Consider the following 57,003-nt stretch of genomic DNA (forward strand, 5'->3'; position numbering starts at 1 on the left):
TGCCGTGGTGTGGGGTTTGTTGGGGGTTGTCTCGTGTGTTGTGGGGTGGCCCCCTTTTTTTGTTTTCGTGTTCGTGGTGTGGGGTAGTGCTCAAGTGTCGAGTCCCAGGAAACGACGAACCACCTCGGCGCCGGCGACCGCCACTGGATCCGGCCCCCGTACGATGTCCGAGGCTGCCAGAATCACGTGGTGTTCGGGGTGAGCGAGCCCGTCCTGTGCGATGGTGGTCTTGACCCCGTTGGGGGAGTACCCGAGCTTCTCTGAGACTCTGCGGCTCGCATCGTTTCCCTCGAAATATTCGGAATGAAAAGCGGTGGCATCGAAATGATCGGCAAACGCCGTAACGACAGCCCTTCGCATCTGAGTGCCGTAGCCGTTGCCCTGCTCGTGCAGGGCAAGCCACGATCCTGTCGAGACTGACTGGGTGCGGACGAAGTCTTTTGCACTTACTCCCTGTACACCGACAACTCGACCGTCGATCCTGGCGGTGAACTCAATCGTCCAGTCATCGACTCGGAAGTTCGCTCGTGTGTTCCATTGATATTGTGCGATTGACCGTGCTATTTCTTCACGAGAACCCGAATCCCAATTGATGAGAAAGGCTGCTATGCCGTGCCTGCGTACACCGCCGTCGGCGATGACGGCTAACTCCGGATAGTCGGACTCGCGCACCGGTGACAATTCCATAGCGCCGCACGTGATTCTCAGGGCAAAAGGCGGCCAGACATCTTCTAATTCCATATGTCGAGTCTAAACTCGTAATGGTTTCGGCAACGCGAATTTCCGAAACTCGCACTATATCAAATGTGCGCGACGACACTGTAGTGTCCATTATTCGGGCGTATCAGCTCATGTTATGCGGCTCACGGTAGGTTGATCCCATGAGCTTACATCCATCACTGCAGCCAATCTTCGACACTGTGCTCCATCGCAATCCTGGAGAGTCGGAGTTTCATCAGGCGGTACAGGAAGTTCTCCATTCCCTGGGCCCTGTCGTTGACAAACACCCCGAATACCTCGAACTCTCAGCGTTCGAGCGCCTCTGCGAACCAGAGCGCCAGATCATCTTCCGGGTGCCTTGGATCGACGATCAGGGAGTCGTGCAGATCAACCGAGCATTCCGTGTTCAGTTCAACTCTGCTCTTGGCCCCTACAAGGGCGGTCTGCGTTTCCACCCATCGGTGAACCTGGGAATCGTGAAGTTCCTCGGCTTCGAACAGATCTTCAAGAACGCCATCACCGGTCTGCCCATCGGCGGCGGCAAAGGTGGCTCGGACTTCGACCCGAAGGGGCGCAGCGACCTCGAGGTCATGCGCTTCTGCCAGTCATTCATGACTGAGCTCTCCCGCCACATCGGCGAATACCGTGACGTCCCGGCTGGTGACATCGGGGTCGGCGGTAGGGAAATCGGCTATCTGTTCGGGCAGTACAAGCGGATGAAGAACGAGTACGAAGCTGGGGTTCTCACCGGCAAGGGTCTGTCCTATGGCGGCTCCATGGTCCGCACCGAGGCAACCGGCTTCGGCGTCGTGTACTTCCTTAAGGACATGCTCGCAGCAGCTAAGAAGAACATTGACGGACGCACTGTTTCGATCTCAGGATCGGGCAACGTCGCTGTGTTCGCAGCAGAGAAGGTCGAGGCCTTCGGCGGTACCGTCATCACCATGTCCGATTCCGGCGGGTTCATCCATGATCCTGATGGTATCGATACGGAGATCGTCAAGCGCATCAAGTTCGAAGAACGCGGTCGGATCTCCGAATACGTCGACGAACGCGGCGGCCGTGCCAAGTACTACGAAGGCGGCAACGTCTGGGACATCGAGGTCGACGTCGCGCTTCCCTGCGCTACGCAGAACGAACTCGATGAGGAGTCGGCGAAGACTCTCGTGCGCAATGGAGTCATCGCCCTCGCAGAAGGCGCGAACATGCCCTGTACGCCAGGTGCGGTGAGGACCTTCTCCGAGGCCGGTGTGCTCTTCGCCCCCGGCAAAGCGGCCAACGCCGGCGGCGTGGCCACCAGCGCATTGGAAATGCAGCAGAACGCCAGCCGCGACACCTGGGACTTCGACTTCACTGAAGCTCGTCTGGCCGAGATCATGGGAGATGTGCACGACAGCTGCGCCGTTGCGGCCGCGGAGTTCGGTTCACCCGGTGACTACGTCGCCGGGGCCAACATCGCTGGCTTCATCCGGGTCTCTGAAGCGATGCTCGCACAGGGCGTCGTCTGACCTCAGCGACAAGGCGCAGACAGCGTCCGGCAGCAAGCAGCGCACCGCGGCCCTCCGACTCTCAGACAGCTTCGCCCGAAGCCATCAAGAGTTCGGAGGGCCGCTGTCGTTGTCCTAGGTAGCTTGGGTCAGCGGGGCCCGATCGATCCGTAGGCCTTGCGCCACCTCAGCAGCGGTTTGTCCTTGCTGCTGTTCGCGCCGGCTCCCAAAGATACGACCTCCCCGACGACGAGGCTGTGTGTTGCCACTTCGAGGACCTCCGTGGTCCGCAGCTCGAACCACGCGATCGCATTCGTGAGCACAGGCTGACCCGAATGGGGTGCGGGAAATGTATCGATGCCTTTGAGCGAACCGTAGAGAGGCTGTCCTGACGCGCCCAGGCGTTCGGAGATGTCTCGCTGTGATGAGTTGAGCAAGGAGATGGCGTAATGTTCACTTGTCTCCAGCGTCTCCATCATGCGGGACCCGCCATAGATGCTGACTGCCATCGTCGGCGGATCATAGGACACGTCGAGGAACGAGTCGACGGTGATCGCGTGCAGGGCATTGCCGCGTTTGGCGGAGATCACAGCCACTGCGGCGGCAATATCGTCGCTGAGTTCGCGATAGCGTTCTGTGAGAGAATCCTCGTGAGTTCTGTCCATGGCACTCATTCTAGGGAACTACAATGGAGCCATGACCTATCCAGCATCAGGTGGTTCAGCAACAATCGAGCGTGAGCAGTCCGAACAACTTGTTGAACCCGGAGACCACGAACGTTTCAGCCACTACGCACCCAAAGACAAGATCATGGAATCCATGGTCACGGGCACACCGCTGATTGCCCTGTGCGGAAAAGTGTGGGTGCCTACGCGAGACCCCGAGCGGTTCCCCGTGTGTCCGCGTTGCAAAGAGATCTACTCCACCATGTCTGAAGGACCCAAGGAGTAAATGGCCGCGGAACGTCTCCCAGGGACATCCGCCGCCGAACAACTGCCACCGGCCTTTCCCGAGCGTGCTGCTTGGGGAACGGCCGGAAAGTTGCGCGCCTGGCAGGCTGAAGCCCTGGAACAGTACTTTCGGGATCAGCCGAAGGATTTTCTCGCGGTTGCGACACCGGGCGCAGGCAAGACGACATTCGCTCTGCGAGTCGCCGCCGAGCTGTTGGCTCAGCGCGTCGTCAACAGGGTCACCGTCGTCGCACCCACAGAACACCTCAAGGTGCAGTGGGCTGATTCCGCCTCCCGCGTCGGCATCAAACTCGACCCGCACTTCAAGAACGCCCAGGGCAAGCATGCCCCCGGCTATCACGGTGTGGCCATCACCTACGCGCAGGTGGCCGCAAAACCGGTGCTGCACCACAACCGCACTGCGGCAGGCCGCACCCTCGTCATCCTCGATGAGGTCCACCACGGAGGCGACGCACTGTCATGGGGCGATGCAGTACGGGAGGCGTTCGGCCCCGCTGTGCGCAGGCTTTCCCTGACCGGCACCCCTTTCCGATCGGATACGTCACCGATCCCATTCGTCACCTATGCTCCGGACGAGAACGGCATCCGCACCTCGGTGGCCGATTATTCCTACGGCTATGGGCGCGCGCTCAAGGACTCCGTCGTTCGTCCCGTCCTGTTCCTCGCCTATGCCGGTGCCATGTCCTGGCGGACCCGGGCCGGTGATGAGATGTCCCACGTGCTCGGCGAAGAGACGACGAAGGACATCAACTCCCAGGCGTGGCGGACTGCTCTCGACCCCGGTGGCGACTGGATCCCAGCCGTGCTCAAAGCAGCAGACCGACGACTGACAGAGGTCAGGCGGACCGTGCACGACGCCGGAGGCCTCGTCATCGCCACCGACCAGGACAACGCTCGAGCCTACGCCAAGGTGCTGCGCGAACTTACGGGCGAAGCACCCACGGTCGTCCTCTCCGACGAAGCAGGAGCTTCGGCACGGATCGAGGAGTTCCAGAACTCCACCGACCGATGGATGGTCGCCGTCCGTATGGTCTCCGAAGGCGTAGACGTGCCGCGACTGTGCGTGGGGGTCTATGCGACCTCCTCGGCGACTCCGCTCTTCTTCGCTCAGGCCATCGGACGTTTCGTGCGTGCACGCAAACGCGGTGAGACGGCCTCTGTGTTTTTGCCCTCCGTGCCGATCCTCCTTGCCCTGGCCAACACGATGGAAGTTGAACGGGACCACGCCCTCGACCGGCCGAAGAATGAGGACGAGAACGATGTCGTCGTCTTCGACGATCAGGCCATGGAACAGGCGAATCGTGAAGAGGGGGCCTCGGACCAGTTGGGCTCGTTTGAGGCACTGGGCGCCGAGGCGCTCTTCGACCGGGTGCTCTTCGACGGCGGCGAGTTCGGCACAGGCGGAGCGATCGGCTCCGAGGATGAACTCGACTTCATCGGCATACCCGGACTGCTGGAACCCGACCAGGTCCACGAACTGCTGCGGACCCAACAGGCGCGTCAGGCGAAACGGAAGACGGATGCGGCACCGCCGGCACCAGAACCCGAGATCAGCGAACTCGACCACCGGGCGATGAAAGAGGAGCGCAACCAGCTCCAGAGCCTCGTCGGTGCCTGGTCGCGCCGCACGGGAACACCACACGCGACAGTCCATGTCGAGTTGCGCAAAGCGTGCGGTGGTCCCGCAGTCGCACAGGCGACCCAGGTACAGATCCAGGCTCGGATCAAGAAACTGCAGGGCTGGTTCGTCGGCAAGAAATGACGCCTGACCGACTCTCTGGGGAGATCTCAGGTCAGACAGGCCGACCTCAGCTCAGACGAGTGGATCTGGAGTGCGACATGCCGACCTCAGCTCAGCTGGGTCCGGCCCCGGTCATTTGGGATAGAAGACTGTGGGGATCGCCGGTTCGCCGTCCTGCATGCGACGGGCCGAACGTGGCAGCTCGGCCAAGGACTCATCATGTCGAGCGCAGGCCTTCGTGACTCCCGCGGCACCGATATAGGACTCGTCGATCTCACCGTCGACGACGAGGTCAACAGTCAACGATCGGCCATCGCCGAGATCGTCCGGCAGAGTCGGGATGCCGACGGCCTCTTCGACCGCGATCGCACCATCGATGAGGCGCAGAGCGTCCTTGTGTCCTCCGCGCGAGGGTTTGCCGATGGAATTCTTCGCCACCGAGGTCCATGCCCCCGACTCGTCGGCACGAGCCACGAGCTTGTACACGAGCCCGGCGGCCGGAGCACCCGAGCCGGTGACCACTCGAGTACCGACGCCGTAGGAATCGACGGGGGAGGCAGCGAGAGCAGCGATCGCATATTCGTCGAGGTCGCTGGTGACCGTGATCGTCGTATCATGAGCGCCGAGGCGGTCGAGGCCTGCACGGACTTCGCTGGCCTGCTCGACGAGGTCGCCCGAGTCGATGCGCACCCCGCCCAGGTTCTGCCCGGCCAGGCGCACAGCCGTGGCCAACGCCTCCTCGACGTCGTAGGTGTCCAGGAGCAGCGTCGTGTCGGTACCCAAGGATCTGAGCTGAGCGGCGAAGGCCTCCTGCTCCGAATCGTGGAGCAGAGTGAAGGAATGAGCAGACGTGCCGATCGTGCGCAGGCCGTACCTGAGTCCGGCGGCGAGATTCGACGTCGAAGCGAAACCACCGATGACGGCCGCGCGCGCAGCGGCGACCGCGGCATGTTCGTTGGTGCGGCGACCACCCATCTCCGCGCAGGGCCGATCTCCTGCAGCCTGGGCCATACGCGAGGCCGCCGAGGCGACCGCACAGTCATAGTTCATCGCCGAGAGGATGAGCGTCTCGAGGATGACCCCCTCCGCGAAGGTGGATTCGATCGTCATCAGCGGCGAACCCGGGAAGTAGATCTCGCCCTCAGCGTACCCGCGGATGCTGCCGGAGAAGGAGTAGTCGGCCAACCAGTCGATGGTCTTCGAATCGACGATCTGCTCACGGCTGAGGAACGAGAGCTCCTCGTCGCCGAAGCGGAAGTCCCGGAGCATCTCGAGGATGCGGCCAGTGCCGGCAACGACTCCGTAGCGCCGACCGGCAGGCAGGCTGCGACCGAAGACTTCGAACAGGCTTCTGCGGTGAGCGGCGCCTGATTCCAGGGCTGCCTGGACCATCGTCAATTCGTACTGATCGGTGTAGAAAGCCGTCGAACCGGACCGTGTGAGATCACTCATAGGCGCGATACTACGTCACGACAGCGTCAGTGTTCTGCCGTATGGTGGAAACGTGAGCAATCCAACGACTCCAGTTCTGGAGCCGGATGTCGACATTCGACCGGCGACAGAACAAGCAAAGCCATGGAAGACCGTCGTCTTCAACGACCCCGTCAACCTCATGAGCTACGTCAGTTACGTCTTCCAAGCCTACTTCGGATATTCGACGGAGAAGGCGCATTCGCTGATGCTTGAAGTCCATGAGAACGGTCGCTCTGTCGTTGCCACAGGCGGACGTGAAGCCATGGAGAGGGACACCCAAGCCATGCACGAGTACGGTTTGTGGGCCGCGTGCCAACCTGAAACAGGATCCGACTGACACATGGCAGCAATTGACGCTCGTGGGGACGATGTCGTCCTCAAACTCGAGGACAACGAACGATCCCTCATGCTCACCGTATTCACCGACCTGGCAGCACTCCTGGCAGAAGACGACAATGAAGACGGCCGTCCCGATTCCGAGAACTGGGAGGCACGCCTGGGGCTAGTCGACCGGCCACGGCCACAGGACCCTGCGCTGCTGCGCCTCTTCCCCGACGTCGACCCCCTCGATGAGGAACGATCGCAGGAGTTCCGGCGCCTCACTGAGTTCGACCTCCAACAGGCGAAGGCTCATAACGTGCGCATCGTCCTCAACGGTCTGGCCAAGGGCCCCTCGATCGCTTTGAGCCATGATGAGGTTCTGGCCTGGATGAAGGGCCTCAACGACCTGCGCCTGGTCCTGGCCGTTCGCATGGGCATCGACACGGAGGAGGCTCAAGAGGAGAAATATGCTCACCGCGACGACCTTGATGAGTCCGAAGATCTGACACTGACCCTGTACGACTTCGTGACCTGGATTCAGGACCGACTCACCACTACCTTGCTCAGCGATCTGCCGGGGGACGACGACGAATGAAACTCACTGCCATCGGCACGGCCGGCTCTTTCCCCGGGCCCAACGCGGCAGCCAGCTGCTATCTCATCGAAACCGAGGAGCAATCACCGACGCGCATCGTGCTCGACCTCGGTTCCGGGGCATTGAGCCCCTTGCAGCGCGCCGTCGATACGGATGGGCTGACCGCGGTCGTGCTCAGCCACCTGCACCCCGATCACTGCATGGACATGACTGGGCTGTACGTCAAACACTGCTACGACCCGAAGTTCTTCAACGGCAACGTCTCCGACACCGGATCGATCCGCACGAGGACGAACGTCCTCGCTCCGGCCGGCGCACAAGAACGACTGACCCGGGCCTACTACACGGACCCCGGGAAGTCCCCAGTCGCCGCCAGCGCGCATGACACTGACCTCAGCCATGCCTTCGACTTCGCTGACCTCGACCACGGGACCAGCCATCAGGTGGGAAGCCTGCAGATCGAGTCCTTCCTCGTCGACCACCCGGTTGAGGCCTACGCCCTGCGAATCACAGACGCCAAGGGCTCGGTGATCACCTATTCCGGTGACAGCGACGAATGCGACAACCTCGTCGACGCGGCCCGTGGAGCAGACCTGTTCCTCTGCGAAGCTGCCTTCCAGGAAGACCGCGACAGCGCTCGCGGCATCCACCTCACCGGCAAACGTGCTGGACGAGTCGCTCAGGCCGCAGATGCCAAATCCCTCGTCCTGACTCACATTCCCTCCTGGACGGACTGCTCCATCGTCCGTGGCGAAGCCGCCCGCGAATACCGTGGGCCCATCGAACTGGCCAAACCGGGCAACAGTTGGACCGTGTGACACATCGCGGCGATCTACGCCGACGGGTCCGCTGAAAGACCAGCCTGAATTCCCACAGACCAGACCAGATCAGCAAAGATCAGCACCGACTATCGAAAGAGGCACACAGTGCGCGCAGACGGACGAACCGCCGATGAACTCCGCGAAGTGACCATCACCCGAAATTGGATCAACACCGCCGAAGGATCCGCCCTCGTGGAATTCGGCAATACCCGCGTTCTGGTTGCGGCTTCGCTGACCGCGGGCGTGCCGCGTTGGCTCAAGGGGCAGGGTCGAGGCTGGGTCACAGCCGAATACGCGATGCTGCCGCGCGCCACGGATTCGCGCAACACCCGTGAATCCGTCAAAGGCAAACTCGGCGGACGCACACATGAGATCTCCCGCCTCATCGGCCGGAGCCTGCGAGCTGTCATCGACCTCGAGAAGCTCGGTGAGAACACCCTCGTCCTCGACTGCGACGTCCTCCAGGCCGACGGCGGCACTCGAACTGCATCGATCACGGGCGCCTACGTGGCACTGGCCGACGCGATCGACAAGGGGCGTTCAACGGGCATCATCCCGGCCGCGAACAACCCGATCAAGGATTCGATCGCCGCGATCAGCGTCGGCATCATCGACGGTGAGCCCGTCCTCGATCTGCCCTACGTCGAAGACTCGCGTGCCGATACCGATATGAACGTCGTCATGACCGGCAGCGGACAGTTCGTCGAGGTCCAGGGCACCGCCGAAGGTACCCCCTTCGACCGTGAGGAACTGGGCCGCCTGCTCGATCTCGCAGCCAAGGGCTGCACCGACCTCACCCGCATCCAGACCGAGGTACTGGGCAAATGACCACCTTCGTGCTGGCCACCCACAACGACGGGAAGAGACGCGAACTCCTCGCGATCCTCCTTCCCGCATTGGGGGAGGACACCCACGTCATCACCGCCGCCGAGGCGGGTCTCGGCGACATCCCGGAAACCGGAGTCACCTTCGCAGAGAACGCCCTGATCAAGGCCCGTGCCGCAGCGCAGGCCACCGGCCAGACCTCCATCGCCGACGATTCAGGGATTGCCGTAGACGTTCTGGGCGGGGCGCCGGGAATCTTCTCCGCCAGATGGGCGGGCCGACACGGGGACGATCGGGCCAACCTCGAGCTTCTGCTCGCCCAGCTGTCGGACATCTCCAGCGAACATCGCGGGGCGCAGTTCCGCTGCGCCGCCGCAGCAGTCACCCCCGACGGCCGCGAATTCTCAGCCGAGGGAGTCATGCCAGGACGTCTGGCCACGAGCCCGTCGGGAGAGCACGGGTTCGGCTATGACCCGATCTTCGTACCCGACGGGGGCGACATCAGTGCGGCGCAGATGACACCCGAGGAGAAGAACTCCCGGTCACACCGGAGGGTCGCTTTCGACAAGCTCGCAGCAGTCCTCGCCGCACAGACAGGGCTCTGAGGCCGGCTCATCGAGCTCCGGACAGCTACCGGAGTCTGCTCGTCCGCTTTTCCACGATATGAATTCCGGCGCTTTCGCTGGTGAGAACTTCAGCTAAACTGGCGATGTCGGTGCACATCTGTGCAACAACCGGTCAGAGAAGACGAATGAACCAGTGTGGGTTCGTGAATTTGGGAGAGCGATGAAGACTCCGCGTGTCAGTTCGTGGATGGCAGCCGTGGTTGCCTCGAGCCTGTTCCTGGCAGGCTGTTCGGCGGGAGCTTCGGACTCCGGCGAGCAGGCGAAGAAGGACTCGATGACCATCGCCTTCACCGCTGAACCCGTCAACCTCGACTTCACCTCCACCTCAGGGATCGCCATCCCCGAGGCACTGATGGAGAACGTCTACGAATCTCTCGTCCGCGTCGACGGTGAGGGAGAGATCCAACCGGGCCTGGCCGAGGACTGGGACGTGTCCGAGGACCGCAAGACCTACACCTTCCATCTGCAGAAGGGGGTGAAGTTCTCCAACGGCGCCGGCCTCACAAGCGAGGACGTGAAGTTCTCCTACGAACGAGTGCATAACGATTGGAAGAACGCACTGAAGTCCAAGATGGACGTCGTTGATTCGATCGAGACTCCGGATGACCTCACCGTCAAGATCTCACTCAAGAAGCCCTCGAACACGTGGCTTTTCAATATGAGCAGCCTCGTCGGAGCCGTCTTCGACACCGAAGGCACCGACGATCTGGCTAACGAAGCCATCGGCACGGGACCCTTCGCCATCGAGAAGTTCAGCCGCGGTCAGTCGATCGACTTCGCAGCACGCGACGACTACTGGGGTGAGAAGCCGGCAGTCAGCAAGGTCCAGTTCAAATACTTCAAAGACGCCGTTTCGGCCTCGAATGCCTTGAAATCCGGAGAGATTGACGTTGTCTCCAATCTCCAGGCCCCCGAACTGGCCGGCGAATTCCAGAGCAGCGACTACCAGATCATCTCCGGCACCACGAACGGTGAAGTCGTGCTCTCAATGAACAACGCGAAGGGCATCTTCAAAGACAAGAAGGCGCGCGAGGCGGTCATGCATGCCATCGACCGCAAGGCAGTCCTCGACACCGCCTGGGCCGGCTACGGAGAGCTCATCGGTTCAATGGTTCCGCCGACAGACCCGTACTATGAGGACCTGACAAAGGTCTGGGACTACGACCCGGCGAAGGCGAAAGACCTCGTCAGGGAAGCCGGCATCGAGGGGGAGACATTCGCCTTCACCGTGCCGAACCTGCCGTATGCGAAGGCGATCTCCGAGATCGTGTCCGCACAGCTTGCCGAGGTCGGACTCAAAGCCGACATCGAGACGCAGGAATTCCCCGCAGTCTGGCTGGACAAGACCTTCACCGAGCACAAGTTCGACATGTCGGTGATCAACCATGCGGAGCCCCGTGACATCCTCACCGTCTTCTCCAACGACTACTACATCGGCTACGACGACTCGAAGACCAAGAAGATCGCGGAGAAAGCTGACACCGGGACAGAAGAGGAATATGTCTCAGGGATGAAGGAGATTGCGAAGACGATCACCGAAGACGCAGCCTCGGACTTCCTGTTCCTGTTCCCGAACCTCGTCATCGCCAAAGCCGAGGTCGCCGGAATCCCCGCAAACAGGGTCTCCGACTCATTCCGGATCGCGGATCTGAGTTGGAACTGAAGTACCCTCACCCATGATCACCTATGTGGCCAACCGTGCGATCCAGTTCGTTCTGGCGCTGATCGTCGCCTCTGTGGTGGTCTTTGCACTCATGAGCATCCTGCCCGGCAACGCCGCGCAGGTCGCTCTGGGAACGAATGCCACACCTGATGCGGTGGCAGCTCTCGAAGCTCAGTACGGTCTCGACCAGCCGCCGGTCATCCGCTATTTCAATTGGGTCGTGGGCATGCTCAGCGGCGACTTCGGAACCTCATATGTGACCGGGGCCGCGATCACCCCGGTCATCGTCGGCAGCGTCCAGGTCACCGCGATTCTCGTCATCGCCGCGATCATTCTCGCGATCGTCATCGCCGTTCCCCTGGGTACCTTCGCGGCCCTCGAACAGCGCAACTGGATCGGTGTCACGATCTCCGCGCTGAGCCAGATCGGCATCGCCGTGCCGAACTTCCTGGCCGCCATCATCCTCGTCATCATCTTCTCCCTGACGCTCGGCTGGTTCCCCTCCCAGGGGTGGATGGCCCCGGTCGAAGGATTCGGCGGGTTCCTCATCCGTCTGGTGCTTCCCGTCGTGTCTCTGGCACTCGTCCAGGCTGCGATCCTCACCCGGTACGTGAGATCGGCGGTCCTCGACGTCATGCGTGAGGACTACATCCGCACCGCCCGGGCCAAAGGCCTGACCCGAACCAAGGCCCTGTTCGTCCACGGACTGCGCAATGCCGCCATTCCTGTCATCACCGTGGCCGGGGTTCAGCTCGCGACGCTCCTCGTCGGCGCCGTCATCATCGAACAGATCTTCGTCATCCCCGGCATCGGCTCCGAACTCGTCCGAGCCGTGGCCAACCGCGACCTCGTCACAGTCCAGGGAATCGTCATGGTCCTCGTCTTCCTCGTGCTCATCATCAACCTCATCGTCGACGTGCTGTATCCGATCGTCGACCCTCGGATCAGGAACGCGTCATGAGCGGGATCCCGAGCACCACCTCGGCGGTGGATGCCCCCGTGGATCGGGGCAGTCGTACGAAGCTTCGGCTCAACGCCTCGATGATCATCGGTGCCATTCTCATCCTCCTCATCGTCGCGCTCGCACTCGTGTCCTTCGTGTGGACACCCTACGGTCCCAGCGCAGTCGATCCGGCCGCACGGCTGCAGTCTTCGAGCCCCGAGCACCCCTTCGGCACCGACAAATTCGGCCGCGACACCCTGACATGGATCATGTACGGTGCCCGAATCACCCTCATGGTCGGAATCGTGGCCGTCGGCATCGCCGTGCTCATCGGCACACCCATCGGCATCATCGCCGCAGTCTTCGCACAGTACCCGTGGGGTGCGTGGCTGAGTGCGGTGATCATGCGCGCCAACGACATCCTGCTCGCCTTCCCTGCTCTGCTTCTGGCGATCGTCTTCGCCGCCGTCTACCAACCGGGCACGGGACCGGCCATGGTGGCCGTGGGAATCGCTGCCATTCCCGGGTTCGCCCGCGTCGCCCGCTCGGGCACGATGCAGGTACTCGGCTCCGAATATGTGCGCGCGGCCAAGGCCTCGAACCGGAGCGCCCCGGCGATCGCGATCGTCCACGTCCTGCCCAACATCGCCGGAATGGTCATCGTGCAGGCCTCTGTGGCATTCGCGATCTCCGTCCTCGCCGAGGCGGGCCTGTCCTTCCTGGGACTGGGCACGCAGGCTCCTGTGCCGTCCTGGGGACGGATGCTGCAGGAGTCCCAGCAGTTCCTGTCCACTCAGCCGCTGCTGGCGCTGTGGCCCGGACTGTTCATTGCCCTCGCCGTGCTCGGGTTCAACCTCCTCGGCGACGGACTCCGCGACCGATTCGACCCGAAGATGGAGGCTCGCGGCAATGGCTGAGAACCTGCTCGAGGTCCGCAACCTCACCATCACTCCAGCAGGCGCCGAGGCACCTGTTCTCCACGACGTGTCTCTGAGCCTGGCCCCCGGTGAGAGGGTCGGACTCATCGGCGAATCAGGGTCGGGAAAGTCACTGACGGCACAGTCTGTGATGGGACTGCTGCCCGAAGAGCTGCGGGCGCAGGGCACCGTGTCGCTCCAGGGCTTTGCCGGAAACATCCTTGATGCGAAGGAGAGGACCCTCGCCAAGATGCGTTCGGACCTCGTGTCCATGGTGTTCCAGGAGCCGATGAGCGCACTCAACCCGCTGATGCGCATCGGCGACCAGATCGCCGAGGTGCTTCGCATCCATGGGGAAGTGGCCCGCGGTGACATTCCCGGACGAGTCCTCGACCTGCTGACTAGCGTGCACATGCCCGATCCGAACAGTGCCCGCTACGCCTACCCGCACCAGATGTCGGGTGGTCAGCGACAGCGTGTGATGTTGGCCATCGCCCTGGCGAACTCGCCGCGGCTGCTCATCTGCGACGAGCCGACCACCGCACTCGACGTCACGGTGCAGAAGCACATGCTCGACCTCATCTCCGAACGCGTCGCCGCAGTGCAGGCAGGACTGCTCTTCATCACCCACGACCTGGCCGTCGTCGCCGGAGTCTGTGACAGGGTCATCGTCATGTACGCCGGTCGCATCGTCGAGACCGGGAGCGTGGAGCAGATCTTCACCGACCCACAGCACGATTACACTCGCGGACTGCTGGCATCCTCTGACCTCGATGCCACTGACGCGCACGGGAAGCTCTTCACTCTCAAGACCGCACTGTCATACGCCGGACCGATTGACGAAGCAGGGTCAGGTGAGGACGTTGCGTCGGACGACGAGGACGAGCAGTCCGATGGGCCAGCCGTTGCGCGAGAGCCTGCACCCGCCTCGGCGGGGGAAGCATCCACAGGCGACGGATCCGCACCGCTCATCGACGTCAGCGGAGTTTCGAAGCACTTCCGCTCGCGAGGCCTGCTGCTGCGACGACGATCCCCAGTTCGCGCACTCGATGACATCAGCTTCAGCGTCGCTTCCGGACAGCGCCTGGGAATCGTGGGGGAGTCGGGGTCGGGCAAATCGACCTTGCTCAACATTCTCTCCGGATTGGATCGTCCGACCTCAGGGCATGTGCGGGTCGGCGACATCCGTGTGGAGTCGGCGAGCTCATCGGCGCTGAGGTCGCTGCGCGAGGATCTGCAGATCGTCTTCCAAGATCCCTTCGCCTCCCTCGACCCCCGCATGCGGGTCGAAGACATCGTCTCCGAACCTCTCATCGCACGCGGTATCGCACGAGAAGAGCGACTCGCCAGGGTCGAGGAGATGCTGCTGGCCGTGGATCTGGACACAAAGGCGATGCGCCGCTACCCGCACCAATTCTCCGGCGGACAACGACAGAGGATCTCGATCGCCCGGGCGCTGGTGACCCGGCCGCAGATCCTGGTCGCCGATGAACCAGTCTCCGCCCTCGACGTCTCCGTGCGCTCCCAGGTCCTCAACCTGCTCACCGACCTCGTCGATGACTACGCGCTGACCCTGCTCTTCGTCTCCCACGACCTCGGCGTCGTCAAACACCTCTGCTCCGACGTCATCGTCATGAAGGACGGGCACATCGTCGAAGCAGGGTCGACAGAGGACATCTACGCCCACCCACGTGAGGAATACACCCGCAGCCTAATCGCGGCCACCCCCAGCCTGGCCGGTGCGCTTGCCTCAGCCACCTGAGTCCGCACCTGCGCCACTGACCTCAAAATGCCACAGAAGAAAGGACGGCAGATGAGCCACACCACGCTTGCCGACCACACAGCAGAAGCCATGACCAGCGGCTACACCTCGGGAGACTTCGATCCACTCGAGGTTCTCTCCGCAGTCGTGGACCGGATGGACGAATGCGAACCCGTCATCAACGCCCTCCACCACCGCGACGATGAGCGCTCCCGCGCTGCAGCAGAAGCCAGCGCCACCCGTTGGCGCGAGGGCCGATCTCTGAGCCCCCTCGACGGGGTCCCGGTCACGATCAAGGAGAACATCGCCCGCAGCGCAGTGACGATGCCCAGCGGGCATGCCTGGGTCGAGGTGCCGGTGTCGACTCACGACGCGCCCATCACGCAGCGACTCGAAGAAGCCGGCGCGGTCATCATCGGATCGACGACGATGCCCGACTGGGGCATGCTCTCCTCCGGCGTCTCCTCACTGCACGGCATCACCCGCTCACCCCTCGACCCGAGCCTGACCACCGGCGGTTCGAGCGCAGGCGCAGGTGCCTCCGCCGCAGCCGGCTACGGTCCCATCCACATCGGTTCCGACATCGGCGGCTCGATCCGCCTGCCCTGCACCTGGCTGGGACTGGCAGGCCTGAAACCCAGCTTCGGCCGGGTTCCGCTCGACGCCCCGTACATGGGCCGATGCGCCGGGCCGCTGGCCAGAACGATGGCCGACGTCAAGGCCGCGATGGACGTCATCTCCGCCCCCGACGACCGTGACTACTCCAGCCTGCCAGTCTCCGCCGACGAGGCTTCCGACCGTCCCGACTTCGACCCGAAGGGGATGAAGATCGGACTCCAGCTCGATGCCGGATGCGGAGAACCCGTCAACCCGGAGATCGTGTCCACCATCGCCGAGGCTGCTGACCGCTTCGCACAAGCCGGAGCCGTCGTCGACACCGTCACCCCGTTCATCGATGATGAGCTGCTGAGAGACATGGACCTGTTCTGGCGTGTGCGCTCATGGAGTGACCTCCGCGCCCTGCCAGTAGAGGAACAGGCCCTCATCCTGCCCTACATCCAGCAATGGGCCCAGGGCGGGGCCGACGTCACGGGACTGCGCCTCATGGAGTGCTACCACAGCGTGCAGGAGATCAGACGTCGCAGCGTGGCAGCCACAGCAGCCTACGACCTTGTCATCTCGCCCGTCTCACCCGATGCAGCGTTTCCAGCCGAACAGCCCATGCCCTACCCGAAGGTCGACGAACCGATGGGACACATCGGCTTCACCATGCCCTACAACATGTCGGAACAGCCAGCAGGTGCCGTCCTCGCCGGCTACACGAAGGACGGGCGCACCATCGGCGCTCAGATCTCGGGACGTCGTTTCGCCGATGAGTTCGTGATGGCGGCCGGGTCCTGGTTCGAACGGGCAGCAGGAGTGCCGACGCCTGTCCGGGCTTCGATGAGCTGACCACGACACAAAGGAGGGCCTGAGTTCTGCAGAACTCAGGCCCTCCCTGCTGCGCGTTCTCACTGTGGTGAGGCCACCTCGGCGAGAGCGGCGACGAACGTCATCGGCGAACCGAATCAGAAGTCGAAGAACTCAACCGAGAGCTTATCTCCGTTGATCTTCACGCTGCCGGAGACCGACAGGGTGTTGCCATTGGAGAAGTACGAGGAACCGGCCTTCTGGCCCTGCACAGTGAAGTCGAACTTGCCCGGCTTCTTGGTGAAGAACGAACCGGTGTTCGTGTCACCTGAACCGAAGCTCGCCTCAACCTCTGGCATGTCCTTCATGTCCCACTCGGCGGTGTTCTTCTTCGCCAGATCGGCCAGCTTCTTATCGGAGCCGCCGACAGGGATCTCAGTCGGATCGAACTTGATGAACTTGCACTTGGGCTTGATGTCCTTGTTGTCGAAGCACTTCTTGAGCTCCTTCTCGACCTGCTTCTGAACTTCCTTCTGGAAGGCACCAGTGGGTGCGAGATCAAGATTGAGCGTCGTCGGAGCCACCTCTTCATTGTTCGGCTTATCACCCGGAGCGAAGGCCTGCGGGAAATTCACCGCTGCAGTGTCTTTGGCTTCACCGACCCATTTGCTCTTGGGGATCGAGAAATCATAGCTGCCCGGGTAGACGGCGAATGAGGTGGTGCCCGCCTTCGCCTTGTAGTCGTTGCCATTGACGCTGAGGCCATCAGAGGCAGGGATGTCGAGCGCGATGACGTTGAGCGCAGGCCCGGTCAGCGACCACTTGTCGAAGAAGAGATCCTGCTTGCCGTCCCTCTTCGCCTTCAGCTCGACGTTGTATTTGGAACCGTCGAGATCGTAGGAGACGACGACTGTGCCCTTGTCACCATCGACCTTAGAAGACTCGACCTTTGCATTCTCGACCTTCGCCGAGGACGCGTCGGTGAAATCCTTGGACAGGAGGTCCAGATTCGTTCCCTCCGGACGAGGCGAGGGCGCGATCTTCTCAGCAGCAGCGAAGTCACCCTTGCTCAGAGCCGATACATAGTCCTCGGCAACCTTGTCGGGGCCATAGTTGTTCTTATTGACCGTGTTGACGACGAGGAACCCGACGAGGACGAGAACGATGACGAGCGCCACGGAACCCAGAGCGATGAAGAGAGGCATCCTGCTCTTCTTCTCAGAGTTGGCGTCGGCACGCGTAGCGGTGGCTGCAGAGCCGGCGAATCCAGGAGCTGGCGCCGGCTGTGGAATCGCCTGGGACTGGCCGGGGCCCGAACCCGTCCGCTGTCCATTCGGACCCGAACCAGTCTGGTAATGGCCGGATGGACCCGGCTGAGCCGACTGACCTGGCTGGCCGGACTGATAGGACGAATTCTGTGCCGAGCCCGACTGGTACGGACCGCCTGGGTAGGGTGCGCCGCCCTGGTGCTGACCGCCCTGGTACTGGCCGGGCTGCTGCTGTCCGCCGGGCTGTTGTCCGCCGTTGTAGTTCGGAGCCTGATTCGAGCTGGCCTTCTGCACCTCGGGGCGCGGCGGCTGGGGCTGCTCGGGCCCGGGGGGCTGTTTGCTGTTGGGCTGAGAGTTTGCAGCGAATGGAGGAGCCTGGTCGTCGCGGTAGGACGGTGCCTGTTCGGGACCGCGGGCGGGCGCCTGCGAGCCGGAGCTGCCTGTGTCCACCGAATCACCAGTGCTGTTGTCCGCCGACGTCTCCGAACCCGATCCCGTTCTGTTGTTCTCGGGTGGGTTCTTGGGAGGTGGCGGGAAATTCGGTTCGTCGTTCCCGTTGCTCATCGTTGGCTGCATCCTTCTTGTCTACAAGCGTGTCCTGGCGCAATTGTACTTCCCACTGCAGAGAATCGCGCGGTCAATACCAGGAAGAGGGCGCCGTGTCAGCGAAAATGGTGGAGATGCACACTTCTCCTCACCCTCGGACCCATCGCCATCCAGTTCTGTTGGGACTGCTGGAGGCACTGCGAATCGACCTCATCGTCGTTCCCGCGGCTTTCGTCATCGCCACCGTCTTCTGGATCATCGGCCTCGGCTCACAGTTGCCGTATTCGATCATCTCGGAGTGGGCGTTCGCCCTGTGGGGCGTCGTCCACGGACTGAACGTGTCGACGATGGGCTTCGACTTCTCTCTGGCGCCGAGCCTGGTCACGTTGGGCGTGTGGTTCTTCTTCGCCACCGGTGCCAAGCGGCTGGTCGCGCGCTTCACAGAAGCAGATCCCGATGACGCCGATGGCCTGGACACATCCTGGTGGAAGCAGGTCCTTCTCGCGGTGGCGACCTACGCCGTCGCCTATGCCGTGCCTCTGAGCGTATTGGCTCTTGTGGTGGGGGAGGGGACGCTGGCACCATGGGGCTTCTTCCGCCTTGCCCTCATGCTGCTGTCCGCCTCGGCGGCCGGCTTCCTGTGGGTCCGCGGTGTCGACGACATCCCACGGTTGCAGGATCTCGACAGCGAGGTGTGGGACTCAGGGGCCCGTCTGGTCAAGAGACTGCTCTGGGGAGCAGCATTCCTCTCGGTCCTCGTCATCGCCGTCGGCATCGTGCTGAGGTGGGACGAATTGACCCAATCGCTGCAGGGTTACAGCTCCCCGCTGTCTGCCGGTGTGGGTCTGCTGGTCATTCAGATTCTCTTTGCTCCGGGAATCCTCTTCGCCTCATTGTCCTGGATCGCAGGCACAGGCGTGAGCGTGGGAGACGGGGCCCTGAGCTCGGTGTTCCATACTGCGGCAGGACCCGTTCCGCACGTTCCGGTGCTCCAGCTGCTCGTCGGCGACTATCCAGAGTGGACGAACGCGGCGCCGGTGCTGCTCGTACTGCTCGGAATCCTCAGCGTCATCCTCGGGCGAGATCATGCCCGCCTGGTGATGCTGGCTTCATGGCCCGGTCTGGCCACTGCGGCAGTCAAGCTCTTCGTCGTGCTCCAGGTCCTTGCGATCTTCGCTCAAGGTGCCATGGGGCCCGTGGGCCTCTCGAGGTTCGGACCCTCGCCGCTGACATCTGCGGTGGTCATCACCGCATGGGTGGTGCTGGGGATGGCCGGGGGTCTGTTCCTGACCAGGCTCTCGGATATGCAGGCCGGAGCCAGGGCCGCCGATGAGGAAGACGGCATCGACGACGAGCCCTTCGGTCACATCGCCGATGAACGAAGCGCCGACTATTCAGACGAAGACTGAGCTCAGACGAAGTACTGAGTCGGGCGCGAGGACTGGCGGCGAAGACCGGCATCGGTCCAAACGGGGAGAGCTGAGCCGGATGACCGAGGCTCCGGTCAGCGGAGGCCTCAGTTCGTTCCGGGCAGTTCCTGGCCGGTCAGCTGCTTGAACCAATCGCCGAGGCCGGTCTGATATTCCGTCGTGCAGGAGAGCTGGGCCTGCTGCGTGATGGCATCGCGCACGCACTCCTCATACTTCGACTGGACTGGCCAGAGGACAACGGACGACAGCGTCGAGAAGATGAGGTAGAGGCTGAGCAGGCCGCCCAGAATGCCCAGGGACATGTTGCGCTTCTGCTTCGTCCTGACCACGGCGATGATGTAGCGGATTGACCACACGATGGCCGCAATGGCGAATGCAATCGCCGCGACCTTGAACGGAAGCGGATACGTGAACGTCAGGACGGAGGCGAGGATCAACAGGATCAGGACCAGGCCGTGTCGAGCGGGCGCGGCCTGCTTCTCCTCTTCGGGAGTGGGCGCGCTTTTCTCTTCAGTATTGTTTGGTGACGTCACAGCAATAGTTTGTCACAGTCCACTGACAAAAGCCTTGGCGGAGGTCAGCATCCGCATTCTTGAGGCCCGCGACCGACAGCAGATGATTCAAACGTTAGAATGGGTCCGTGCGCATCGTTCTTCTGGCATCCGGCTCGGGTACCCTCACGCAGGCAGTCATCGACGCATTCGCCGAATCGGAGCATGGAGTCGAGATCGTCGGGGTCGGTTCCGACTCACAGACGGCGGGTGTGGTCGACCGGGCGAAAGCCCACTCGATCCCCACTTTCGTCGTGCGACCCAAGGACTGCGCAAGTCGTGAGGACTGGAACATCCAATTGCGCGACGCCGTCGCGGACCTGTCGCCCGATTGGGTGATCTCCGCAGGATTCATGCGGATCCTCGGCCCGGATTTCATTGCGGCCTTTCACAACCGGATCATCAACACACATCCGGCTCTGCTGCCAGCATTCCCCGGCGCCCACGGAGTCCGTGATGCGCTTGCCCACGGTGTGCGCATCACAGGAGGCACCATCCACCTCGTCGACTCCGGGGTCGATACGGGCCCGATCATCACCCAGTTCGCGGTTCCCGTCGGCGACGAGGACACAGAAGACACGGTGCACGAACGCATCAAAATCCAGGAGAGAGCCGAGCTCGTCCGTCTCCTGACCCACCTCGCCCACAACGACCTCGTCATCGATGGGCGGCATGTCAGCGGATATGCCACCTCGGCGTCCCCAGCCTGACCCACGCACCAACCGCACGAAACGGCAATCGAGCCTTCAAGGAGGACTTGTGACAGGAACCCGCGCGATCAAGAGAGCGCTCGTCAGCGTCTACGACAAATCGGGATTGGAGGACCTGGCCCGCGGACTGCAAGCCGCCGGTGTGCAGATCGTGTCCACCGGTTCGACAGCAGCGAAGATCGCCGAGGCGGGCGCTGCGGTCACGAAGGTCGAAGAGCTGACAGGATTCCCCGAATGCCTGGAAGGCCGGGTGAAGACACTGCACCCGCGAGTCCACGCCGGCATCCTCGCCGATTCGCGCAAGCCGGATCACATGAGCCAGCTCGAAGAGCTCGAGATCGAGCCCTTCGACCTCGTCATCGTCAACCTCTACCCCTTCGCTGAAACGGTGGCCAGTGGAGCCGGCTTCGACGACTGTGTGGAGCAGATCGACATCGGTGGTCCCTCCATGGTGCGGGCAGCGGCGAAGAACCACCCGAGTGTCTCCGTCATCACTGATCCCAGCGACTACCCTGCTGTCATCGAAGCGGCACAGGGACAGGGCTTCGATCTCGACGCCAGGCGAGGCTTCGCCGCCCGCGCCTTCGCCCACACTGCTGCCTATGACACGGCCGTTGCTTCCTGGTTCGCATCCGAACTCACTTCCGGTGCACAGCAGGCTGAAGCCGAAGATGCAGCCTCGGCCACGGGCAAGCCCGCCTTCGCTGGTGTGACTGGGGAGAAGCTGAGAGACCTGCGCTACGGCGAGAACCCTCATCAGGCAGCGGCAGTGTATTCCGATGGCACCCGTGGAATCGCCGGTGCGAAGCTGCTGGGCGGCAAGGCGATGTCCTACAACAATTACACGGACACCGATGCTGCGATCCGCGCGGCGTTCGACTTCGACCGTCCGGCAGTGGCGATCATCAAACACGCCAACCCCTGCGGAATCGCCGTGGCTGATACTGCGGCCGCCGCACACAAGGCAGCCCACGAATGCGACTCTCTGTCCGCCTACGGTGGTGTCATTGCGACCAACCGGGAGGTCGACGCCGAGCTGGCTGCCTCGATCAAGCCGATCTTCACCGAGTGTCTGGCCGCACCTTCCTTCTCTGCCGAAGCACTGGAGCTGCTGTCGAGCAAGAAGAACCTGCGCCTGCTCGAACTCGGCGACGTCGACTTCGCACCTGCGGAGATCAAGCCGATCACCGGCGGGTTCCTCGTCCAAGACCGGGATGCGTTCCAGGCCGACGGTGATGCTTCGGAGAACTGGACCCTGGCCGCAGGCGCAGCCGCGACCGCCGAGGTTCTGGCCGATCTGGAATTCGCCTGGAAGGCCTGCCGTGCAGTGAAGTCCAACGCCATTCTCGTGGCCAAGGACGGCGCGTCCGTGGGCGTGGGCATGGGCCAGGTCAACCGAGTCGACTCGGCGAAGCTGGCTGTCGAACGTGCAGGGGAGGAGAGGGCCACCGGCGCCGTGGCCGCCTCGGATGCCTTCTTCCCCTTCGCCGACGGTATGCAGATCCTCATCGACGCCGGTATCAGTGCGATTGTGCAGCCGGGTGGCTCGATCCGCGATGATGAGGTCGTCGAAGCGGCCGAGAAGGCGGGGATCACCATGTACCTGACCGGGAGTCGCCATTTCTTCCACTGAGAAGACGAGGGCCCACCCACCACGCCATGCCAGGCGTGGGCGAGGCCCGATCGCCAAGCGCTGGATCTATTGGAAACGGCGCTACTCGAACCCCGTACTCCGCGACTGGGCTCTCCTGGGCTGTCTGCTGGGCATCTTGATTGCGGCCGCATGCACCATCATCGACTTCCGCCTCGGCGCGATCGTCATGGCCGTCGTGCCGGCTGGGCTGGCGACGATGCGTGCGATGCCCCCGCCCTGGGACGAGGTCTGGACCAATCGATCGAAGAGCGTCGACATCGGAACGGGCCTGTTCTTCGCCCTGGTTCTCGTGGCGTTGGCCTTCATCGTTCCGGAGTCACGCTGAAGCTACCGAGAGTCGAAATACCGTTACTTTGTGCATTCCCTGAGAAAGCCGAAAGTTCGGTTACACCAGAGCCGAATAAGTGGCAGGGTGAGTGGTGTAAGAAGGTTCGAAAGAACCTTTTCCATTGAAGGGAGACAGTATGGGACTCGACGATCTGACAAACAAAGCCAAGGACGCCATGAATAGCGACAAGGGTGAAGAATTCAGCGATCAGGGTCTTGACAAGGCTACTGACTTCGCCAATGACAAGACCGGCGGCAAGTTCGAAGACCAGATTAACCAGGGTCGCGACGGAGTCGACGGAAAACTTGGCAACGACTGACTTTTAAATCCATCGCCGCGTCTGGCATGGAGAAGCGCCGAGGTGAATGTATGTTCACCTCGGCGCTTTACTTGTGTCTGCAGGCCTGATTTTCATCTTCAGGCCTGCGATCCGAAGGTCGGCAGACGGTCGGAAGAGCGAGAGCGGGATTCTCCCCGTCGCGGCTATCTCAGCCGAGCTTTTCGATGGGGGCGTAGCGCAGCAGGAGACGCTTCGTTCCCAGGGAGCCGAAGTCGACGACCGCCACTGTCTTGTCTCCGACGCCGTTGACCTCAGTCACGGTGCCGAGGCCGAAGGACTCGTGCGAGACCTTCTCGCCCACCGACACGGTGATGACCTCTCGGTTGGGCCGGATCCGATTCGGGAAACCGGCCACAGGAGACGAGGAGCTCGCGGACCCTGAGCGTGAGCGAGACGAATCGCCCGAGCCCCGAGAGGAACCGAATCCGCCGCCGCGCGAGCCGCTGTAGCCGTGGCCGCCCCCGCCGTAGCCGCCGGAAGAGAAGCCGCCGCCGACGCTGGATGAGAAGGTGCCGGTGCTCTCCCATTCGATGAGATTCTCGGGAATCTCAGCGAGGAACCGGCTCGGTGGGTTGTACTGCGGCTGACCCCACATGCTGCGCGTCTCCGCGCGAGTGACGATCAGACGCTGCCGGGCTCGGGTCAGACCCACATAGGCAAGACGACGTTCTTCTGAGAGCTCATTGGGATTCTCGAAGGAACGCGCATGCGGGAAGCCACCATCCTCGAGGCCGGTGAGGAAGACGACCGGGAACTCCAGACCCTTCGCTGTGTGCAGGGTCATGAGAGTGACCTGTCCCAGTTCGGCATCGGGGATCTGATCCGTGTCGGAGGCCAGCGCCACCTGCTCGAGGAAGGCCTCGATCGACGAATTGCCGGCGGCAGCAGCCGCTGGACTCTGCACATCCGCATCGCCCTCGGTGCTCCCACCGTCAGCTTGGGCTTCGCCCTCGGCGTTCTTGCTCACCGCCGATTCGAACTCGGCATCACCGGAAGCAGCCTCAGACGCGACTTCGGAACCAGCCGCGGTTCCTGTCTCTGCCTCAGCGTCGGCTTCATCAGCGTCATCACCCGTTGCAGCGAGGGCCTGCGTGGCGACGAAGTCTTCAGCCACGGCTACGAGCTCGGCGAGGTTGTCGACACGCGACTCGTCCTGCGGGTCCGTGCTCTTCTGCAGTGACTCGAGGTAACCGCTCTGCTCGAGGATCGCCTCGATGACGCGCGACAGCGGGGCTGCCTCGGCGGTGGCTGCCAGATCACGCATGAGGTCGTAGAACTTCGACACAGAGGTCTTCGCCCGGGCAGACAGATGGACGATCTCATCAAGACGCCCCAGCGCCGAGTAGAAGCTGATGCCCTCACGATCGGCGAAGTCCGCGACGATGCCCTCAGTGCGGTCACCGATGGAGCGTTTCGGGACGTTGAGGATGCGACGCAGGTTCACATCGTCATCTGGATTGGCGACCACGCGCAGATACGCGAGGGCATCCTTGATCTCCTTGCGCTCGTAGAATCGTGTGCCTCCGACGACCTTGTACGGGATGCCGGAGCGCACCAGAGCATCCTCAATGGCGCGGGACTGAGCATTGGTGCGGTAGAAGACTGCGAAGTCACCATAGGTGTACTTGTCATTGTCGATGAGCTCATCGACCCGGTCGACGATGAAGCGGGCCTCCGACTGCTCGTTCTCCGCTACCCAGCCGACGATGGATTCGCCCGTGCCTTCCGATGTCCACAGCTTCTTGTCCTTGCGGTCCTGATTGTTCGAAATCACAGCGTTCGCAGCATCGAGGATGTTCTGCGTGGAGCGATAGTTCTGCTCCAGCAGAATCGTCTCCGCATCGGGGAAGTCCTTCTCGAACTCCACGATGTTGCGCACAGTCGCCCCACGGAAGGCGTAGATCGACTGGTCAGCGTCACCGACGACGGTCAGCTCTGCGCCGGTGGCGCCACCAGCCCCGTCGCCGGCCAGAGACTTGATGAGAGCGTATTGGGCCGGGTTCGTGTCCTGGTACTCGTCGACGAGGATGTGCCGGAACCTTCTGCGGTAGAAATCTGCCACTTCAGGGAAGGCACCGAAGAGATGAACGGTCTCGGCAATGAGGTCATCGAAGTCGAAGGCATTGGCCAGACGCAGGCGAGAGGTGTAGCGCCTGAACACATCGGCGAGGACTTCATCAGCGGGGTTGTTCGGCCGGGGAGTGAAGTCATCCGGCGTCTGCAGGTCATTCTTGAGATTGGAGATCCTATGCAGCATCGACCGAGGCGTGTACTTCTTCGTGTCGATTCCGAGTTCTTTGAGGATCTGAGACACGAGCCGCTGAGCATCCTGGGCATCGTAGATCGTGAAGTTGGTCTTCATGCCCAGCACCTTGGCCTCACGGCGGAGGATGCGCACACATGAGGAGTGGAAGGTCGAGACCCACATCGCTCGCGAAGCGGGTCCGACGATGGAGCGCACGCGCTCAGCCATCTCCTTGGCCGCCTTGTTGGTGAACGTGATCGCCAGGACCTCACCGGGGTGTGCCCGACCGGTCGCCAGAGCATAGGCGATGCGTCTGGTCAGCACGGTGGTCTTACCCGAACCGGCGCCCGCTACGATGAGGAGCGGGGAACCCGTATGGGCAACGGCCTCGCGCTGTCGCGGGTTGAGTCCGGTGAGGAGTTCGGCCGCACGTGAGTCGGCTCCCGGAGTGGCTTCTTCGATGTTTTCAGCTGCAGCAGTCATGTCCGGATCAACGATACCGTCAGCGACTGACGCAGAGAAAAGGCCAGTGGGATAGGCAGAGAAAAAGCTCCCGCCGGCGACCTTGACCAACTGCACGGGTCGCCAGCGGAGCCGGACCCGTCTGGGGCGAGAACCTCAGTGGACGAAGACGGCCACCAGCACGTTGATGATCGCGCCGGCGAAGACCAGGTGAGCCAGCGTCGCCGAGGGATTCTTCACCGCTGTCGACACGGCTGTGTCGGCGTCGCCTCCAGCCGGGGAGGCCCCCGCAGCCGGAGCGGAGGCGAAGGCCTTCTGCTTCTTAATGCCGATGAATGCGAAGACGGTGACGAGAATCGCAATGAGGAGCTTGATGCCGAGCTTCATGTGGTTGACTTCGTCATCGCCCATCTCTGCCAACCCCATCAGCAGAAGCCCGGTGATCAGCTGAAGGTAGGCGCCGTGCAGCATGCCGGGAGCAACTTTGGGAGAGCGGATGAGGGCGAAATATCCGCCCACAATGATCGCCATTCCGATCAGATGCAGGGCTACTAGAATCTCGCGAAGAATTTCCATACGGTTCATCGTAGTGGCATGATGGTGTCTCGTGAGCGCGGGCCCTCAACTGGTGCACGCTGTTCCGCCCTGGTGTAATGGCAGCACGCCGGCCTTTGGAGCCGTGTGGTATAGGTTCGAATCCTATGGGCGGAGCTGGCCCAATCCGACTTGCGAAGGATCCAACACATGTCGCAGACAAGACCCATCGCCGTCATCGTTCTGGCCGCTGGCCAGGGCACCCGTATGAAGTCGACCCTGCCGAAGGTGCTGCATCCGATCGGCGGTCGTTCCCTGCTCCACCACTCGATCGCGGCAGCGGCAGGGGCCACTCCCGAACACCTCGTCGTCGTCGTCAGGCACGAACGCGACCAGCTCGTCTCCCATCTGGACTCACTGCCGATCAGTTCGACGCAGACTGTGCTCATCGCCGATCAGGATGAGATTCCCGGCACCGGCCGCGCAACCGAATGTGCGCTGACCCAGTTGCCCGACGATCTCTCCGGCACCGTGGTCGTGACCTATGGAGACGTGCCCCTGTTGACTGCTGACACGATCAACAGCCTCGTCGAGGTCCACGAGTCCTCGCACAATGCCGTGACGGTCCTGTCCGCCGAGGTGGACGATCCCAACGGCTACGGACGCATCGTCCGCGACGCCTCCGGAGGCCTGCTGCGCATCGTCGAGCAGAAGGATGCCAGCGATGACCAGCGCAGCATCCGGGAGATCAACTCCGGCATCTACGCCTTCGACGCCTCAGCGCTGAGGGACGGTCTCGCCTCACTGACCACGGATAATGCGCAGGGTGAGAAGTACCTCACCGACGTCATCGGATTCTCTCGTGAGGCTGGTCAGTCCGTCGCTGCCACCGCCACCCAGGATCTGTGGCAGGTCGAGGGCGCCAACGACCGTGTGCAGCTGGCCAACCTCGGCAAGGAGCTCAACCGCCGAGTCTGCGAGAAGTGGATGCGTGCCGGTGTGAGCATCATCGACCCCGACACCACGTGGATCGACATGGACGTATCCCTGGGTGAGGACGTCACGATCCTTCCCGGAGTCCAGCTCCTGGGTGCCACCGACATCGGCGCCGGTGCCGTCGTCGGCCCCGACTCAACTCTCAAGGACACCGAGGTGGGTGCCGGGGCACAGGTGGTGCGCACTCATTCGGAACTGGCCGTCGTGGGAGCCTGCGCCAAAGTCGGACCTTTCGCGTACCTGCGTCCTGGGACCAACCTCGGCGAGGATGGAAAGATCGGCACCTTCGTGGAGACGAAGAACGCTGACATCGGACGGGGCGCGAAGGTGCCGCACCTGTCCTACGTCGGCGATGCTGAGATCGGTGAGGGCTCCAACATCGGTGCCGCATCGGTCTTCGTCAACTACGACGGTGTCAACAAGCACCGCACCGTCGTCGGAAAGCACGCACGAATGGGCTCGGACAACATGTATGTTGCCCCTGTCACGGTAGGCGACGGCGCCTACTCCGGTGCGAGCACAACAGTGCGCAAAGATGTCCCTGCGGGAGCGCTTGCCATAACCGTGGCGCCACAGCGTAACCTGGAGGGCTGGGTCGTCAGCAACCGCCCCGGCACACCTGCAGCGCAGGCAGCCGAGGCCGCATCTGAAGGGGAACCGGCAAGTGAATGAAATTACGACGGCGGGCGAAAAGAAGCTCGTCCTGGTCAGCGGGCGCGCGAACAATGAGCTCGCTGAGCAAGTCGCTGAGAACCTGGGGACGGAACTTCTCCCCACTGACATTTACAACTTTGCCAATGGAGAGATCTACGTCCGGTTCTCCGAATCGGTCCGCGGCTGTGACGTCTTCGTCCTCCAGTCGCACTGTGCACCGATCAACGAATGGCTGATGGAACAGCTCATCATGGTCGACGCACTCAAACGTGCCTCGGCCAAGCGGATCACGGTCATCGCACCGTTCTTCCCCTACGCGAGGCAGGACAAGAAGCATCGCGGACGTGAGCCCATCTCGGCTCGCCTCGTGGCTGATCTGTACAAGACGGCCGGTGCTGACCGCATCATCACAGTGGACCTGCACACCGCGCAGATCCAGGGCTACTTCGACGGACCGGTCGACCATCTCATCGCGATGCCGATCCTCGCCGGCTACGTCAAGGACAAGTACCCGACCGAACTGGCAGTGGTCTCACCAGACGCCGGCCGCATCAAGGTCGCCGAGAACTGGTCGAACGCCCTGGGCGGAGTGCCGCTGGCGTTCATCCACAAGACTCGTGACATCACACGTCCGAATGAGACCAAGGCCAACCGTGTCGTCGGTGAGGTCGAGGGCCGCACCTGTGTCCTCGTCGATGACATGATCGACACAGGCGGGACCATAGTCCAAGCCGCCGACGCCTGCATGGCCGCCGGAGCCACCGGAGTCATCGTCGTCTCGACACACGCAGTGTTCTCCGGACCTGCCGTCGAACGCCTGTCGAACTCCGTGGCGCAGGAGGTCATCGTGACGAACACGCTGCCGCTGACTGAGGACAAGATGTTCGACAAGCTCACCGTGCTCTCGATCGCTCCGCTGATCGCCCGCGCCGTGCACGAGGTCTTCGAAGACGGATCGGTCACCAGCCTCTTCGAGGTCTGAGCCACCTTCTGCGATAGTTTTATCTGAATCGAACTCCGAGCCGATCTTTCGGCTCGGGGTTCGATCTGTCTCATCGAAAGCATCGCCTGCCCGGGACTCGACCGACGCTCTACACTGGAGACAACCGAGTGAAGGGAACAGTGACGATGTCGTCCCATGATTACAACCGGTACCGGGTCAGCGTCTCCGGCGGTGAACTGTCCGTCGGTGTCTGGGAGCCTGTGGCCTACGGGCCGGGCCGTGTTCCCACCATCTGCGTCATCCACGGCATCACCTCGAATCATCTGTTCTTCGCCGGTCTGGTCGCAGCACTTCCCGGTGTGCGCATCATCGGGCCCGACCTGCGCGGACGTGCTGACTCCCGTCTGCTGGGCGGACCGTTCGGGATGAGGGCCCATGCCGAAGACGTCCTCGTCGCCATCGACACCTTCGCCGAGCCTGGGCCGGTCACTCTGGTCGGACATTCCATGGGCGGTTTCGTCGCCATGACCTTGGCCGGTATGGGCGCAGGTGTCGATTCCGACGCCGAGGTGGCCGATCGTTTCCGTGGCCCCGTACTCATCGACGGTGGACTTCCCCTGCCGATGCCGCAGGTCGGGGAAGACGAGGTCACCGGGGCGCTCGATGATCTCAACGACCACGATCTCGACACCGATGACCTCATCGCCGCGGTACTCGGCCCCGCGTCCGAACGGCTGTCGATGTCATTCGGGTCGGTCGAAGAGTACCTCGCATTCTTCGCCGCTCATCCTGCCTTCGTCGACGGCCTCGACACCGTGGCCACGGAGAGCTTCGTCTACGATCTCGCGGCCAAAGACGATCACAGCTTCCAGCCCTCGACGTCGATCGAGGCGATGCAGGCCGACTCGGCGGACATGTACACCGGCGGTGCCTTCCGGAACGCACTCGCCCAGATCATGAGCAGCCAGCGGCGCCAGGCCGACGTGACGTTCCTCTTCGCCGAGCGTGACCTCATCGCATCCGAGCCTGGTCTCTACCCACCGGAACTTGTCGTCTCCTACCAGCGGCGGTGGGAGGATCTGACCGTCGTCGAGGTGCCCGGTACGAACCATTACGACATCCTGCTCACGGAGACAGGCATCGACGCCTGCGCCGAGGCTGTGACCGCCCGACTTGGCGCCACCGACGACGGTGGCATAGAATCGTAGGGTTGCCTCGGCGAGGGAAACACATGTTTCCGTTATCGACGCGGTCCTGACCCACAGTGCTGACTGGCCCTTCGGGGCCGAATTGAGACAGCGACAGTGCGGTTGAAGGCTGTTTCGCCGTGGTGCTTGCAAGATAAGTTCACCACGAAGGAGAGAAAATGGCTGACTTCAAACTCATCGCCGAACCCCGCAATGAATTCGGCAAGGGCGCTGCCCGCCGGACCCGTCGCGCAGGACGCATCCCTGCAGTCGTCTACGGACACGGCGGAGATCCTGTGCACATCTCGATCGACGGCCACGCCACCATGATGGCCCTCAAGCACGCCAACGCCCTCTTCGAGATCGAAAGCACCGACGGTGCCAAGAACGTTCTCGCAATTGCTCGCGACGTGCAGACCGACCCGGTCACCCGTCAGATCGAGCACCTTGACCTCATCATCGTCAAGCGCGGCGAAAAGGTCGAGGTCGACGTTCCTGTCCACATCATCGGCGAATCCGCTCCCGGCACCATGGTGCAGCAGGAAGAGTCGACGATTCTCATCAAGGCAGACGCCACCAAGCTGCCTGAGTACATCGAGGTCACCATCGACGGGCGCGCCGCCGGCGAGCACGTTCTGGCCGGACAGGTGGAACTGGCTTCGGGCGTCGAACTCGCTGCTGATCCCGAACTTCTCGTCGTCAACGTCTCGGAAGAGGCCGAGATGGACACCGAGTCGGATGCAGGCGAGACCGAAGAAGAGTCGACCGAAGAGTCGACCGAGGATGCAGCAGAGGAGAAGTCCGAGGACGCGTGACCTCGACTTCTTCCGTCTGCGCGCAGCTTCTGGGCGCAGCCTGAGGTGTGAATTCGGTGGGTCGTTGAAGAGACGGCCCACCGAATTCGTTCTGAGAGCACATAGGGTGCAAGAGTCCCTGGGTGATCGGGTGATCTCGATGAGCAGCGAGAGAGAATGAGCGAAGGACGACGATGACGAACGAAGCTTGGCTGGTCTTCGGCTTGGGCAACCCCGGCCCTAATTACGAATCGACGAGACACAACATCGGGCAGATGGTCGTTGCCGAACTCGCACATCGCATCGGCGTCAATCTGACACGCACCAAACTGCGCGCCAATGTCGGCACATCTCGACTTCCCACAGGTTCAGTTCCCGGAATTCCTGGGCCGCGGGTGGTGCTCGCGACATCGACGGGGTATATGAACGAATCAGGTGGGCCGGTCAGGCAGCTCGCCGACTTCTACTCGATCGACACCGACCGGATCATCGCCGTCCACGACGATGTGGACATCGCCTTCGACACGATCAAGGCCAAGGTCGGCGGCGGAGAGGGCGGACACAACGGACTGCGATCGATGACCTCGGCGCTGGGGACGAAGAACTATCCCCGTATCCGCGCCGGCGTCGGCCGGCCCATGGGACGTCAGGACACCGCAGACTACGTTCTGGGGCCCTTCTCCAAGGACGAACGCGCCACGCTGCCGATCTTCATCTCGGATATCGCAGACGCCGTCGAGACGTACATCGTCGACGGCCTCGAGAAGGTTCAGCTCAAATACCACTCGAAATGAGAATGGCGGTCACCGCTGAGAGACAGGTCACTGCTTGGAGGCAGGTCGTTTCTGCGCCGCGGAGCCCGGACGCTTGCGGTGGATGAGCCAGGCGGCGAGGATGCCGCCGGCGAAGCCGAACAGATGCCCCTGCCAGGAGATCCCGTTATCCTGCGGCAGCAGTCCGAAGATCATCGATGCGCCGTAGGTGATGAAGACGAAGAACCCGATGGCGAAGTACACGATCTTGCGGAGCACATCCTCGGTGAACCAGGTGCGCACCGCCAGGTAGGCGAAGAAGCCGAACACGATGCCCGAGGCGCCGACGACGTGCTGGCCCACAGGAAATGTCGTCAGCCAGGCGCCGAGCCCGGATACGACGGCAGTTATGACGGTGACGAGCCAGAAGCGGCGTGCCCCCTCGACGGCGATGCACAGCCCGAGGATGAGGAATGGGAACGTGTTGGCCATGAGGTGTCCGAATCCCGAGTGCAGGAGGGGAGACGTCACCACTCCGTAGAGGGACAGCGGAGTCCAGGACGCGAGGCTGAACATGTCGAGATCGACTGGCAGGATGGTGTCGACGATCTCAATGGCCCACATGATCGCCAGCAGGATGAGGACAGGGACGAAGCGCGAGAGCCGGTGATCGCGGCTGACAGTGGTCCGCAGATTGGCGACTTCGGGCTGGCCTGCGGGTGGGCGGCCGCCTGACCTGGACGAATCGGGGGCTGTTGAACCATTGCCGAAGATAAACTGGGATTCTTCGGGGGTGAAGCGAGGGGATTGGTTGGAACTCATGTCTCAATTGTCGGTGATGAAGCTTGGAGAACCCCGAAGAACCGGGGCCTGTGGGCAATCGTGTCCGATCCGTTAGTCCCGTTACAGTCTTGAGATCTCCGGTGCCTCAGTCCACGATCGTGCTTCCGATGCGCTCCTTGTCCTCGTTTACAGCCTCGACGACGATCCGGGAGCCGGCGGGGGTGATGTCGGCCGCAGTTTCAAACCCCGTGCGATCGACGACTGCGGTCTCCTCGAGCTGCTCCTCGCTGTCGCCGCTGAGGATGCGCCAGGCGGCGACGTCGCTGGCTCCGTTCCAGCTCATGTGCACTCGTGTGATGCCCTCACCAGGCTCAGATCTCGTCGCGGTGGGCGGTGCTGACGGAGTCGCCTGCCAGTCGAAGCGATAGGCCCGGTAGTTCGATCCGCCTGTGAAAGTGGCATCGTAGAGCAGCTTGCCATCGTTGGTGAACTCCGAAAAATACGGTTCGGAGCCCCAGCCGATGACCACATTGCCGTTGTCGAGTTCCTGCAGATTGCCCTGGCTTCCCGATGAGCGGTCATCGGGGGCCGGGTACTCGGTGTCGACGCTGACCTTCTGCGCTCCCTCATCGACGTCGAGGCGCAGACCTCTGGAATCGCCGAGGCGGGGCGCAGCATGGTTATCGAAGAGGGTGATCTTGCCGTCGTCGCGGCGGACGGCGTCATGCTGCCAAGCGAAGGCAGCACCCTCGCCCATCTCGAAGTCGCTGGCAGACCCGCCCAGCACCCAGTTCACGTCGGCGCTCTTCCGATCGAGCTGATAGATCGCATGTGTGTTGCGGGCGGAGACGAGCAGCGAATCACCATCGTCATCGACGGACGCCGAGTTCAGATGGATGTAGTCGAAGGGCTCCTCCTCGGTGCCTTCGCCGTCCTTGAGCTTCGACTGCGTCTGGTCGACGGGAATGTCGTCGAGTGATCGCCATTCGACAACGGGTTCACCGGAGGCGATGTCGACCTCCTGGACCACTCCTTCCCAGGCCCAGCCGTCCTTCGGGCCGCCGACGGATCTGAGATCCGTCTGGGTCTTGATATAGGACAGGAGGAGCATCGTCTCGTCGTCTGTGATCGTCGTCTCGTGCAGATCGGCGGTCTTGTGGGCGAGGTCCCCTCCCATGCCGACACGTGCGATCTCGTTGTAGCTGTCGTCGAGCATGACGACCTCGCCGGCTGTCTCGGGCGTTTCTGCCAATCCCTCCCACCAGGTGAGGACGGGCTCGTTCCTGTACTCCTGAACCCGCAGGTCCCACATCTGGCCCGATCCCTGTCGGATCCAGACCGGCTCTCCGTCTGGGGCGAGGATGAGTCCGCCGACCCAGGACTCCCCGTCATCGGCGGTCTGTCCCTTCGGGGCGAGGAATGTCTCGAGTTCATTGTCGTCCTCGGGCTGCTGTGAGCTGACGTCGATGTCGATCTTCGGCGGGTTCAAGTCGGGCCTGGTGTGGAAGTCCCAACGTTCGGGTTGGGGGACTTCCTCTTCCGCGGTGCATCCTGCCAGGAACAGCGTTGCGGCCGCCACAGTTGCGAACAGAGTGCGGTAGGACATGACCTCATCTTCACACGTTTCCACGAAGAGTGGTCAGAGTACGGTCGCCGCCGTTTCTCGTGTCATGCCGGTGGCTTAGAATTGCATGGTGCTCAACGGACTCGATCTCACACGCCAGAACTCCACCATCACTGACCTCGTCGGAGCGTTCAACGACCCGGAGACAGCAGGTGGGACGATCGATGCGATCAGAGGTCTGTGGCCATCGATCCTGCGCCGAACGCTGGTGTCGGGCGACAACGATCCGTCCACCTCGGCACCGCAGCTCATCGTCACGGCCACCACTCGTGAGGCTGAAGACCTGGCCCGGGCCCTGGCGGACTGGGTGCCCGAGGATTCGATCGCGATCTTCCCCAGTTGGGAGACCCTCCCACACGAAAAGCTCTCACCTCGGTCTGACACCGTCGGGCAGCGTCTGCAGATCCTGCGCCGCCTGGCCCACCCGAGCCCGAACCGGCACCTGGCTTTCATCATCGCCCCGGTCCGCGCATTCCTGCAGCCGCTGGTCAAGGGGCTCGGCGACATCGAGCCGGTGGAGTTGGCCGTCGGCGACGAATACGAGATCGACCAGCTGTCCCACCGCCTGACAGAACTTGCGTACTCACGCGTGGACATGGTCTCCCGGCGAGGCGAATTCGCCGTCCGCGGTGGCATCGTCGATATCTTCCCTCCGACGGAGGATCATGCCCTGCGCATCGAATTCTTCGGCGACGAGATCGATGAGATCCGCGAGTTCTCCGTCAGCGACCAGAGATCCATTCCCGCCGAGGCGGAGGCCGAACCGCTGAAGCTCTCGGCTCCACCCTGCCGGGAGCTCCTGCTCACCGACTCAATCCGGGAGCGAGCGGCCACGCTGTCGCAGACGTTGCCGGCAGCAACGGACATGCTCGACAAGATCGCCGGTGGAATCGCCGTCGAAGGCATGGAATCACTCTCGGCAGTGCTGGCAGACGGCATGGAGCCGATCATCGCGTTGCTGCCCGAATCCACGAAGATCATCATCACCGAACCCGAACGTGTCCACGCCAGGGCCGCCGACCTCGTCGTAACGACGAACGAATTCCTCGAAGCCGCATGGTCAGGAGCCGCAGCCGGCGGCGAATCCCCGATCGACCTATCCGCAGCGACTTTCCGGACCATGGAAGAGATGGAAGAAGGCGCTCGCCTCATCGGCTTGGCCTGGTGGGAGCTCGGCGGTTTCTCCACCGACGAAGAGCTCGTCTCACCTGCGGAGAATCTGTTCTCCGTTCCGGCGCGCGCTCCTCGGGGATATGCCGGTGACGTCGAGGCGATCCTCGCCGATGTCAAGGGACTCATCCATGACAGGTGGCGCATCCTCGTGCTCACCGAGGGGCAGGGACCGGGCCAGCGGATGGTCGAGGTGTTCTCGGAGGCTGGGGTGCCTGCGACCTTCGTCGATGACCCGACGGACATCGCCGATGCTCTGGTCACCGTCACCACGGCCGCGCCATTCGGCGGATTCGTCTTCGACGACCTCAAACTGGCCGTGCTCACCGAAGCCGATGTGCTCGGTCGCGCGGCAGCCACCTCGACGAGGGACATGCGGCGCCTGCCCACCCGACGCAAACGCAACCAGGTGGACCCGCTCAACCTGGCACCCGGGGACTTCGTCGTCCACGACCAGCACGGCGTCGGCAAGTTCATCGAGATGACCCAGCGCACCACTGGCAAGGGAGCGAACAAGCACACCCGCGAATACCTCATCGTCGAATACGCCCCGGCCAAACGCGGCCAGCCCGGCGACCGACTTTACGTTCCCAGCGATGCCCTCGACCAGGTCAGCCGCTACGTCGGTGGGGAGAGCCCGACCCTGAACAAGATGGGCGGCTCCGACTGGTCGACGACGAAAGCCAAGGCCAGGAAGGCGGTCAAGGAGATCGCCGGTGAACTCGTCCGCCTCTACTCTGCTCGACAAGCCACCGTCGGCCACACCTATGGACCGGACACACCATGGCAGCGCGAACTCGAAGACGCCTTCCACTACGTGGAGACCGCCGACCAGCTCACGACCATCGACGAGGTCAAGGGCGATATGGAGAAGGCAGTCCCAATGGACCGTCTGATCTGCGGCGACGTCGGCTACGGTAAGACCGAGATCGCAGTCCGAGCGGCATTCAAGGCGATCCAGGACGGCAAGCAGGTCGCTGTGCTGGTGCCCACGACTCTGCTCGTCCAGCAGCACTTCGAAACCTTCGCCGAACGCTACTCGGGCTTCCCTGTCACCGTCGGTGCGCTCTCTCGCTTCCAGACGAAGAAGGAATCGGACAAGGTCGTCGAAGATCTGGCCGCAGGCAAGCTCGACCTGGTCATCGGCACGCACCGACTGCTCAGTGGCGAGGTGAGGTTCAAGAGCCTGGGCCTGGTCATCATCGACGAGGAGCAGCGCTTCGGCGTCGAACACAAGGAGACGCTCAAGGCGATGCGCACGAACGTCGACGTGCTCGCGATGTCGGCAACGCCGATCCCGAGGACCCTGGAGATGGCCGTGACCGGCATCCGAGAGATGTCGACCTTGGCCACCCCGCCCGAGGAGCGCCATCCGGTGCTGACCTACGTGGGTAAGAAGGAGGACAAGCAGATCAAGGCCGCGATCCGTCGCGAACTCATGCGCGAGGGCCAGGTCTTCTACATCCACAACAGAGTCAAGGACATCGAATCCGTGGCCGGCCACATCGCCGAACTCGTTCCTGAGGCCAGGATCGCGATTGCCCACGGAAAGATGAACGAACAGCGCCTGGAACAGGTCATCGTCGACTTCTGGGAGAAGAAGTTCGACGTGCTCGTGTGCACGACGATCGTCGAGACCGGCATCGACATCTCCAACGCCAACACGCTCATCATCGATCACGCTGATCGCTTCGGACTCTCCCAGCTGCACCAGCTGCGCGGTCGGGTCGGTCGAGGCAGGGAACGGGCCTACGCCTATTTCCTCTACCCGGCAGACACGACACTCACCGAGACAGCCCACGACCGTCTGACGACGTTGGCCGCTCATACAGAGCTCGGCGCCGGCATGCAGGTAGCCATGAAGGACCTCGAGATCCGCGGTGCCGGCAACCTCCTCGGCGGACAGCAGTCCGGACAGATCGAAGGGGTCGGATTCGATCTCTATGTGCGGCTTGTGGGGGAGGCCGTCGCGAACTTCCGCGGCGAGGACACCGAGCCCGAAGCAGATATGCGCATCGAACTGCCCGTCGACGCACACCTGCCGGCAGAATACGTCGACCACGAACGACTGCGGCTCGAGGCCTATCGGAAACTGGCTGCCGCGGCGAACGAGAGCGAACTGCAGGAAGTCCTCGACGAACTCGTCGACCGGTACGGGCCCTACCCGGAGGCTGTGGGTGTGCTCGCCGATGTCGCCAGACTGCGGATCAGGGCCAAAGCCTCGGGCATCAACGACATCGTCGTCCAAGGCAACTTCGTGCGCTTCGGTCCGCTCGAGCTCGAGGATTCGCAGGTCGTGCGCCTCAAACGCCTGTACCCGAAGTCTTTGCTCAAGCCCGCAATCCGGTCGGTGCTCGTGCCCAAGCCGATGACCGGAAACGGCTTCGATGCGAAGGAGATGACGGATTCCGACATCCTGCGTTGGGCCCACCAGTTCCTCGACGCGATCGTCCCAGTCGTCGCTTCGGAAGTCGTCGAAGCCGGCGTCTGAGGCCGGGGTCTGAATGCGAAGAGGCCGTAATGCTTCAACCGATCTGATCGACTCAGAATGAATCTGCACGTATTCTGAGAGTTCACATTCTTCCGCTATTCCTGGCGTAGAGTGCGAATACGAGTACAGACGTACCGTGAGACTTAAGGAGAGACACCATGGGTTTTGACGACAAGTTCGACAACAAGACTGAAGAATTCTCCGGTAAGGCCAAGGAGACAGTCGGCGACATGACCGGCGATGACGAGCTCAAGGCCGAGGGCTCGGCGGACCAGCTCAAGGGCAAGACCAAGCAGGTCGGCGAGAAGGTCAAGGACCTCGGCAAGGACGTCAAGGACAAGTTCAGCAAGTGATGCAGAATTCGACCCCCATCGCGACTGCGGTGGGGGTCATTCTTATTGTTCGACCTTCGTAGTGTGTCGAGCAGCGAGTCGAACCGTCATAGCGGTGCTGGAATCGGAAGGTGTCACGACAGTGGAGCAGGCAGAGACAGCGGGCGTCATCGGTGCTCGAACCGAGGGAGCAATCGAGGCGATGGCGACACTGCGGCGGCGGTGCCCGTGGTCGAGCCGGCAGGACCACGGAAGCCTCGAGAGGTATGCGCGCGAGGAGACCGAGGAGCTCATCGAAGCACTCGAAGACTACCGAGCTGATGCGAATCCGGACCACCGGGCCGCCGTCGTCGAAGAACTCGGCGATGTCTTCTACCAGGTGCTCTTCCACTCCGCGCTGTTGGACGAGAGTGCTTCCGCCGCCTACGGGCACACGCTGGGGATGATCATAGAAGGGCTGGAGGCAAAACTCATCCGGCGTCATCCCCTTGCCTTCGGCGAGGGTGCCAGTGATGAGCACATGGCCTCCCTCGAAGACGTCGAGGCCGAATATCGCCGGATCAAGACAGAAGAGAAACAGCAGAAAGACACGAATCAGTGAGCTTGGATCGCATCGACATCGAAGGCACATTCAACTTCCGTGACATCGGAGGATCCCCCACCTCGGCGGGGGAATCGAGCGTCGGAAAGGGGAAGGTCTTCCGTTCCGACGGTATCGCCCAACTGACAGACAGGTCGCGGGCCGACATCAGAGCACTCGGCATCAGCACCGTCGTCGATCTGCGTGACGTCGGGGAACGATCCAAGCTGCCCGACGCGCTCGAGGGACTCGACGTGGAGCACATCGAGCTGCCCATCTTCGACGATCATTTCTTTCCTGAGAAGCAGCTCAGCCGCGAGGAGATGCAGAAGGCCGCCGAGGCGACCGGAATGGACCTCTCCGATCGCTCGCTGAGTAAGATCTACGAGCTGATGATCAGCCATTTCGGAACGCGACTTGCCAAGGCCATCGACGTCGTTGCGCAGAGCTGCGAAGGCGGAGTCGTCTTCCACTGCTCTGCCGGCAAGGACAGGACCGGTATGGTCGCCGCCTTCATCCTCGCGCTCCTCGGCGTCGGGCGTCATGAGATCCTCGAGGACTACGCGATCACCTCCCAACATCTGTCGGGAGGATTCCTCGAGAACATCATCCGGAACTTCGCCGACGCCGGCATCTCCGGCAACCTCGCCGAGACGGCAACAGCGGCACCCCCGGAACTCATGGCGAAGATCCTCGACTCCATCGACGCAGAATATGGCGAGAACGGTGTCGAAGCCTATCTGCTCGAGCATGGAATGGATCCGGCGAGCCCGGATAAGCTGCGCGAACAGCTGTTGACGTCTGCTGACAGGGAAGAGGCCGTCCGGGACTGAGAATGAGCTCGGTCCTCCGGTGCATTAAGCTGTCCTGCAGGCACATGTTCCCCATGTGAAACCAATTGCGAAGGAGTAATCAGTGGCTGAGATTGTTGCCGCAAACGCCCGTGAAATCCTGGATTCCCGGGGAAATCCCACCGTTGAGGTGGAAGTGCTGTTGGCCGACGAATCCGTCGGTCGTGCTGGTGTTCCTTCCGGTGCCTCCACCGGTGAGTTCGAAGCCGTCGAGTTGCGCGACGGAGACCCAGAACGTTACCTGGGCAAAGGCGTCACCAGTGCTGTTGACGCAGTCGTCGACGAGATCCACGAAGTCATCGTCGGTCTCGAAAGCGATGATCAGCGTCTGGTCGACCAGGCACTGATCGAGCTCGACGGAACCGAGAACAAGTCCCGCCTGGGCGCCAATGCCCTCCTAGGCACCTCGCTGGCAGTGGCTCGTGCGGCCGCGGTGTCTGCGGACCTGCCGCTCTACCGCTACCTGGGTGGACCGAATGCCCACGTCATGCCCGTTCCGATGATGAACATCCTCAATGGTGGATCGCATGCCGATTCCAACGTCGACATCCAGGAATTCATGATCGCTCCGATCGGCGCGGCAAGCTTCCACGAGGGTCTGCAGTGGAGCGTCGAGGTCTATCACGCACTCAAGGGCGTGCTCAAGGAGCGCGGACTGTCGACCGGGCTCGGCGACGAGGGCGGGTTCGCACCTAACCTCGATTCCAATGCCGCGGCACTCGACCTCATCCTCGAAGCCATCGAACTGGCCGGGCACCGTCCGGGCCGCGATATCGCGGTGGCACTCGATGTGGCCTCTTCCGAGTTCTACTCCGATGGTGCCTACGAGTTCGAAGGCGAGAAGAAGTCCGCGCAGGACATGGCCGCATACTACGAAGGTCTGCTCGCCAAGTACCCGCTGGTGTCCATCGAAGATCCACTCGACGAGAACGACTGGGAAGGTTGGGCCACCCTGACCGAGTCCATCGGCTCCAAGGTTCAGCTCGTCGGCGACGATCTGTTCGTGACGAACCCCGAGCGTCTCCAGCGCGGCATCGACACCAGCACCGCTAACTCGCTGCTCGTCAAGGTCAACCAGATCGGCACCCTGACAGAGACCCTCGATGCGGTATCGCTGGCACAGACCAACGGCTACACGACGATGATCTCGCACCGTTCAGGCGAAACCGAGGACACGACGATCGCCGACCTGGCCGTGGCAACGAACGCCGGCCAGATCAAAGCCGGTGCTCCGGCACGGTCCGAGCGCGTGGCCAAGTACAACCAGCTGCTGCGCATCGAAGAGCAGCTCGGCGATGCCGCCCGCTACGCCGGACGCGGAGCCTTCCCGCGCTTCGGCGGCTGAATGGTTTCGTCCCCGAGGCGGGCGTCAGGTGATCATCAATGGTCACCCGGCGCCCGCCTCGGCGGCATTCATCGACAAGACCTCCTTTGATGGGATCGGTGCCAGACTCCCAGCGCTCACCGAACTTCTCCGCGATAACAAAAGCTCCCCGCGATAACCAGGCCTCCTGGTGATCACAAAACCTCCTGCCCCTCGCAGAACACACTGGGGGCGCACCAACTCCGCCTGCCCCGCGCAATTCATACATCTGCAGTGGTTGTTCATGCGGCTGCGGGTGAGGGTCCTGCCGCGTCTGCCGAGCGCATCCTCGGTCAGTCACCTCGTGCCCATGAGGATTCGCCTGATCTCTTCGAACTTCGCCTCCGTGAATAGCTCTTTCCAGCTGATTCTGATGACTCGCCAGCCCTGATCTCGCAGCCATTGTTCTCTGCGCCTTTCGCGTTCGAGTTCGTCGCGGGGCACCCCCGAGCCGAGATACAGCTTTCCGAGTCCATCGATCTCAACGATCATCCGGGCTGCCCTGTGGCAGAAGTCGACGCGAATATTTGACCGCAATGAGGCCGTATCGAACTCGACTTGGGGGACGAACCCGACGAATCCGTGCTGGAAGAATCTCACCGCGGCGATCGACTCGGCAGGGGACTCGCGGCGGGCATCGGCCAGGTCGAGAGCGAGATGAACCTTCTTGGTGTTCCTTGTCTCCAGACATTGTGCCAGCGTCGCGAGGATCTTCTCTCGCGTCGTCAGTCCACGGTGCAAAGCGTTGTCGAGCATGGAAACCGAGATATCGGGGTTGTACGTTCGAGCAACATCAATGAGCGTGCGTTCAAGCGTCGTCACCTCGGTCCCGCGAACTGCCTGCCGGTGATGTCTCGGGATTGTCACACCCCTGACATGAATGCTCTTGAACCTGCGATTGACTCCGGGGCGCACCACCTCGACTTGGTGGGTGACAGGGTAAGCAATTGGCAGGCCGTGGATGAGAGCCGCGGAGATGTGCGAGAACACCTCGGCCGGGGGTGATGCCGACGACATTCGGGTCGCAGCGGTTGCCCCAGCAGTGGTGGCAGATTCCGCCTGACGCTCCTGCTGTCCCTGCTTCTGGAATCTGACTTCGCATCGCGCCATGACTGCGGCGTCGAGGTCTTCGATCTGATCTCGGATGTCTCCGTGCTCCGTGAACTCTGAATGCGTTCCTTCGTCGATGCTCGCCCACAGCGGCCGGTGGTCTTCCCTGGAGCAGACGTGTCTGACCGAATAGACGCCGCGAGACAACCGACGTACGCAGCAACTTCGGGCCCGCCGAATGTCTGCATGGGTGAACCCGAGTCGGATGATCTGCTGTGTGGTCATAATTTTGTACATGACATTAAACTGCATTAAAATATAGTAAAATGCAACGAATGGCTTTCGAGTTGTGTATAACTCTGTGGATAAGCGCCGTTTGAGGTGGAAGCTGGAACGGGAGTGGCGAGCTGCGGAGCGTTGACGTCCGGAGCTCTGGACCCCGGCGTCTGCACCCCGCACTGTGAGTGCCAAATCACCCAACAGCAACGGGGGGTTTTAGAGCCAATAGTGCCGGGAGCTGAACTAGTTGTAGGAGGTAGACGCAAGAGTAGGACGTGAGCCTTGGGCGACGGACGGGGTGGAGATGCGAGCGGCGGGCTGCGCGCCGAGCGGCCAGGCGGCTGCAGTGGGCGGCTGGGACGACGGGACGGCTAAGACGGCAGGGACGGCTGGGAAGCTGGGGGTGGCTGGGAAGGCTGGAGCGGGCGCTTTGGGACTGCCCGGGGCTGGAACGTGAAAGACACGTGAAGGGTGCACGACGGCAGCGAAGGCGCCTGGCGGATGCGGGCTTTCGGAGAATAGAACACGCCACGACACCCAAATCCTCGCAGTCCGGATGATGACACGGCAGACTTAGACATGTTGCGACAGCCTTCCCCATCCCCGGTCGCAGAGGAAAGAGACATGGTTCCGAGCAAGCCCAGAAACAGCGCCCCCAAATCGGCTCCGGGCAGAGCCGCTCCCCGTCGACGCCCTGCAGCGGTCGTCGAGGCTCAGCCCACCGAAGGCACTCGCAAGCGGAAGCTGTCCTGGCAGACGGGAGTATTCCTCCTCGTGATCGCCATCGTGCTCGTCACCTTCCTGCCCTCGATCAATTCGGCACTCAAGCAGGCACAGCAGATCGCCGCACTCAACAGTGAGATCGAATCGACGAAGTCCGAAGTTCAGGGACTGGAGGAGAAGAACGAGAACCTCAAGGACCCCGCATACATCAAGCGCAAAGCACGCAAGGACCAGTACTACGTCGAAGAGGGCAAGAACGCGGTCATCGTCACCAACCAGGAGGCGATCAGCGGTGACGATTCGGATACGGACCGCCCGCAACGCAAACAAGCCTGGTACCTTGAGTTGCTGGAGTCGATTCAAGAGGTCGGCAATACCGTGGAGAAGGGCTGATGATCACAGAGTGCACCGAGGCGGACTTCGCCATCCTGAAGGACCAGCTCGGGCGGATTCCGCGCGGCGTCGTCGGGATTGCCGCCCGCAGCGCATCGGGTGAGCCTCTGGTCGTCGCCACCGCTCCGAGGCTCGAGGACGGCACACCGTTCCCCACCGCCTTCTACCTCACCCATCCCGCCTTCGTCACGGAATGCTCGCGTCTCGAGGCTTCGGGGATCATGGCCGAGTGGTCCGCTGAGCTCGCCGAGGACGAGGAGCTCGCGGCCTCCTATGCCAAGGCCCATGCCGCTTACCTCGCGACGCGATCCGAGATCGGCAAAACGGCCGGCCTCGCCGAGGTGGAGGAGATCAAGGACTACTCCGCCGGCGGCATGCCCAACCGAGTGAAATGCCTGCACGCCCTGGTCGGCCACTCACTGGCCGCCGGCCCTGGGGTCAACCCGATCGGTGATCGCGCAATCTCGTTCATGACCGACGTCCCCACCCCGGCGGGCACAGAGAACGCCTCGGCCGAGGCAAGCGAATAGGAGAGACTCATGAGAGTTGCCGCCTTCGACTGCGGGACCAATTCCCTGCGTCTGCTCATCGCCGACGTCGACGCGCACGGACAGATGACCGAGCTCTGTCGTGAGACCCGGATCGTGCGCCTCGGCCAGGGAGTGGACGCGACGGGTGAGTTCGCCCCCGAAGCCTTGGAACGCACGTTCACCGCAGCCCGGGAATTCGCCGAGGTGGCTGCCGAGTACTCACCGGAGAAGCTGAGATTCGTCGCCACCTCCGCCAGTCGTGACGTGAAGAACCGAGACGAGTTCTCCGCAGGCATCTTCGGCATCTTAGGCGTCGTGCCCGACGTCATCACCGGTGACGAAGAGGCTCATCTGTCATTCCTCGGTGCGACCGTCGGACAGGGTGTCGACAGCGGGCCGTTCCTCGTCATGGACCTCGGCGGGGGATCAACCGAACTGGTCCTCGGCACCGAAAGCGTCACCTCGGCGGTCAGCATGGATATCGGATCCGTGCGTCTGACCGAACGCCACATGTCCGTTGACGTCCCCGACCGGACGCAGATCCAGGCGGCCATCGACGACATCGATGCCAACCTCGACAAGGCCGCCGAAATCGTCGATCTTGCCGCCCCGCGGACGATGATCGGAGTCGCGGGCACTGTCACCACGCTGGCCGCGGGAATCCTCGACCTCGACAGCTACCAGCGCGAACGCATCCACGGCACCCATCTGCGCGTGGCCGACATCGACGGCGAAGCCAACGAACTGCTGCGGATGGGGCGTGAGGCTCGTGCGGCACTCCCGTACATGCACCCCGGACGCGTCGACGTCATCGCAGCGGGGGGACTGCTGTTCGCCCGAATCGCGGCTCGCATCGACTCCGCAGTCAGGAGCGCGGGGGCTGAACTCGACATCATGGTCTCGGAGACGGACATCCTCGACGGCACCGCGCTCGACCTAGCGCGACCGCAGTCGTGAAGCCCGCCGCGCCGCGGACACCGACAGCTTCCCAGCGCCCACGCGCTGGAAGGCGCACCGCAAAACTTGCCATCGTCGGTTCTCTGGTGCTGGGACTGGTTATGGGCACGACTCAGCCAGCACTCGCTGCGCCCGAGCCCGGTCCCGGACAGTGGTACATCAAGAAATATGGCATCGATGACATGTGGAAGAAGTCCACGGGCAAAGGCGTGAAGGTCGCCGTCATCGATTCCGGCGTCAACACAAAACATGAGGACCTCAAAGGCGTGGTCAGCAAGTCAAAGGACTTCAGCGGACTCGACAAGGACGGCAAGACCCCGATCGGCGGCAAGACGACGATCCACCACGGCACCGCCGTCTCCGGAGTCATCGCCGGCCAGGGGCAGGGCGCCGGACCTACCGGTGTCGCACCCGACGTCGACATCCTGTCTGCCTCGATGTGGTTGGGCCCCGACCGTCCGAAGGAATCAGGCTCCACTCGTGAGCAGGCCGACAAGGCAATCCGCTGGGCCGTCGACTCCGGAGCCAAGGTCATCAACATGTCGCTGGGCTGGGACGATCCTGCCTGGCCCTCCAGCTGGGACGAATCCTTCGCCTACGCCTATGAGAAGGACGTCGTCGTCGTCGCCTGTGTCGGCAATGCCTCCCAAGGCGCGACACAGGCGTGGTCGCCGTCGACGGTGCCCGGCGTCATCGGCGTCGGCGGACTGGGCAAGAACAACCGAGTTCTCTCCGAGTCAACTGCTCCTGGAACAGCTGTGGACCTCATGGGGCCGGCGGCAGACATTCCGATCCCGTACTACTCGGGCGGCTACGCAGAGGGACAGGGATGTTCCTTCGCCTCACCGATCGTCTCCGGAGTGGCAGCGCTGATCCGGGCTGAAGACCCTGATCTCAGTGCCGACGAAGTCACCGCCAAGCTGACCTCGACGGCCAAGCCTGTGCCTGGGCACAAGGGGCAGAGCAAAAAGGGCAAGCCGGATCCCATCGTCGGCTGGGGTCGCCTCGATCCGAAGGCCGCGATGAAGGCCGACGTCCCGAAGTCTGTTCCCAGTTCAGCCGATGCTTTGGCCGACTGGGTGACGATGCACCGGCGTGCGCAGTCCGACTCGGCTGAGACGGAGAATGCGGCACCAACAGAGGACAACAACCCGAAAGCAGTCGCGCCCAAGGACGTTGTCTCATCTCAGGCCACGCCCAAGCTGGGCTTCTCGGTTCTGGGTGCCGGAGGCCTCATCGCAGTCGTCCTCTTCCTGCTCTCAGCAGTGGTTTTCATCCGCCGCAGACGCTGATCGAACCCGGTGCCGAACCTCTGAGCTGGAGCGTCGAGATGCAATTAGTGAAAGTTTTCACAAGGGCCTAAGATGGAAATATGGCACTCATCAGAAACTCAAAATTGCGTCCTCGAATCCTCGTCGTTGGTGGCGGCTACCTTGGTCTCGTTACCGCTCAGAATCTGTTGAAGAACCTCGGTCGTGGCGAAGCCACAGTGACCGTGGTCGATCCCAATCCCTACATGACCTACCTGCCGTTCCTCCCTGAGGTGGCAGCTGGGTCCATCGAACCACGTCACGCCGTCGTGCCGTTGCGCCGTAATCTCTCCGGTGCTGAGGTCATCACCGCGAAGGTCACCTCGATCAACCACGGCGACAAGTTCGTCACCGTCGAGCCCGAGAATGACGAAGCGTTCGAGCTCGACTACGACCACATCATCATGGCCGCCGGTTCGGTGGCGCGCGCTCTGCCGATCCCCGGCCTCAAGGAGAACGCCATCGCGCTCAAGCGCATTGAGGAAGCCGTCGCACTGCGCGATCACCTCCTCAGCCGCTTGTCCGATGCCTCGCTGATGGAAGATGATGACGAGCGTCGCAAGGCGCTGACCTTCGTCTTCGTCGGCGGCGGATTCGCCGGCATCGAACTCCTCACCGAGCTCGAAGACGTCGTCCGCTCCGCAGTGGCTCAGTACGAGACGCTGACCGAAGCCGACGTCCGCTTCGTCCTCGTGGAGGCACTTGACCGCGTCATGCCCGAGGTCGGCGAAGCTCAGGCTCGCTGGGTCGTGGAGCACATGCGCGAACGCGGCATCGACGTGTACCTCGAGACTTTCCTCCAGGACTGCACCGACAAGCACATCAAGCTCTCCAGCGGCGAAGAGTTCGACGCAGACACCATCGTGTGGTCGGCTGGTGTCAAGGCCAACCCGATCCTCGTCGACTCGGACCTGCCTCTCGATGAACGCGGTCGCGTGACCGTGCGCGCCGATCTGCGCGTCGAGGGCGACAACGGCGTGGTCGAAGGCGCATGGGCCGCCGGTGACAACGCTGCCGTGCCTGATCTCTCCGGTGGCGGTGTGGGTGGCTACTGCGTGCCCAACGCTCAGCACGCCGTGCGACAGGCGCCAGTGCTGGCTGCCAACGTTCTCGCCGCACTTCGCGGAGAGACCGAGTTCAAGCAGTACTTCCACAAGACCATCGGCACTGTTGCAGGCCTTGGCCTGTACAAGGGTGTTTCGCAGATGGGCGACTTCGAAGCCCGCGGCGTCCTCGCTTGGCTGATGCACCGCGCCTACCACGGCTACGCGATCCCGACAGTGGACCGCAAGGTCAAGGTCTTCGGCAACTGGATCCTCAACGCCATCGTCGGCCGCGACGCCATGCCGCTGGCTGATCTCGATGTCCCTCGTAAGAACTTCGTCGAGGCCGCCAACTCAAAGCCGGCTCCTAAGAAGGAAACCGCTAAGGTCTGATGCCTGAGTGCAGGATTCGCGTCCGGTCATCACCGTGATGTGAACCCTGATGAGGTCTGAAGAACGCCGGGAGTGCAATTGCACTCCCGGCGTTCTTCTCATTCACGAGGGGTGGAATCAGAGCGCCCGAGGCTCGAAGCCCGAGAGGGTGTGCGGCTGGCTCCGAGTACCTCAGTTCGCGACGGTGAAGCGAGAGTCGATGTGCTTTGCACCGACGATCTCGTCAACCATGGCCACCGCAAAGTCCTCTGCTGAGATCGAATCACCAGCGGGCGTCTCGAGTTCGGTCTTGTAGGTTCCGCTACGTTCACCGGGGCCGATCTCAGGGGCGGGGGAGATCAGAGTCCAGGGGGAGTAGCTGCCTGAACGCATCAGCTCGAGCGCCCTCGTGCCGGTCTCTGATTCAGCCTTATAAGCTTCAGGGAATCCCACGGTGTCTTTGAGCATGGTGTCGCCGACGAAGAGTGATCCGGCACCGCCGACGACGAAGACGCGCTTGTCTCCGCTTGACTTAGCCAGTGTCTCGAGAGCTTTCAACCACTCTTCGTGCGGTCCGCCGGTGCGGCTGGGGCCAGTTGTCGAGACGATGACGTCATGATCGGCGACGACCTGTCGGTCGAACTCTGCGTCTGCCATGTCGCCCTGGAGGTTCGCTGCGGCTCCGGAGACCTCAGTGCCGGTTCGAGTGATGGCCGTGACCTCGAGGCCGCGCTCGGCGGCTTCCTTGGAGACGCGGGATCCGATCATTCCGGAAGCTCCGAATAGTGCGATCTTCATGGTGTGTCCTTTCGTTGAAGCGGCTGTTGCCATAAAGATACCCTTTGGATATTGAGTACCTCAAAGATACTATTGGGGTATGAGTATGAGCAGTTCCTGGGAAGGCGATGCCTTCGATCCCGAATGTCCGACCCGAGTCGTCCTCGACCGCGTCGGTGACAAATGGACGGTCCTCATCATCGGCGTCCTCGATGAGGGCCCGAAGCGCTTCAGTGAAATTCGGGTGGCAATTGGTGGGATCACACCGAAGGTACTCACGTCGACCCTGCGGTCGCTGGTGACAGATGGGCTGGTGACCAGAGAAGTCTTCGGCGAGGTTCCTCCCCGAGTGGAATACGCGCTGACCGAACTGGGTCGGTCCCTTCAAGGCCCCGTCGCCGCCCTGCGTCGGTGGGCGGAGCTCAATGTGGCAGCCATTTCGGCTAGCCGAGACCGGCAGGCGGACGCGGGCACGCTGCGCAGTTCCTGAAGCAATTCGATCGTGCTCCGATCAGTCACGCGCTCCGTCGTTTCACCGGTAGGATCGGAACACTTCTGCTCAATGGTGAGGAGCAGCTGACAGTTCACAAAGGAGTGTGCATGCGCAAGGTCAACTGGGTCATCGGGTTAGCTGCGCTCGGGCTGGTCCTGAGTGGTTGTGGTCAAGGCGGTACCCCGGCCGATCCCGACGGCGGTGAGGGCGGGCCAGTGTACGAAGTGAAAGACGACGCCGACATTGCGGCCTCGCCGACGTGGAAGAGCGCACACGATCAGGGATCCATCACAATCGGGGTCTATCACGATCAGCCGGGCATCGGGAACCTCACAGCAGGAGCCGAGGCTCCAGAAGGCTTCGATGTCGAGATCGCAACTCTCGTGGCAGGTCAGCTCGGTTTCGCGCTTGAGGACATCGAATGGGTCGAAACTGTGACCGCCAATCGGGACACGTTTCTTCAGCAGGGCAACGTCGATCTCATCGTGGCCGGCTACACCATCAATGATGAGCGCAAGAAGATCGTCGACTTCGCCGGCCCCTATTACACGACAGGGCAAGATCTCATGGTCCGCTCCGATTCAGACATCGCTGGCCCCGACGACCTCAGCGACAAGACTGTGTGCGCCACCGTCGGGGGAGTACCTGGACAGAGGATGGCCGAAGAGCATCCTGAAGCAGAGCTCGTCACCTATGACACGGTGTCAAAATGTGTGACCGACCTGCAATCGGGTTCCGTCGATGCGGTGACGACCGATGACGCAATCCTGCGTGGATATGCCGCGCAGAGCGGGGACGAGCTGACTGTCGTCGGTCAGCCCTTCTCCGAGGACCACTATGGAATCGGCCTGCCCAAGGGAGACGTTGAACTCCGCAATGCCGTCAATGATGCCATTGAAGAAGCAGTCGAGAACGGGGACTGGACGCAGGCGTTCGAGCACACATTGGGGGATTCGGACGGCGTCGAGGCGCCGACCGTCGATCGATACTAGTCACGCCGGCAGAACTCAGTCACCGGTGATCTCCGCGAGCACTTCGGCGAGTTCGCGAAGCTCACCCGCGACGCGGTACGTGCGAGGAGAGCCGGAGTACGTCCAATTGCTCGTGATCATCGACGCGCTCGCACCGCTGGTCGTGACGGAGTACTCCTCACGGCTGAGCTGCGCCGTTCGGTCGGCGATCAGCCGCTGGCGCAGTGCGGAGGAGAGGCCTTCCCAGTGGTCGGCTGCCTCGTATCCGAGCTCGTGCCAACCGGCGCCGGTTGCACGGTAGGCGAGCGGGCGGTTCGACCCCATGATCAGAGTGCTCCCTGTCTGGGATGTCTCAGGTGCTGAACCTTGGCCGGCCTCGCCGGAGGTGACCGAATTCGCGAAGAGCACGGCAGGTCCCGGGGTAGCAGCGACGAGGGAATCTCTTTCATCGCCGACGGACAGAGGGGGATTCTGCGGAGTGAGCAGCACATTCGTCATGTCACCATCTTGCCCGGGCGAACGGCCGGATGCGAACCTTCAGGCTCGCGCAGGACGTTCAGACGGCGGCGAGGAACCCACGGACCCGTTCGAGCAACAGCTCAGTCGCGCCAGCGTCGAAGGAGTCCAAGGAGGAATCGGCGAAGAGATGCTGATCGCCGGGGTAGACGAAGAGCTCTGCCGAGGGTGCGGAGTCGGCTAGGTCGCGGGCAGCGGGCAGGTCCTCTTCGAAGAACTCATCGTCTTCCTTGCCATGGATCTGCACCGGCACGCTCTCAGGCCATGCGGGCCCGAATTCGGAGACCGGCAGGCAGGCGTCGATGAGAAGCGCGCCGCGGGCATCGTCTTGGGTTTGGGCGAGCCTCTGGGCGATGGCTACTCCGAAGGAGAAACCCGCGTAGACGAGCCCGGAACTCGACGATGGTGTGGCTGCGACACCACGCTGTCGGATCGTGTCGAATCCGGCCTCGCCGGCATAGGCGAAACCCTCCTCGATGGATCCGAACGTACGGCCCTCGAACATGTCGGGCACGTACACCGTATGTCCCGAACCTCTCAGCTCCTCGGCGAATGCTGCGACCCCGTCGGTGAGTCCCTGTACGTGATGGTAGAGCACGATCTCGGCCATGGCGATGAATCTCCTTTGACTGCCCTCTGCGATGATCCGATTGTACGCAGGAGAGAAGCGCGTGGCGGGCTGAGAATGACGGGTAGAGCACGGCGGGGCGAAAAAGGTCCCCCCAGTGGGACTCGAACCCACACTTGATCGATTTTAAGTCGACTGCCTCTGCCGATTGGGCTATAGGGGGATATGCCAGCGCCGCTATCGCGGCGTCCAGCACTCACTTTATAGGGTATCGGGGACTGCCGCGATCCGAGACATGGCAGCGCGGCATCCGCCGCGATCTGAGACACAACGACGCATAGCATGTGAGACGGCTAGTCTCAAACTCATGACAGAGAACCCGCCCAGCAGACAGGCCTGGGTGATCCTCGTCATCGGAGTGCTGTCACAGATGGCAGCTACTGTCGCGATCACCGGTCCGGCCTTCCTGATTCCGTATATGCACACGGACCTCGGCTACACGCTGACTCAAGCCGGCACCGTGGCCGCGGCACCGAGCTTCGGCCTCATCCTCACCCTCATCGCCTGGGGTGCCTTCGCCGACAGATTCGGCGAACGACTGGCCATGACGCTGGGCATCGCCCTGACTGCTCTGGCCTCGGGCCTGGCCGTGGCTGTGGTCGGCTCACCGGTGTGGATGGTCGTCATCATCGCAGCCTCCGGAGCGGCCGCCGCGTCCGTGAACTCGGCCAGCGGGCGAGTGGTCATGGGCTGGTTTCCCCGCCACCGGCGTGGATTGGCCATGGGCATCAGACAGATGTCGCAGCCGCTGGGCACCAGCGTGGCCGCCCTGAGTGTCCCACCCATCGCCTCATCCAGCGGGTTCACCGGGTACCTGTGGTTCATCGTCATCGTCACCGGTGTCATGGCCGTGATCTGCTTCGGGCTCGTCCGGGATCCTCCCCGCGCAGCGGTGGCACCCACCCCCGTACCCACGTCCACCGATGATGCCCGGCCAGGGCCCGCCTCGGCGCTGGGAGAGGTGGAAACGCCCACCTCGACGAGCAATCCCTACCGGATGGATTCGTTCCTGTGGCGGATCCACGCCGTCTCCGCGCTGCTGGTGATTCCGCAGTTCGCGTTCTCCACCTATGGCCTCATCTGGCTCATCGCGAACCAGCACATCAGCGTCGGCATCGCCGGCGGCATCGTCGCGGCCTCTCAGATCGTGGGAGCAATCGGACGCATGATAGTCGGTGGCCTCTCCGATCGGCTCGGTTCCAGGGTCGGCCTGATGCGGATCGTAGCCATTGCGGCCTTCGTTCTCGTGGCAGCGATCGCGTTGATCTCACTCACGCCGATGCCCGCTGTGGCGACAGTGGTGTTCATTTTGGCGTCTACGGTCTCGGTGGCCGACAACGGGCTGGCCTTCGCCTCGGTCGCCGAGGCTGCCGGACCGCAATGGTCGGGCAAGGCCATGGGCACGCAGAACACTGGACAGTTCGTCGTGTCCGCGATCTTGGGTCCGGGATTCGGAGCGCTGATCACTGTGTTCGGCTATCCGCTGTCATTTGCCATCGTCGCGGCGGCGCCTCTCCTCAGCCTTGGGATCATTCCAAAACAGGACATCGATCGGATAACCTGATGTTCATCTTTGCTCAGTACTGTGCCTGAAGACTGGTGACGACCGCGAGATGACGAGGCCAAGCCGCTGACGAAGACTGTTGCTGTCGATGTGAAGGAGCGCCCGTGAATAACCTGCTCAATGAGAATCTGCGCGAATACATCGACAAGCTTCGAATCGAGGGCTATCAGGTCGAGGACTCACACACCGCGGACCCGCATCTCATCGATCCGATGGGGCGTGCGGTCGAGACATGGCGTGAGGGCTACCCGTACCCGGAACTCATGGACCGGGAGGAATACGAGCTCGAGAAGTACCAGCTGCAGGTGGAGCTGCTGAAATTCCAGTACTGGGGGCAAGACACCGACCGTAAGCACGTCATCGTCTTCGAAGGCCGTGACGCTGCCGGCAAGGGTGGGACGATCAAGCGCTTCACCGAGCATCTCAATCCGCGTGCGGCACGCGTCGTGGCCTTGAACAAGCCCTCGGACAAGGAAGCAGGGCAGTGGTATTTCCAGCGCTACATCAGCCACCTGCCCACCAACGGTGAGATCGTCATGTTCGACCGGTCCTGGTACAACCGGGCCAACGTCGAGCGGGTCATGAACTTCTGCACGGACTACGAGTACGAGACGTTCATGGAACAGGCACCGGTGTTCGAGAAGATGCTCATCGACTCCGACATCCATGTCACCAAGTTCTGGTTCTCCGTGACCCAGCGGGAACAGCGGACCCGTTTCGCGATTCGCCAGATCGACCCGGTGAGACAGTGGAAACTGTCTCCCATGGACCTTGAGTCCTTAGATCGCTGGGACGACTACACCGCGGCGAAGGAAGAGATGTTCCGTCGCACAGACAGCGATCATGCTCCGTGGATCACCATCAAGAGCAATGACAAGAAGCGGGCACGACTCAACGCGCTGCGCTACTTCCTCAACCAGTTCGACTACGAGGACAAGGACACCTCGATCGTCTACGAACCCGACCCGATCATCGTCCGCCGCGGACGCGACGCCGTCGACGACTGAGCATCCATCGACGACTGAGCATCCATCGACGACTGAGCAACCATCGACGATTGAGCAATCGTCGACGGTGTGAAGCCGCCGACGGTGTGCCCACATATCAGTCCGGGGGCTCGGAAGCGGGGAACTCGTCGGCCTTGGTATCGCCGCTCGTCACGTCTGTTCTCCTGGCCTTGGATTCATCTGTGGCGGTATGCGATCCGTCGGGGTTCTGCTTGAGACTGACGCCCTGTTCGGAGGCGACCTCCTCCAGGCGCTCCTCCGACTCATCTTCGGTGTATCCGACGTGGGCGCTGTCGGCTATGTCGGATGTTCCGGCGGCTGGTTCGAAGGCCTCGTCGAGTGTTTCGGCCGCCTTGCGGAGTTTGTTCTCTTTGCTCATTGCTCTGCTCCTCTCATCGATCAAAGCAACAGCTGTCGCACCAGTGAGGTGCGACGATGTGGAAACGACTGAATCGACTTCCGTCTTCGACGCTAGTGCCCATCATCGGTGACGGCAAGGAATCGACTTCTTCCTGACCGGATTGGCAGGGGACGCTGACGGCATTGCCAAAGTAAGTCGACCGGTACGAAGCTGGCGGATGAACGTGCTGCGGCCGGGTGGAAGGGGAAAGACCACCCGGCCGGAATTGTGGAGCGGACAGAGTCCGCAGTTTTCACTTGGGCGCGATGCCCATGGTGCTCAGGCTTCTCGCCGGGCCTTCTTCAGCGCACGGCGCTTCTTGTGGCCGGCAAAGCTGAGCCAGAAGAGGACGATGGCCAGGAGGACGAAGAGTCCGCCTCCGGCAATTCCCGCGTCGACCCAGAACTGGGGCGGGAAGAGTCGGATGAGGGAATCGTCGCTGTAGAACTCCCAGGTCCCGTCGGAGAAGAAGACTTTGTGGAATCCGCGGAAGAAGGTATCCCACCCGAGGAATGCCAGCACTGCCGCGGCGGCCATGGCGATGATGCTGATGATGGCGCCCAAACGCAGCCCGACGTGGATTCCCATGCCATGTCTGCGTGACATGTAGAGGCCGAAGAGGACCGCGCCGATGAGACCGATCATCGCAATCAGGTACAGCAGTGAGATGAGGTCCTTGACGTCGGCCATGTGATTGAGCTCTTCGGAGATGAAGATGGGCTCGCCATTGGGCATGATCACATCGGCGAGGTAACGCCGTGAGTCGAGGTTCGCCAGGTAGTCGATGACGTAGGTGGCGTAGTGTTCGCGGTCGGCGCTGCCGAAGCCGAACTGGTCGGCCGGGAATCCTGGGCGGAAGTACTCGAACTTGATGAACAGTCCGGAGGCGACGAAGCGCACGGCCAAGGCCAGGAGGATGAACGGTATGGCCAGTGTGATCCAGATGGTGCCGATGACATCGAGGACGCTGCGGCGGCGTTCGGGCACCTCAGGGTCATGAGTCTCGGTGGACGTCGCGGCGTGAGTCACGGCGGCCCAGTCAGCTTCGCTCATCACAGCAGTGCGAGCGTTGGCAGGCACTTCGCGGGTCCGGGCGGTCTCTGGGGGATGCGACGAGTGAGCGGGCGCAACGTGCACCGGCCCAGTTGAGGGCTTGGGCTCGTCCTTGGCGATCGGCTCTCGGATCGGATCGAACGCCTCGGTGTCGGTCGAAGGATCGTTCGCGGCCTCCAGCGGAGGTTCCGTCTGCTTTTCGGCAGCACTACTGGATCCTGAACTCATCCGCCTGCTCAGGAGGTCTTCGGTCTCGTTCTTCTTGTCTCCAGCCACGTTCCCATTGTCAGTGACCCGGATGGGCAAGCAGGCTCCGACACGCCACAGACCCCCAGATCACTGAGGCGAACGGGATCGCCGAGGTGGCCCGTCGTCCCGAATTCTTCCCCGCGGCCGCCCGGTCGGGTAGTCCAGTGGGCCGGTCGCTCAACTCAGCAGGGCCTGGCGGTCCACCCGTTGGGGCTGGTCAGGCAACTCAATGGGGCTGGTCAGGCAACTCAATGGGGCTGGGCAGTCAGCCCAGCAGGGCAGCGATGATGACGAGTGTCGGCACTGCCAGAACGGTGGTGATGAAGACCGCATCACGCATGAGCGCCTCGGACTGTCGGTACTGCATGGAGTAGATGTAGACGTTCTGCGCCGTGGGCAGTGCCGAAGTGACGACGATGGCGAACAGAGCGATGCCGGAGTATCCCAGCAGGGGACCGCCGATGACCCAGGCCAGAGCAGGCTGGATGACCTGTTTGGCGATCGTGATGTACGTCAGCTGCTTCCTGGTTCCGCGAGCAGGCAGTCCCCAACCGTCCTTGAGTGAGATGCCGAAGGCCAGCAGTGCTCCGGGGACCGCAGTGGCGCCGATCATGTCGATGGGCTCGAAGATGAAGCGCGGAAGTTCGAAACCCGTCGCCGAGGCGGCCACACCGGCGGCTGCACCCAGGACAATGGGGTTGCGGAGGATCTGGAGCACGCCGGAGTACCAGCGCTGATCGTGCTTCTTCTTCCCCGCGGCGTCGAGAACGGCCATGCCGATGGGGGCGAGGATGAGCAGCTGGAACAGCAGCACAGGCGCGACATATCCGACATCATGGAGGACGTAGGCCGCAATCGGGATGCCGAGATTGCCGATGTTGACGTAGCTGACAGCCCAGGCGGAGAACATCGCCTCGCCGGTGCTGCGTTTGCGGATGTATCGGGTGAGCACGAACAGCAGCACGCCCACGATCACGGCGGACCCGCCCGTGGCCAGGAGCGCTGTGTTGAAGATCAGCCCGAGATCGGTGTCGGCAACGGTGACGTAGAGCAGGGTGGGAGTACCGGCATAGAAGACCAGCTTCGCGATGACCTGCTGACCGTTGGGCCCGAGGACTTCGGATCGTCCCAGCACGAATCCGACCAGGATGACACCTGCGATGACGGCGAAGCCTTCGAAAACAGCCAGCATGGGCTACCGGTGGTCCTCGCTTTCCGGGTCAGTCGGCTTCGGCCGAGGCAGACGGTGATGGTGGGGTCAGGCGGCGGTGGCGGGGTCAGTCGGTGGTAGCAGAGTCGACGGCTGCATAGGCAGCTGTCGCAGTCACGGCGGCGACGCTGAACACAGCGGGCCAGGCACCGATCTTCTTCGCCAAGGGATGAGAGGCTCCGAACCCGCCGAGGTAGCCCAAGGTCAGCGCCGTGCCGACGGGCCAGCCCGCCTTGGTGAACCAGGTGCGGGCCGCGTAGGCGCCGGCGGCTGCGAGCACGACTCCGCCGAGGGGGCGGATCCCGGTCTCGCGGGCGGTCAGGAATCCGCCGACGAGACCTGCGGCGACAAGTGGGGCGGTCGAAACTTCACGTGCGTCCTTCATGACGTCCAGTTTAGGCAACGCCGGGCGGGAACCGGACGGCGGTCTCACAACGAGGAACGTCAACCAAGGGAGATCTTGATGACCGAGGCGATTCCGAGAACGGCGATGAGGCAGACCGAGCTCGTGAGGAAGAGGATCGCCCAGGGGGTCGGACGCCCCCGTTCGGCGCGAATGGACCCCGCTCCGAGGCGGTAACGCCTGACCTGCAGGGCGATCGCAGCGATCGCCAA

55 protein-coding genes and 2 tRNA genes (1 of these 57 only partly in view) are annotated in these 57,003 nt (G+C 62.5%); 38 read left to right on the forward strand and 19 right to left on the reverse strand.

The features are described 5' to 3' along the window. Positions 1-90: 90 nt before the first annotated feature. Positions 91-741 carry a GNAT family N-acetyltransferase gene (locus FO013_RS02475; RefSeq protein WP_260847934.1) on the reverse strand — a complete coding sequence of 217 codons (651 nt, stop codon included), beginning with the start codon at positions 739-741 and terminating at the stop codon, positions 91-93. 140 nt (positions 742-881) lie between these two features. Here FO013_RS02475 and gdhA point away from each other — a divergent pair, with 140 nt between their 5' ends. Then, positions 882-2,228, forward strand: a complete 1,347-nt coding sequence (gene gdhA, locus FO013_RS02480; RefSeq protein WP_143921013.1) for an NADP-specific glutamate dehydrogenase — start codon at positions 882-884, stop codon at positions 2,226-2,228. Between the two features lie 128 nt (positions 2,229-2,356). Here the strand turns inward: gdhA and FO013_RS02485 are convergent, their stop codons facing one another. After that, on the reverse strand, positions 2,357-2,872 hold the full coding sequence (locus tag FO013_RS02485; RefSeq protein WP_143921014.1) for a flavin reductase family protein: 516 nt from the start codon (positions 2,870-2,872) through the stop codon (positions 2,357-2,359). A gap of 31 nt (positions 2,873-2,903) precedes the next feature. On the opposite strand from FO013_RS02485, the gene FO013_RS02490 reads away from it, so the two are divergent. Both FO013_RS02490 and FO013_RS02495 read left to right on the forward strand, forming a co-directional pair. Further along, a complete protein-coding gene (locus FO013_RS02490) occupies positions 2,904-3,158 on the forward strand; it encodes a DUF3039 domain-containing protein (protein WP_096160529.1) in 255 nt (84 codons plus the stop codon). Further along, positions 3,159-4,940, forward strand: coding sequence for a DEAD/DEAH box helicase (locus FO013_RS02495; RefSeq protein ID WP_143921015.1), 1,782 nt, complete (start codon positions 3,159-3,161; stop codon positions 4,938-4,940). Between the two features lie 111 nt (positions 4,941-5,051). Here FO013_RS02495 and FO013_RS02500 read toward each other — a convergent pair whose 3' ends face one another. After that, positions 5,052-6,371: a nicotinate phosphoribosyltransferase gene (locus FO013_RS02500; protein WP_143921016.1), complete on the reverse strand. Its 1,320-nt coding sequence runs from the start codon at positions 6,369-6,371 to the stop codon at positions 5,052-5,054. 52 nt (positions 6,372-6,423) lie between these two features. On the opposite strand from FO013_RS02500, the gene clpS reads away from it, so the two are divergent. From clpS to FO013_RS02550, 10 genes are all read left to right on the forward strand, one after another. Continuing rightward, positions 6,424-6,729 (forward strand): ATP-dependent Clp protease adapter ClpS, encoded by a 306-nt coding sequence (gene clpS, locus FO013_RS02505; protein WP_143921017.1) that lies wholly within the window; start codon positions 6,424-6,426, stop codon positions 6,727-6,729. A gap of 3 nt (positions 6,730-6,732) precedes the next feature. Next, positions 6,733-7,308: a DUF2017 family protein gene (locus FO013_RS02510; RefSeq protein ID WP_143921018.1), complete on the forward strand. Its 576-nt coding sequence runs from the start codon at positions 6,733-6,735 to the stop codon at positions 7,306-7,308. Continuing rightward, entirely contained in the window at positions 7,305-8,126 is an 822-nt protein-coding gene (locus FO013_RS02515) for an MBL fold metallo-hydrolase (RefSeq protein ID WP_143921019.1), read from the forward strand. Before FO013_RS02510 ends, FO013_RS02515 begins: the two co-directional genes overlap by 4 nt. A 108-nt stretch (positions 8,127-8,234) precedes the next feature. Further along, complete coding sequence (rph, locus tag FO013_RS02520; RefSeq protein WP_143921020.1) at positions 8,235-8,957, forward strand: ribonuclease PH; 723 nt, start codon at positions 8,235-8,237, stop codon at positions 8,955-8,957. Next, positions 8,954-9,559 carry an RdgB/HAM1 family non-canonical purine NTP pyrophosphatase gene (gene rdgB / locus FO013_RS02525; RefSeq protein WP_143921021.1) on the forward strand — a complete coding sequence of 202 codons (606 nt, stop codon included), beginning with the start codon at positions 8,954-8,956 and terminating at the stop codon, positions 9,557-9,559. Before rph ends, rdgB begins: the two co-directional genes overlap by 4 nt. Before the next feature lie 181 nt (positions 9,560-9,740). Next, positions 9,741-11,243: an ABC transporter substrate-binding protein gene (locus tag FO013_RS02530; RefSeq protein ID WP_143921022.1), complete on the forward strand. Its 1,503-nt coding sequence runs from the start codon at positions 9,741-9,743 to the stop codon at positions 11,241-11,243. Positions 11,244-11,256: 13 nt separating this feature from the next. Further along, positions 11,257-12,204, forward strand: a complete 948-nt coding sequence (locus FO013_RS02535; protein ID WP_143921023.1) for an ABC transporter permease — start codon at positions 11,257-11,259, stop codon at positions 12,202-12,204. Continuing rightward, complete coding sequence (locus FO013_RS02540; RefSeq protein WP_143921024.1) at positions 12,201-13,103, forward strand: ABC transporter permease; 903 nt, start codon at positions 12,201-12,203, stop codon at positions 13,101-13,103. The genes FO013_RS02535 and FO013_RS02540 overlap by 4 nt, the downstream gene beginning before the upstream one ends. Continuing rightward, the gene (locus FO013_RS02545) at positions 13,096-14,865 is read left to right on the forward strand and encodes a dipeptide ABC transporter ATP-binding protein (protein WP_143921025.1); all 1,770 of its coding nucleotides are present in this window, start codon (positions 13,096-13,098) and stop codon (positions 14,863-14,865) included. Before FO013_RS02540 ends, FO013_RS02545 begins: the two co-directional genes overlap by 8 nt. 51 nt (positions 14,866-14,916) lie before the next feature. Beyond that, positions 14,917-16,317: an amidase gene (locus FO013_RS02550; protein ID WP_143921026.1), complete on the forward strand. Its 1,401-nt coding sequence runs from the start codon at positions 14,917-14,919 to the stop codon at positions 16,315-16,317. A 116-nt stretch (positions 16,318-16,433) separates the two neighbouring features. Here FO013_RS02550 and FO013_RS02555 read toward each other — a convergent pair whose 3' ends face one another. Continuing rightward, a complete protein-coding gene (locus tag FO013_RS02555) occupies positions 16,434-18,107 on the reverse strand; it encodes a zinc ribbon domain-containing protein (protein WP_143921027.1) in 1,674 nt (557 codons plus the stop codon). Between the two features lie 116 nt (positions 18,108-18,223). Between FO013_RS02555 and FO013_RS02560 the strand changes: the two genes are divergently transcribed. Continuing rightward, entirely contained in the window at positions 18,224-19,498 is a 1,275-nt protein-coding gene (locus FO013_RS02560; RefSeq protein ID WP_143921028.1) for a cell division protein PerM, read from the forward strand. 107 nt (positions 19,499-19,605) lie between these two features. Here the strand turns inward: FO013_RS02560 and FO013_RS02565 are convergent, their stop codons facing one another. Next, the gene (locus tag FO013_RS02565) at positions 19,606-20,052 is read right to left on the reverse strand and encodes a hypothetical protein (RefSeq protein ID WP_143921029.1); all 447 of its coding nucleotides are present in this window, start codon (positions 20,050-20,052) and stop codon (positions 19,606-19,608) included. Positions 20,053-20,159: 107 nt separating this feature from the next. Here FO013_RS02565 and purN point away from each other — a divergent pair, with 107 nt between their 5' ends. From purN to FO013_RS02585, 4 genes are all read left to right on the forward strand, one after another. Next, positions 20,160-20,780, forward strand: a complete 621-nt coding sequence (gene purN, locus FO013_RS02570) for a phosphoribosylglycinamide formyltransferase (protein WP_143921030.1) — start codon at positions 20,160-20,162, stop codon at positions 20,778-20,780. Positions 20,781-20,829: 49 nt separating this feature from the next. Continuing rightward, complete coding sequence (gene purH / locus FO013_RS02575) at positions 20,830-22,413, forward strand: bifunctional phosphoribosylaminoimidazolecarboxamide formyltransferase/IMP cyclohydrolase (protein WP_143921031.1); 1,584 nt, start codon at positions 20,830-20,832, stop codon at positions 22,411-22,413. Positions 22,414-22,549: 136 nt separating this feature from the next. Continuing rightward, complete coding sequence (locus tag FO013_RS22755) at positions 22,550-22,759, forward strand: hypothetical protein (RefSeq protein ID WP_260847936.1); 210 nt, start codon at positions 22,550-22,552, stop codon at positions 22,757-22,759. A 139-nt stretch (positions 22,760-22,898) separates the two neighbouring features. Continuing rightward, positions 22,899-23,081: an antitoxin gene (locus FO013_RS02585; protein ID WP_143921033.1), complete on the forward strand. Its 183-nt coding sequence runs from the start codon at positions 22,899-22,901 to the stop codon at positions 23,079-23,081. Between the two features lie 169 nt (positions 23,082-23,250). Here FO013_RS02585 and FO013_RS02590 read toward each other — a convergent pair whose 3' ends face one another. After that, positions 23,251-25,830 (reverse strand): UvrD-helicase domain-containing protein, encoded by a 2,580-nt coding sequence (locus FO013_RS02590; RefSeq protein WP_143921034.1) that lies wholly within the window; start codon positions 25,828-25,830, stop codon positions 23,251-23,253. Positions 25,831-25,965: 135 nt separating this feature from the next. Continuing rightward, positions 25,966-26,385, reverse strand: a complete 420-nt coding sequence (locus FO013_RS02595; protein WP_143921035.1) for a hypothetical protein — start codon at positions 26,383-26,385, stop codon at positions 25,966-25,968. Positions 26,386-26,448: 63 nt separating this feature from the next. Here FO013_RS02595 and FO013_RS02600 point away from each other — a divergent pair. The 6 genes from FO013_RS02600 to pth all read left to right on the forward strand — a co-directional run bounded on the left by FO013_RS02600 (position 26,449) and on the right by pth (position 31,711). After that, positions 26,449-26,520 (forward strand) — tRNA-Gln (locus FO013_RS02600). Between the two features lie 33 nt (positions 26,521-26,553). Further along, positions 26,554-28,011: a bifunctional UDP-N-acetylglucosamine diphosphorylase/glucosamine-1-phosphate N-acetyltransferase GlmU gene (gene glmU, locus FO013_RS02605; RefSeq protein WP_143921036.1), complete on the forward strand. Its 1,458-nt coding sequence runs from the start codon at positions 26,554-26,556 to the stop codon at positions 28,009-28,011. Then, a complete protein-coding gene (locus tag FO013_RS02610) occupies positions 28,004-28,975 on the forward strand; it encodes a ribose-phosphate diphosphokinase (RefSeq protein WP_143921037.1) in 972 nt (323 codons plus the stop codon). The genes glmU and FO013_RS02610 overlap by 8 nt, the downstream gene beginning before the upstream one ends. Positions 28,976-29,103: 128 nt before the next feature. Continuing rightward, positions 29,104-30,144 carry an alpha/beta fold hydrolase gene (locus tag FO013_RS02615; protein ID WP_143921038.1) on the forward strand — a complete coding sequence of 347 codons (1,041 nt, stop codon included), beginning with the start codon at positions 29,104-29,106 and terminating at the stop codon, positions 30,142-30,144. 158 nt (positions 30,145-30,302) lie between these two features. Next, positions 30,303-30,938 carry a 50S ribosomal protein L25/general stress protein Ctc gene (locus FO013_RS02620; protein WP_143921039.1) on the forward strand — a complete coding sequence of 212 codons (636 nt, stop codon included), beginning with the start codon at positions 30,303-30,305 and terminating at the stop codon, positions 30,936-30,938. 173 nt (positions 30,939-31,111) lie between these two features. Next, positions 31,112-31,711 carry an aminoacyl-tRNA hydrolase gene (gene pth / locus FO013_RS02625; RefSeq protein WP_143921040.1) on the forward strand — a complete coding sequence of 200 codons (600 nt, stop codon included), beginning with the start codon at positions 31,112-31,114 and terminating at the stop codon, positions 31,709-31,711. A gap of 27 nt (positions 31,712-31,738) precedes the next feature. Here the strand turns inward: pth and FO013_RS02630 are convergent, their stop codons facing one another. Further along, complete coding sequence (locus FO013_RS02630) at positions 31,739-32,491, reverse strand: rhomboid family intramembrane serine protease (RefSeq protein WP_143921041.1); 753 nt, start codon at positions 32,489-32,491, stop codon at positions 31,739-31,741. A gap of 106 nt (positions 32,492-32,597) precedes the next feature. Next, complete coding sequence (locus FO013_RS02635; protein ID WP_143921042.1) at positions 32,598-34,058, reverse strand: arylsulfotransferase family protein; 1,461 nt, start codon at positions 34,056-34,058, stop codon at positions 32,598-32,600. A gap of 85 nt (positions 34,059-34,143) precedes the next feature. On the opposite strand from FO013_RS02635, the gene mfd reads away from it, so the two are divergent. The 5 genes from mfd (at position 34,144) to eno (ending at position 40,845) form a co-directional block, all read left to right on the forward strand. After that, complete coding sequence (mfd, locus tag FO013_RS02640) at positions 34,144-37,737, forward strand: transcription-repair coupling factor (protein ID WP_143921043.1); 3,594 nt, start codon at positions 34,144-34,146, stop codon at positions 37,735-37,737. Positions 37,738-37,895: 158 nt separating this feature from the next. Beyond that, positions 37,896-38,090, forward strand: a complete 195-nt coding sequence (locus tag FO013_RS02645; RefSeq protein WP_143921044.1) for a CsbD family protein — start codon at positions 37,896-37,898, stop codon at positions 38,088-38,090. 121 nt (positions 38,091-38,211) lie between these two features. After that, positions 38,212-38,670, forward strand: coding sequence for a MazG nucleotide pyrophosphohydrolase domain-containing protein (locus tag FO013_RS02650; protein ID WP_260847937.1), 459 nt, complete (start codon positions 38,212-38,214; stop codon positions 38,668-38,670). Further along, positions 38,667-39,482 (forward strand): tyrosine-protein phosphatase, encoded by an 816-nt coding sequence (locus FO013_RS02655; RefSeq protein ID WP_143921045.1) that lies wholly within the window; start codon positions 38,667-38,669, stop codon positions 39,480-39,482. The genes FO013_RS02650 and FO013_RS02655 overlap by 4 nt, the downstream gene beginning before the upstream one ends. A gap of 82 nt (positions 39,483-39,564) precedes the next feature. After that, positions 39,565-40,845, forward strand: coding sequence for a phosphopyruvate hydratase (eno, locus tag FO013_RS02660; protein ID WP_143921046.1), 1,281 nt, complete (start codon positions 39,565-39,567; stop codon positions 40,843-40,845). Between the two features lie 315 nt (positions 40,846-41,160). Here the strand turns inward: eno and FO013_RS02665 are convergent, their stop codons facing one another. Next, on the reverse strand, positions 41,161-42,225 hold the full coding sequence (locus FO013_RS02665) for an endonuclease domain-containing protein (protein ID WP_260847938.1): 1,065 nt from the start codon (positions 42,223-42,225) through the stop codon (positions 41,161-41,163). 591 nt (positions 42,226-42,816) lie between these two features. Between FO013_RS02665 and FO013_RS02670 the strand changes: the two genes are divergently transcribed. From FO013_RS02670 to FO013_RS02690, 5 genes are all read left to right on the forward strand, one after another. Further along, positions 42,817-43,308 carry an FtsB family cell division protein gene (locus tag FO013_RS02670; RefSeq protein ID WP_143921047.1) on the forward strand — a complete coding sequence of 164 codons (492 nt, stop codon included), beginning with the start codon at positions 42,817-42,819 and terminating at the stop codon, positions 43,306-43,308. Then, a complete protein-coding gene (locus tag FO013_RS02675) occupies positions 43,308-43,838 on the forward strand; it encodes a DUF501 domain-containing protein (protein WP_143921048.1) in 531 nt (176 codons plus the stop codon). The genes FO013_RS02670 and FO013_RS02675 overlap by 1 nt, the downstream gene beginning before the upstream one ends. A gap of 9 nt (positions 43,839-43,847) precedes the next feature. Continuing rightward, the gene (locus tag FO013_RS02680; RefSeq protein WP_143921049.1) at positions 43,848-44,795 is read left to right on the forward strand and encodes a Ppx/GppA phosphatase family protein; all 948 of its coding nucleotides are present in this window, start codon (positions 43,848-43,850) and stop codon (positions 44,793-44,795) included. 101 nt (positions 44,796-44,896) lie between these two features. Then, a complete protein-coding gene (locus FO013_RS02685; RefSeq protein ID WP_260847939.1) occupies positions 44,897-46,087 on the forward strand; it encodes a S8 family peptidase in 1,191 nt (396 codons plus the stop codon). Between the two features lie 80 nt (positions 46,088-46,167). Continuing rightward, positions 46,168-47,541, forward strand: coding sequence for an NAD(P)/FAD-dependent oxidoreductase (locus FO013_RS02690; protein ID WP_143921051.1), 1,374 nt, complete (start codon positions 46,168-46,170; stop codon positions 47,539-47,541). Positions 47,542-47,712: 171 nt separating this feature from the next. On the opposite strand, the gene FO013_RS02695 is transcribed toward FO013_RS02690, so the two are convergent. Beyond that, positions 47,713-48,318 (reverse strand): NAD(P)-dependent oxidoreductase, encoded by a 606-nt coding sequence (locus FO013_RS02695; protein ID WP_143921052.1) that lies wholly within the window; start codon positions 48,316-48,318, stop codon positions 47,713-47,715. Between the two features lie 79 nt (positions 48,319-48,397). Here FO013_RS02695 and FO013_RS02700 point away from each other — a divergent pair, with 79 nt between their 5' ends. Continuing rightward, positions 48,398-48,787, forward strand: coding sequence for a winged helix-turn-helix transcriptional regulator (locus tag FO013_RS02700; RefSeq protein WP_143921053.1), 390 nt, complete (start codon positions 48,398-48,400; stop codon positions 48,785-48,787). Between the two features lie 110 nt (positions 48,788-48,897). After that, positions 48,898-49,782 (forward strand): glutamate ABC transporter substrate-binding protein, encoded by an 885-nt coding sequence (locus tag FO013_RS02705; protein WP_143921054.1) that lies wholly within the window; start codon positions 48,898-48,900, stop codon positions 49,780-49,782. A 15-nt stretch (positions 49,783-49,797) separates the two neighbouring features. Here FO013_RS02705 and FO013_RS02710 read toward each other — a convergent pair whose 3' ends face one another. From FO013_RS02710 to FO013_RS02720, 3 genes are all read right to left on the reverse strand, one after another. Next, positions 49,798-50,259 (reverse strand): hypothetical protein, encoded by a 462-nt coding sequence (locus tag FO013_RS02710; protein ID WP_143921055.1) that lies wholly within the window; start codon positions 50,257-50,259, stop codon positions 49,798-49,800. Between the two features lie 58 nt (positions 50,260-50,317). Then, positions 50,318-50,887 carry a dienelactone hydrolase family protein gene (locus FO013_RS02715; RefSeq protein WP_143921056.1) on the reverse strand — a complete coding sequence of 190 codons (570 nt, stop codon included), beginning with the start codon at positions 50,885-50,887 and terminating at the stop codon, positions 50,318-50,320. Between the two features lie 107 nt (positions 50,888-50,994). Further along, a tRNA-Leu gene (locus FO013_RS02720) sits at positions 50,995-51,068 on the reverse strand. A gap of 72 nt (positions 51,069-51,140) precedes the next feature. On the opposite strand from FO013_RS02720, the gene FO013_RS02725 reads away from it, so the two are divergent. Beyond that, positions 51,141-52,469 (forward strand): MFS transporter, encoded by a 1,329-nt coding sequence (locus FO013_RS02725; protein WP_222103564.1) that lies wholly within the window; start codon positions 51,141-51,143, stop codon positions 52,467-52,469. A gap of 104 nt (positions 52,470-52,573) precedes the next feature. Next, a complete protein-coding gene (ppk2, locus tag FO013_RS02730) occupies positions 52,574-53,476 on the forward strand; it encodes a polyphosphate kinase 2 (protein ID WP_143921058.1) in 903 nt (300 codons plus the stop codon). 97 nt (positions 53,477-53,573) lie between these two features. Here the strand turns inward: ppk2 and FO013_RS02735 are convergent, their stop codons facing one another. From FO013_RS02735 to FO013_RS02755, 5 genes are all read right to left on the reverse strand, one after another. Next, positions 53,574-53,855 (reverse strand): hypothetical protein, encoded by a 282-nt coding sequence (locus FO013_RS02735; RefSeq protein ID WP_143921059.1) that lies wholly within the window; start codon positions 53,853-53,855, stop codon positions 53,574-53,576. A gap of 300 nt (positions 53,856-54,155) precedes the next feature. Continuing rightward, complete coding sequence (locus FO013_RS02740; protein WP_143921060.1) at positions 54,156-55,205, reverse strand: TIGR01906 family membrane protein; 1,050 nt, start codon at positions 55,203-55,205, stop codon at positions 54,156-54,158. A gap of 238 nt (positions 55,206-55,443) precedes the next feature. Next, positions 55,444-56,370, reverse strand: a complete 927-nt coding sequence (locus FO013_RS02745; RefSeq protein WP_143921061.1) for an AEC family transporter — start codon at positions 56,368-56,370, stop codon at positions 55,444-55,446. Positions 56,371-56,455: 85 nt separating this feature from the next. Continuing rightward, positions 56,456-56,773 carry a hypothetical protein gene (locus tag FO013_RS02750; protein WP_143921062.1) on the reverse strand — a complete coding sequence of 106 codons (318 nt, stop codon included), beginning with the start codon at positions 56,771-56,773 and terminating at the stop codon, positions 56,456-56,458. 59 nt (positions 56,774-56,832) lie between these two features. Then, positions 56,833-57,003: the final stretch of a DUF202 domain-containing protein gene (locus FO013_RS02755; protein WP_143921063.1), read on the reverse strand. 180 nt of this gene lie beyond the right edge of the window; the window shows 171 of its 351 coding nt (coding positions 181-351); its start codon lies beyond the right edge, outside the window; its stop codon occupies positions 56,833-56,835.

It is taken from the genome of Brevibacterium aurantiacum (assembly GCF_007558825.1).
GTDB lineage: Bacteria > Actinomycetota > Actinomycetes > Actinomycetales > Brevibacteriaceae > Brevibacterium > Brevibacterium aurantiacum_A.

Excerpts from the sequence above, each read along its gene's own strand:
- FO013_RS02540 (WP_143921024.1), top strand. The coding sequence starts at position 12,201 with ATGAGCGGGATCCCGAGCACCACCTCGGCGGTGGATGCCCCCGTGGAT.
- gdhA (WP_143921013.1), top strand. The coding sequence starts at position 882 with ATGAGCTTACATCCATCACTGCAGCCAATCTTCGACACTGTGCTCCAT.
- FO013_RS02590 (WP_143921034.1), bottom strand. The coding sequence starts at position 25,830 with ATGACTGCTGCAGCTGAAAACATCGAAGAAGCCACTCCGGGAGCCGAC.
- FO013_RS02530 (WP_143921022.1), top strand. The coding sequence starts at position 9,741 with ATGAAGACTCCGCGTGTCAGTTCGTGGATGGCAGCCGTGGTTGCCTCG.
- FO013_RS02670 (WP_143921047.1), top strand. The coding sequence starts at position 42,817 with ATGGTTCCGAGCAAGCCCAGAAACAGCGCCCCCAAATCGGCTCCGGGC.
- FO013_RS02560 (WP_143921028.1), top strand. The coding sequence starts at position 18,224 with ATGCACACTTCTCCTCACCCTCGGACCCATCGCCATCCAGTTCTGTTG.
- pth (WP_143921040.1), top strand. The coding sequence starts at position 31,112 with ATGACGAACGAAGCTTGGCTGGTCTTCGGCTTGGGCAACCCCGGCCCT.
- mfd (WP_143921043.1), top strand. The coding sequence starts at position 34,144 with ATGGTGCTCAACGGACTCGATCTCACACGCCAGAACTCCACCATCACT.
- FO013_RS02635 (WP_143921042.1), bottom strand. The coding sequence starts at position 34,058 with ATGTCCTACCGCACTCTGTTCGCAACTGTGGCGGCCGCAACGCTGTTC.
- glmU (WP_143921036.1), top strand. The coding sequence starts at position 26,554 with ATGTCGCAGACAAGACCCATCGCCGTCATCGTTCTGGCCGCTGGCCAG.
- rdgB (WP_143921021.1), top strand. The coding sequence starts at position 8,954 with ATGACCACCTTCGTGCTGGCCACCCACAACGACGGGAAGAGACGCGAA.
- FO013_RS02725 (WP_222103564.1), top strand. The coding sequence starts at position 51,141 with ATGGCAGCGCGGCATCCGCCGCGATCTGAGACACAACGACGCATAGCA.
- FO013_RS02545 (WP_143921025.1), top strand. The coding sequence starts at position 13,096 with ATGGCTGAGAACCTGCTCGAGGTCCGCAACCTCACCATCACTCCAGCA.
- FO013_RS02500 (WP_143921016.1), bottom strand. The coding sequence starts at position 6,371 with ATGAGTGATCTCACACGGTCCGGTTCGACGGCTTTCTACACCGATCAG.
- FO013_RS02490 (WP_096160529.1), top strand. The coding sequence starts at position 2,904 with ATGACCTATCCAGCATCAGGTGGTTCAGCAACAATCGAGCGTGAGCAG.
- FO013_RS02675 (WP_143921048.1), top strand. The coding sequence starts at position 43,308 with ATGATCACAGAGTGCACCGAGGCGGACTTCGCCATCCTGAAGGACCAG.
- FO013_RS02485 (WP_143921014.1), bottom strand. The coding sequence starts at position 2,872 with ATGGACAGAACTCACGAGGATTCTCTCACAGAACGCTATCGCGAACTC.
- FO013_RS02715 (WP_143921056.1), bottom strand. The coding sequence starts at position 50,887 with ATGGCCGAGATCGTGCTCTACCATCACGTACAGGGACTCACCGACGGG.
- FO013_RS02585 (WP_143921033.1), top strand. The coding sequence starts at position 22,899 with ATGGGACTCGACGATCTGACAAACAAAGCCAAGGACGCCATGAATAGC.
- FO013_RS02645 (WP_143921044.1), top strand. The coding sequence starts at position 37,896 with ATGGGTTTTGACGACAAGTTCGACAACAAGACTGAAGAATTCTCCGGT.
- FO013_RS02595 (WP_143921035.1), bottom strand. The coding sequence starts at position 26,385 with ATGGAAATTCTTCGCGAGATTCTAGTAGCCCTGCATCTGATCGGAATG.
- FO013_RS02695 (WP_143921052.1), bottom strand. The coding sequence starts at position 48,318 with ATGAAGATCGCACTATTCGGAGCTTCCGGAATGATCGGATCCCGCGTC.
- FO013_RS02710 (WP_143921055.1), bottom strand. The coding sequence starts at position 50,259 with ATGACGAATGTGCTGCTCACTCCGCAGAATCCCCCTCTGTCCGTCGGC.
- FO013_RS02750 (WP_143921062.1), bottom strand. The coding sequence starts at position 56,773 with ATGAAGGACGCACGTGAAGTTTCGACCGCCCCACTTGTCGCCGCAGGT.
- FO013_RS02690 (WP_143921051.1), top strand. The coding sequence starts at position 46,168 with ATGGCACTCATCAGAAACTCAAAATTGCGTCCTCGAATCCTCGTCGTT.
- FO013_RS02620 (WP_143921039.1), top strand. The coding sequence starts at position 30,303 with ATGGCTGACTTCAAACTCATCGCCGAACCCCGCAATGAATTCGGCAAG.
- FO013_RS02510 (WP_143921018.1), top strand. The coding sequence starts at position 6,733 with ATGGCAGCAATTGACGCTCGTGGGGACGATGTCGTCCTCAAACTCGAG.
- FO013_RS02705 (WP_143921054.1), top strand. The coding sequence starts at position 48,898 with ATGCGCAAGGTCAACTGGGTCATCGGGTTAGCTGCGCTCGGGCTGGTC.
- FO013_RS02495 (WP_143921015.1), top strand. The coding sequence starts at position 3,159 with ATGGCCGCGGAACGTCTCCCAGGGACATCCGCCGCCGAACAACTGCCA.
- FO013_RS02555 (WP_143921027.1), bottom strand. The coding sequence starts at position 18,107 with ATGAGCAACGGGAACGACGAACCGAATTTCCCGCCACCTCCCAAGAAC.
- FO013_RS02535 (WP_143921023.1), top strand. The coding sequence starts at position 11,257 with ATGATCACCTATGTGGCCAACCGTGCGATCCAGTTCGTTCTGGCGCTG.
- FO013_RS02680 (WP_143921049.1), top strand. The coding sequence starts at position 43,848 with ATGAGAGTTGCCGCCTTCGACTGCGGGACCAATTCCCTGCGTCTGCTC.
- FO013_RS02515 (WP_143921019.1), top strand. The coding sequence starts at position 7,305 with ATGAAACTCACTGCCATCGGCACGGCCGGCTCTTTCCCCGGGCCCAAC.
- FO013_RS02630 (WP_143921041.1), bottom strand. The coding sequence starts at position 32,491 with ATGAGTTCCAACCAATCCCCTCGCTTCACCCCCGAAGAATCCCAGTTT.
- FO013_RS02685 (WP_260847939.1), top strand. The coding sequence starts at position 44,897 with ATGGGCACGACTCAGCCAGCACTCGCTGCGCCCGAGCCCGGTCCCGGA.
- FO013_RS02665 (WP_260847938.1), bottom strand. The coding sequence starts at position 42,225 with ATGCAGTTTAATGTCATGTACAAAATTATGACCACACAGCAGATCATC.
- FO013_RS02700 (WP_143921053.1), top strand. The coding sequence starts at position 48,398 with ATGAGTATGAGCAGTTCCTGGGAAGGCGATGCCTTCGATCCCGAATGT.
- FO013_RS02745 (WP_143921061.1), bottom strand. The coding sequence starts at position 56,370 with ATGCTGGCTGTTTTCGAAGGCTTCGCCGTCATCGCAGGTGTCATCCTG.
- FO013_RS02475 (WP_260847934.1), bottom strand. The coding sequence starts at position 741 with ATGGAATTAGAAGATGTCTGGCCGCCTTTTGCCCTGAGAATCACGTGC.
- FO013_RS02735 (WP_143921059.1), bottom strand. The coding sequence starts at position 53,855 with ATGAGCAAAGAGAACAAACTCCGCAAGGCGGCCGAAACACTCGACGAG.
- FO013_RS02550 (WP_143921026.1), top strand. The coding sequence starts at position 14,917 with ATGAGCCACACCACGCTTGCCGACCACACAGCAGAAGCCATGACCAGC.